This is a genomic window from Bifidobacterium primatium, from assembly GCF_002802875.1.
GTDB lineage: Bacteria > Actinomycetota > Actinomycetes > Actinomycetales > Bifidobacteriaceae > Galliscardovia > Galliscardovia primatium.
On the sequence record NZ_PEBI01000003.1, the window covers coordinates 172,057 to 226,296 of the forward strand.

Sequence of the window (54,240 nt, forward strand, 5' to 3'; positions counted from 1 at the left end):
GATGACGGCGTGCACCGTGGGTTTGACGGTCTTCGACCGCATGATGAACGAGAGCACGTCCTGCGCCGGCGCATCGATCTTGGAGCGGGCGTCCGAGGTGCCGGGCAGTGTCTCCCCGTCCGGAATCGCGGCGTCGTCGAGTACTTTGCCCAGCCCTTTCTCGTCGTAGCGTACGCCGGCGAGCATGGCGAGGTTGGGATAGTATTTGCCGATCATCAGACCCATCGCCTCGGCTATGCGACCTTCCGCGGTAGTGGACTTCAATTCGAGGGGCAGGCCGTTGTACGCGAACACGGCGTTCATGATCGATTCGCGCAGCGTGGTCTTCAACGTGCGTCTCATCATCGACAGCGCCGTGTTCTTCTCGCCGATGATGCGCATACGCTGTTCGGAGGTCTCCTGGTTGCGCAGGTTCAGCTTCACGTATTTCGAGGTCTTCAGATACATGACGGCGTCGTTAGTGAACGTCTTCTCGTCGGGCAGGATGATGCGCACCACGTTACGTTCGCCGGCGCCCTGCATGATCTTGGCGTCCACGTCCGTGCCGTCCAATGGCGTCACCAGGTGCAGTACCGTGGCCTGCGTCTGGCCTATGGTCGAGCCGTCGATGGTCAGACCGTAGCGGAACGGCGCCTTCTGCGGCCCGTATTCGATGCGATGCGTGCCGCCGCCGAGGATGTCCACGCCGAGAACCTCGCCGATGAACGAACGGATGTCGCCGTCGGTGATGTCGACGTTCTTGATCTCCTTTTCAATCTCCTGCTCGTCGTTGGTCAGGTATTCGTAGAACTCGCCGTTACGGTGCACGTAGTTGCCGGCCTCCAGCACGTCGAGCACGCGGCGGATGCGGTTCTCGAACTCGGGGATGTTCTCGTCGAAGCGTCCCAGCACGAGCACGCGTAGATTGCGCACCGTGGCCTTGAACCCCTGCACGTGCTTCACCATGAGCAGTGCCTTGAGCAGGGAGAGGGCGAGCGGCTTGTCGTCGTTCTCGGGCAGTTGGCTGTTCGCCTCGTTGATGCGGTAGTTGGCGGAGGTCTGCAAGGTGCCGGCGATGCCGTCGTAGAACCTGCTGAACGGGATGATGCTGCCGAACGGCAGGCTTCGGCAGGCCATGAGCGCGATGCTCACCGTGCTGAGCATCGAACGTTCGCCCACGGACCGGTGCGCACCCTCGAAGAAGCCCGCATCGGACATGCCTCGCATGGCGTTGTGGAACAGGCCGAACTCGTAGTTCATGAACGGGTATGAGTCGACGAAATCGTCTTCGGAACCGAATTTGTTCGTGCGGAACTGTTGGGCGCCGCCCTCGCCCTGGAAGTCGAACAGCGTGCCGAGATTACCCTGCTGGCGGGCGAATAGCCGTTCGATCATCGGACGTGCCTCGTCGGTCTTGACGAGCAGACGCTTCTGGATCACCTCGATGGCGTCGGTGCTGTCGAGCCGCATGTTGATGTCGAACCGACCCTTGATCTTCGTCAGATCGATGCCCTGGTTCACGGTGCGGCCCTCGATGACCTTGTCGAGGTCCTCCTGCGAGGTGACGAACACCCATGCGCGGCCGTTCGTGCGGGAGAACAGCTCCTCGGTCACGGTCTGCAGATTGAGCATGCGCTCCGGTTTGCCGCCGACGAACTGACCCACCTCGTCAACGAGGAACAGGATGCGCCGGTTCGGCTCCTGTACGTCCAGCCAGGCGTTCACGTCGTCGGCGAAGTCGGCGATGGTGGGACGATACTGCGCCTGATAGTCGGCGATGATCAGACGGTCGTCACGTACCGGTTTGCCGGTGGCCTCGGTGAACGCCTCGCTGATCTCCTCCTCCCAGAACTGGGATTCGGCGCGCCCCTGCTCCCACGGTTTACCGACCTTCTGCTCGAACAGCTTCTTGAACGCCTCCAGCTTGCCGTTGTTGTCGAGGTCATGCTCGAATTTGGCGATGTACCGGTTTGCACCGAAATAGCCGCGCGACTCGTTGAACACGCGGACGAACGCGTCGGTCAGCGCGTTCGGATTGTTGTTCTGCGCCTTGCTGTCGATGTTGAACAGCAGCGAGGTGGCGGGGATCTCCAGATTCCGGCGCAGCAGGGCCTCAAGCGTGTTGTTGCCCGCATCGGCCGCCTTGCGCATGAGCGTATGCACGGCCTGTTCGCGCGGGACCATGGTGGCGGCGTCGGCGAACGCCTCGGGCACGTCGCCGAGGATGTGCGAGAGGATCTTCAGCAGGTGAGATTTACCGGAACCGAAGTAGCCGGAGATCCACACGCCGTTCGTGTGGTGCGAGCCCGGCTCGTTGTACTCGTCCAACAGCATCTCCATGCTGTTCTGAATCTCGTTGGTCAGCACGTATTCGTCGATCTCGTCCCTGAGGTTCTTGTCGTCGCTGGCCTTGACCACGCCGTCGATGCGCTGGTCGATGTTCTTGACGAACATGCTCCGCAACGTCATCATACCGACTTCCGATTCACTCCCCATGCTCGCTCCTTTGCTCGTATTCCTCTGATTCGTAAGTCATGTTTCATATATGAGCGGATTGCATTCGTGTTGCAGTCCCGCCGCAACGATTACTGCCCGCCGAGCGGGTCCTCCATGCTATTGAGGCTGAACGACCGATAGTAGTTGTCCGCTCCGAGACGGTCGAACAGACGCATCGTGGAGACCATGCTCGCCGTCTTCGCATATGTGCCGGGGAAGAACAGCACCACGGGACGCGACTGCTCGAACACCAGCTGGATGCGTTCCATCAGCGTATGCGTGCGAATGTACGGATACACCCTGCCCACGCCGGTGATGAACACGATGTCGGCCTGGTGATGCTCCCGCGCCTCGCGATACCGTTCGGCGATGGCGTTCATCAGATCGTCCTTGTCGGGGCTGAGCTTGTCTACCAACGACTGGAGGAACATGTCACCCACCTCCCCGTCCGGGGACGCCCGATGCAGGCGCGGCTCCTTCTTCAGCACGCGGTCGAAGATGCGGCTCTCCTGGAGCACCTCGATTGCCGTGTCATACAAATCGATGACCAGCACGCCCGGGGAGGCGTCGCCGGCCTCCGGCGTCATGGACTGCAGACGGTTCGCCAACTGCGCGATGCGCCGCTCCACCTCAAGCTCCTGGGAGGGCGGATATGCATAGATGTAGTTCGCCGGCTCACCCGCCGTGTCGCTGCCGTCGCGGAACGACTGACGACGCATGATGGCGAACAGGCTGTCGAATTCACGCTCGATGTCACGCGGCTCACGCTGCACCATGTTGGAAACCGCCATACGTACATCCCTCCTCTACAATCCGGGCTCGCCCATCGGAAAGAATCCAAACGATTCCGGCCTGTCTCTCAGCATATCGGCAATCTCGGGACTCAGTAGGGAAGGCACGATGAGATTCCCCCGCTGTTCCAGCAGACCGGCCTCGAACATGGCGTGGAACACGTTCTGCCGCAGCTTCTTCGCCGTCGACTCGCTGAGACCCTCCAGCTCAGGATGCCACATGGCCTTCTTCAGCACGAACCGGTCGTAATCCACGTAGGTCACGGTCGGTATCCCCATCAGATAATGGTCCCGCAGCACTTCGTTGGCGAACTCCCCCACCAGCGTGTAATGCCGGCACATCGCCACCCACATGAGTGCGGCCTGGTCACCTGATGGGGTCCCTTCATCGGCAAGATAACGCAATTCGTCTTCCGAAAGCGCACTGAGTCGTTTCACCGTTTCACCGGCGATGCGTTTGCCGGCGGCAAGCGTACGGACCCCGAGCAGATTGTCGTCCGTCACGATTCGCCGGGCAACCGACCAATCCCCCTGCTCCAGAAACACGCGCGCAACGACGACACCCTGCGAAGCCAGCAGACCACCGACCGTAAACGACAACCGATACCGTTCCGCCATCGTCGCGCTCCTTTCATCGTTTCCATTTCACGCGAATATTTCAGTTTATCACCTACTACACGACCGGCGTTCGGACCCTAGCGCCACATGAGACCGCAACCGTTGGTCTCTCATGTCACTCATGGCTCCCATGATACGGCTCCGCGTTTACACTCGAATCATGACAGTTCCATCGAAGCCGCTGCTGTATGAATTCGAAGCCATGTTCGACGATGCGCCGCATATACTCGAACGCGCACTCGACTATTGGGAGGATGACCGTGTGGGCTCGGTGGAGGAGATCGCCCCGGCGCTGTTCCATGCGCATGTGGCCGGCAGTGAGGAGACGCCCTACGACGTGGACATCCGTCTTGATGGCGGAGACACCGGAGACGAGACGTCTCATCCGCGCGAACGGCATGTGATGTCCGCCGCATGCACATGTCCCTATCACCGGACCCCATACTGCAAGCACGTGGGCGCCGTATTATACGCGCTTCGCGCACGGCTGGAAGGCGACGGAGGGAATCCCACGACGCCGGATGACGAGACTCCAGTGCACGAATCCAGACCCATCGTGCCGAAGCATGTCCTCGACGGCATATGCCATCGCATCGAGGAACGCATACAGCAGTCGGACGGCCGTAACGTTCTGTTCTTCTGGTCGACCGAGTGTCTGCGCCAGGCCGAACGGCTTCGTTCCGGAGCGGAGGAGCCGCTCATCCCGGCCAAGGAGGCCGGGCGCATGGTTCTCGGCCCCATGGACGAGTATCATCGTCGCCGCAACCTCAGCGACCACGACTATGATTCCGGCGGCCCCGACGAAGGCGCCGAATCGCAATCATGGCCCGCATCCGGCGAGACGCATCGGCAGGGCCTGTACGACGACGCCCTTTCCGGCCTGCGTACGGTGGTCGACAACGCACTGCATTCCACGAGCTATGACGACGCCTGTTTCAACCTCGCCATATGCATGCAGGCGCTGGCCGCGTTCACGAACTCGGTGGATGACGATTATCACGAGCTTTCCAATGAGAACGATCAGCTCACCGATCGAATCCGCTGCTACATGGAGAACGTGGCCGCCTACGCGGATTCCCCGACCTCGAGCATCGCGCTCGGACACATCGCGAAGGTCGCGTATGAGCCGGATATACAGTTCTACGATCCCGCGAACGCGGCGATGCTGCTGGCAAGCGCCTGCGCGTTCGCCCGATACGAGGACAGGGCGATGTGGGCGTACGACGTGATCGACACTGCCCTTGAACGTCTCGGACCTTCGCATGACGGCGAATTGCCGCATGACATGCTTGTCGCCCCTCGTCATGTGCTGCACCGGTATGTGCAGATGGCGGCCTATGATCTGCGCCGGCTGGCCGGCGACGAGGCGGGGTGCCGGGAACTGTGGGATGCGTATCCTTCATCCGACCCGCTGCTGCTGATGCATGCCGTCGTCCTGATACGGCAGCGGCGGTTCCGGGAGGCATATCACCTTGTGGCCGGGCATCTTGACCGGAGCATGGACCCGCTCGATGCCGACAGGCAGATCGTCCGCAACGGTCTTCTGCAGGGGTTGCTGCCGCATGGCTGGCATTCGCTGCTGGAATGCTGTGCGGAGGGCATGGACGATGCCGAGCGGCTTGCCGGCGTCTACCGGTTCGTCATCGTCAACGGCAACGACAAGGCGGACGCGACGTATGTGGGCAGGCTGCGTCGTCTGATCCGTCTGGGAGGGTCGAGCGATGAGCAGTGGCATGACGCGGCGCGCTCGCTGGCCCGTGAATGCGCCAGGAACATCGCGGAACGCATTCGCACGCAGCCCGAGATACCATGGAACGCCGTCGGACCGAATCGACGCAGCAGTTGGCGCAATCCCGCATATGAGCGGCTCATCGTGGATGAGCGGCTGTCCGATGCGGCGCTCACCTATTGCGTGACCATCGACTATCCTCCGCTGCCTTTGCTGAAGACCATGGCGATCGACCATCCTCAGGAGGCCCGTCAGGTGATCTACGACGCCTTGCCCGTCGGTGCGCTGGATGCGAATGCGGTCGTTCCCGGCACGGGACGCCGTGGCATGGATGCTCACCGGACCAAATACCGTCAGGTGGCGAAGCAGCTGCGGCGTTACCGTGAGGTGTTCGGGGATGAGGAGATGCGCGGGCTCGCCCGTCGCATCGTCGAACAGTATCCGAACCGCAGGGCGTTGCGCGACGAGCTGTCCTTCGCGCTGTAGCGAATCCGTCGATTCGCCGAGGGCCGAGACCGGCGCCTCCCGGAGTAGAGTTGGGCTTGAAAAACCGAAACCATTGCAAAGGAGCACGCCATGACATTGCTCGAACCTCCCGCGATTCCGACCCGTAAGGCGCATGATGGCCTGGAACTGCCGGCCATCGGATTCGGCACCTACAAGGTGAACGGGTTCACCGGAGTCAGGGCCATCGCGTCGGCGCTTGAAGTCGGATACCGTCTGATCGACTCCGCGTTCAACTATGAGAACGAGGGCGTGGTCGGCAGGGCCATCCGTGAATCCGAGGTGCCGAGGGAGGATATCATCGTCACCTCGAAGCTGCCCGGCCGCCATCATCAGTACGATCAGGCACGCACCACCATCGAGGAGTCGGTGGCACGCATGGGACTCGACTATATCGACCTGTATCTCATCCACTGGCCGAACCCGTCGCAGGGGCAGTTCGTGGAAGCGTGGCAGGCGCTTGTCGACGCACAGGAGCAGGGCATCGTGAAGCATATCGGCGTGAGCAACTTCCTGCCCGGCCATATCGATCTGCTCATTCGTGCGACCGGTGTGACGCCGGCGGTCAACCAAGTCGAACTGCATCCGTTCTTCCAGCAGAACGAGCAGCGCGCATACGATGAGGCGCATGGCATCATCACCGAGGCGTGGAGCCCGTTGGGCCGCGCCAACCAGATGCTCAAGGATCCGACGATCGTCAGCATCGCACGCAAGCATGATGTCTCCCCCGTCGCCGCGATCCTGCGCTGGCATCTGCAGCTCGGCGACGTGGCCATCCCGAAGTCGATGGACCGCGACCGTCAGCGCGCCAACCTCGATCTGACCGGTTTCGAACTCGACGAACAGGATATGCGCGACATCGCGGCCATGGACAATCCCGAGGGCCGTACGTTCGAGCAGGATCCCCACTGGCACGAGGAGGACTAACCCCTCCCTCTTCCCGACCTCAAAACGTCAGATGCCCGTCGTATCGTCCGAACTCGATCGGACGATACGACGGGCATCGTTTTTCGTCATCGCCGTCTTACCGTTGACGTCCCATCATCAGCTGCCAGACCCTGTCTCCCTCATGCAGGCTGCGCGGCACCATCGGTCGCAGCGTCGGATCTTCGAGCAGGGTCCGGGCATGTTCCGCATCTCCGTGAAGCACCTTGTATTCGGCCAGCTGAATCTGCCATCCGACCCGGCCGTGGTGGCTGGGCTCCTCCTCCATACGCCGGGCGATGTAGTCGGCGTCGGCACGGGTCCATGAGGATGCCGGACGGAACCAGATGCCCATGTCATGGAGCAGCCCCTCGAGCATCATCCGTTCGGCGGAGCCCGCCCGCCGTCTGGAGACGATGCCGCGCAGCTGCTCGACCGCGATGTCGCGCCGACGGTAGTCGCCCATCATATGGCAGGCTATGGCGCCGATGTTGAGCATCATGACCCTCAGGTTGCCATCGCCGGAGACCTGCAGGGCGCCCAGACGATCCACCGCCCTGCGCGGCTCGTCGTCAAGATAGTCGCATCGTGCATATTCGATGGCGAGCCGGTCGGCCGAACGGTTGAACCTGTCATGCTGCGCGTACCGGTCGAGCACCGCACGGTATTTGTCCACGTCGCAGTCCTGGACGACGATGGGCGCCAGGGCGGCGAACGCCCGTGCAAGGCATCGACGGCATGAGACGGTGATGAGCCAGGTCACGATGACGAACATGACGATCGTCAGATAGAACAGGCCCGCCGACTCCATCGACGCCATCAGCACGTAGTACACCACGGCGACCATCAGCAGTATCGCGATGTGTCCGGCCCGGATTCTTCGCGTACGTGCGGCATAGACGGCCCACACCTGGTCGGCGCTCATGCCATACCATTCCGAACGGGAACCATCGTCACGCATCGTCGTCATGCCTTCATCCTCACTTTCCGAGCTTTCCGTCGATACCGTCGGAAAACATGCATCGTATGTATATATGATGGCCACGTCCCGCAGCGGCCGGCGCCGTCATTCGGCGTCGACCGCCATCAGGGTCGCCTCCTGCAGATAGGAGCGGCTGGTCTCCGGATCCCTATAGGCGACATAGGCCTTCGTGGCGATTTCGAGAATCTCCGCCGTCTTGCTTTCCGGCGCCGACACGATGACCTGGAAACCGAGACGCGGCAGCACGGAAAGCGCTCGCTGCGTATAACGGCCGTCGGCCTTGATGAGCGCCTCGTCGAGGAACAGCGTGGTGTAGGTGGGCCGTCCGGAGACGTCGCCTCCCAGCAGGTAGATGAGTGCGGCGCCGTAGACGAACGAGGTGAGCTCCTGCAGCGCTCCGCCGGATTTTCCTCCGGTCGAGGTGATGCGTTCGTCGGGAGCGCCCGCGTGGCTCACCGTCGCATAGAACGAGGACCGGCAACGCGGGTCGAGGTTACGGGCTCCGTAGTTCTTGATGCCGTTGGCGTCGCGGACCTGTTCGAGCTCGTGTCGAAGCGCGTCGACCAGTCCGGCGCATGCGGTGAACGTCTTCCTGGCGACGGCCATGCGGTCCGTCGAACGTTCCGCCTCCGCATGCCATTCGCCAAGCGTGGCTATGGTCCGTTTCAGACGTGCGGTGAACGAGCGTTCGGGACGTCTCACGTCGGCGCCGATGGACAGGCTGCCATGCCGCGGACCGAACTTCTGGCCCCGCAGCATGGCGTTGATGCGGTCCAGCTGATCGGCGATGTCGTTCGCGTCGGTGTCGAGCGCGCGGTTGATCTGCGTGAAGTCCATGAGCAGCTTGTCGAGGCTGTTGGCGTACTCCTCCTCGGTGGCCGCCGATGCCGTCAGCCGTTCGAGATCGGTCAGCTCGTCCAGATAGTACTTGTAGTCCTCCACGCTCGCCGTCAGGGAACCGTCGTCCCCCGCATACAGGTCGAGATACGTGGCCATGCGCGTCTCCGTTTCGGTCCGCCGCGTTCCGGCCGTTTCGGCGAGCGCGGCGACCCTTTGCCTGACGGATGCGCACACCCGCTCCACCGTGCGCCGTTCGAACGTGTCGCCCTGTGTGGTCGGTCCGGCCCCGACGATGATGTGCGGTCGGTCGGCGCGGTTCACCACCCCGGCGAAGTTGTCCTCATACGCCGTGTCCAGCAGTTCGATGACCGGTTCGGGCAGCTGCGGGCCGTCATGTCCTTCATGATCGGGGCCGGCGTGCGTTTCGAGCCATTGGCGGATGGCGGCCATGGCTCGCCGCAGCGACTCGTATCGGCTTTTCGCCCGGTAGAGCTTCTGGTTTTCCTGTGCCAGTTCGGCCTCGAGATCGTCGCGCATGGAGGCGAGTCCGTCGAGCTCCGGATCGTCGTCATGTCGGGAGGCGGCGTCTTTCAGCTCGTCGATGCGACGTCGTATGCCGTCGACGTCGACCTTCTCCCATGGTGTGTAGTCGAGTTGTTCGGCGAGACCGTGTTCCTTGTGCAGCCTGTCTATGCGTCGTTTCTGTTCGGCATAGGCCGCATCCGCCTGCCGGAGGCGGGTCTTGGCGTCGTTCACCGATTGGGCGAGCCGTTCCAGATATGCGTCGTCGGCGAATCCGATGATGGGGTGCAGTCCCTTGGTGCCATGGTATCCGCGGTCTCCGGATTTCATCTGGCCATCCGCCTGCACCTGACGGTCCCGGTCGCCGTCGTCGATGGCGTCGACGCATCGGGCGTCGAATCGTTCGGACCCCGTCTGTTCCTTGAGCCAGCCGATGAACGGGGAGTTCTCCCGATACCGCAGTTTCCCGGACATCCAGCCGGCGGTATGGCCGGTGTCGTATTCGCGGGAGGTGTCGATGAACCGCCATGTGCGGCGGATCATCGTCGTCGGGTCTATGGCGCTGACCTTTTCGGCGAATCCCCGCTCGTGGCGCTTGTCGACGAGGATGGTCTGCGCGATGGGCGCATATGCGACGTTCATGGCGGCTCGCCATCGCTCGCTGTCCTCGCGTACGTCCATGAGCTCGGCGACGTACGGCAGTTCATCCACGCTCAGACCGGTCGCGCGGGCGAGCAGGGCCCTTGCGTCATCCATGGCCTGGGTGATGCGTGTTCCACGCTTGGTCTGGCGTTCATGGTCCTTCTGCAGGCGGGCGAGATCGGCGGCTGCCGCGGACCGGTCGCCGACCGCCTCGTCGCGAAGACGCTCGCACTCGGCGAGTTCGTTTTCGTATGTCCGTTCGAAGGCGAGAGCGGCCTGCCGCCGGGCGTTCCATGCCGAGGAGTCGGCGGGCATGGTCTCGTCGACTCCTCGGAACTGCGTTTCCATGCGCTTCCGTTGCCGCTGCGCATCGTCGAGATCGCGTCCGGCCTGGTCAAGCTCCGTTTCCAGACGGATTCGCCCGCCACCGTCAAGCCCTTGCATCCGGGCGCTGATGTCGACGATGCGATGCTGCAATGACTCCGCATGTCGTTGCAGTCGTTCCGTTTCACGTTGCTGCAGTTCGGCCTCATGCTCGTCGACCGGCAGCTGCGTGGCCACCTCTTTCGTCAGCCGTCCGGTGACCCAGTGTTCCAGCGTCCTGCGTCCGTCCTCGCTGTCGGGGTCGATCGGCTCGAAGGACCTGGTCTGCCGCAGTGCGTTCGCGTATTCGCCGTAGGCCTGCTGGATGCCGCGCAGGCGGCCGATTCTTCTGGCCTTTTCCTCCATGCTGCGGAAGTTCTCGTCATAGCGGTCGTAGTCCTCCACGGTACTGCGGGTCAGCCCCAACGCCTCCGGCACGCCGAGAACGCCTTGCTTGAAGATGTCGTCGAGCCTTGACGGCGCATCGGCCGATTGGATCTTGTACAGCAGGCGGCATGCGGATTCGCTCAGTCCCAGCGTGCGCCAGATGTGGGCGTGGAAGGCGTCGGCGTTCGAAAACTGCAGACAGCCGGGATATGCGGATTTCAGTGCGGTGGGTGTGAACGGCGCGTCACGGAACGCGTCCATCATCCTCGGGTCTATCTTCCGGTCCCATACGATGTACTGTCGGCGCACGTCTCCCCTGCCGTCGCCCGGGGAGAGATAGAGGAATTTCGCGCAGGAGAGGGTCTCCCCTCCCGTGTGGTTCTCGTAGGTGTCGACGATGGCTCCCCAGACCGACTGCGGCGTGCCGTCGTCGTCGCGGCCCCGAAGATAGATGGGCACGTCGCCTGTGCCGTCGTTGCTCATGCCGAGCATGCCACGCAGGTATGTGTAGTCGTTGCGTTCGGAGCGTCCGGCGTTCGATGCCTTGTTGTATGGCGTTCCCGTGGGATACAGCAGCGATATCTGCGCGTCGACGAGCGTGGATTTGCCCGATTCGCTGGCTCCGGCGAGCAGCGTCACCGGCTCTCCCGAGTCGGTGGAGGGCCTGAACTCGTGGTATCCGTCGTATGAGCCCCAGTTGACGAGCTGTCGGCTTGTCAGCATCCATCGGTCGGCGATGATCGCCATCTCGTTCTTCATCGGCCCTCCTCGATATCCATGGAACCGCCTTCGACGATGGCTCCGACGTCCATGGCGTCGTCGTGCATGGCAGCGCTTTCATCCGCATCCGATACGGCGCCGCCGCCCGGCTCCTCGTCCTGCGGCTCGATGTCCGCGCCCAGCCAGGTCTCGGCGAGGCGCCGGTCAAGTACCACGGGCACCAACGGCGTGATCGTGTACATGCGTTCGTCGTCATCGTTTCTGGACAGGTATCCGTAGGTGGTCAGGGCGGAGACCGTGGCGGCTATCTTCTTCAGCACGCCCTCCTCGTCATTGCGCGAGGCCAGATAGCCGGCTCCCGTGGTCAGCGCGTTGCGGATCTCCTCGAAGCTGACGATCCATCCGTCCGACTCCGTGCGGGTGTTCTCGTATTCGAGCACGCGTATGCGCAGGTATGCGAGCGTGGCGGCCTCCTCGCGGGTGAGGCTGGCACGGGTCTTGAGCGCACGCATGGATACGTCGGATTCGCTCACCGGCGTGGCGTACATGATGTGGTAATGCCGGTTCACGACCAGTTCGAGCATGTCGTTGTTCAACGAGCGGACGACGTCCTCCCGGTTGTCGAGCACCAGGTCGTAGAGATCGCCGGTGATGTATCGGTCGCGTTTGAGCGCGATGGCCGCGATGCGTGCGTCGGCATCCATGTCGCCGGTGTCGCCTTCGAACAGTGCGTGGGGGTTCATCGTCGCCATGAAATCGCCGGCCGCTGCGGCCCCGCCGCCGGACGTCTCGTCCGCGGATACGTTCTTGGGAGAACCGTCCATGTCGTTGTCGTCCTGTGCCATGTTCATCCTTCCTCCACGATGTCGTCCAGGGTCCTCGTATCGGCCAGCAGCGGTCGTGTGTGCCATTGCCGTTCCTCGCCGGACAACGATATGCAGTGCCATGTCGCACGTGGTCCCGTGCCGACCTGCAGCCCGCCGAGGAATCCCACGAGTTCGCTTTCCCTTCGTTCCTCGGCCGGCAGAAGGTTGAAGCTGGCCGCCATGTCCACGTAGTCGCCCCGCATGACCGGATTGCCGCGGATGAGCTCCACCATGTGGCGAAGCCGCGGCCCGCCTACCTCGACCATGGCCTGCAGATCGGGGGCCTCGATATGCCGCATGGCGCCGCCGGAGTCGTCGAGACCGGGCGGGGACGCATAGGTCAGCGGACGTGCCGGCCGCAGCGGCAGACGTCCCAGACGGACCGTGGCGACGCTGGTGTCGTAGGGCTGGTCCGTGGCGTCGGGATCGGCCTTCGCCTCGGCGTTGAGTTTGGCGAACAGACGGTTCAATGTGCCGAGCATGGTGCGGTATCGCGTGTCGGTCTGCTGGCGCACCAGCCTGCTGACGGCTTCGTCCGAAAGCCTCATCTGCCGGCGCACGTCCTCGATGCCTTCATAGATGAGGGAGAGCTCGGCCTTGATCTGATTGAGCAGTACGGCGGAGTCGCCGGCCAGGTACGGGGTCTGGGCGATGTCTCGTATGGCGTCGTCGATCTGGTGCCGCCCCTCCTCGGTCACGATGACTTGGAACGCGTCGGCGAACCGGCGGCCGCTGTCCGATTCGCGGAACGACCTGCGGTAGTCGTCGTGATATAGGGAGAGTATGTCTTCGACGGACATGGCGCCGGCCTGCATGCGCCGGCGCAGGGCGTCGCCGTTGTCCCGTTCGGACATCGCCAGCTCCTTGAGGTCGACGGGCACGCCGCGCAGTGTATTGTGCAGCACGCCGATGATGTCCGCCACCTGGTCCTGCGAAAGCTTCTCATCGGACTCGCCGTGCTCGATCTGCTCGATCTCCCTGCGACGCTCCTCTATCTCCCCGTTGAGCAGTTCGACGCGTTTCTTCGGATCGGCGGTCAGTCGCATACGGGCATGCTCGACCTCCATGATGATGGAGTTCGCCTGGGCTCCGGAAAGCACCTGGGTGTCGTCCTCCAGACGGGAGAGCGCGTCGATGGCCCTATGGGCCCTGGCCGTGAGCCGATACAGGAACCGGTGCGAGGCGACGTCGAGCGAATTCGCCAGCCAGGCGTAGTCGCCGTCGCCTTCGCGGGTGAGCTCGACGAGTATCTGATGGGCGGCGTCGGAGAGCGTCTGGTCGTCCTTCAGCGTGTATTCGCCGGTTTCGATGAGTCCCGACAGACCCTGCGCGAAACGGTCCTCGAGGATCTCGCGGGGCAGTTCCCCGGTGAGCGGTTCGAACGCCGCACGGAGCAATGCCACGTACATCATGGAGTGCTGACGCAGAAGCAGTCGCAGCACACCGGTCTCATAGACCGGTCTGAGCCTTTCCATCTCCTGACGGACGTCGCCCAAATTCAACCTCTTTCGTTCTCGTTCAACATGTCGGTCACGCGAGCGCCGTCCCGGTCAGGATTCCTCGTCCTTGCCGTAGAAGAGCCTGTCGATGACGAGGCGGCATTTACGCATGACGCCGAGCAGTTCGTTCTCGAACGCCTGGCCGCGGTGCGCGGGCTCCTTGAGCACGGCGGCGATGCCGCCGAGCGAATAGGTGTCGTCGGGCAGCACGTCGGCGCGGTTGGCCCTGCCCGACCACAGATAGTTCGCGTTGCGGGCGTTCGTGGCCATGGTCCATGCCTGACGCAGTATCGCGGCATCGTCGTGGCCGATCTCCCCCAGTTCCTCGAGCTTGTCGAGGGCCGGCATCGTGGAGACGCATTGCAGTTCGGGATGGTCGTGGGCCTTCTGCAACTGCAGCAGCTGCACGGTCCATTCGACGTCGGACAATCCACCCTTGCCGAGCTTGAGATGACGCTCCCGACGGACGCCTCGGGGCAGACGCTCCGCTTCCACACGTGCCTTGAGCCTGCGGATGTCCTTGATCTGCGCTTCGGAAAGCGGCTGGTCGGGGTATCGCAGCGGGTCAGCGAGCAGGGTGAGGAAGTCATGGGCGAGCCGTTCGTCGCCGGCGGCGTACCGTGCGCGCAGCAGCGCCTGATGCTCCCATGTGCTTGCCCACGAGGTGTAGTATTCGCGGCAGGATTCGTAGGAGCGTACCAACGGGCCGTTCTTGCCTTCGGGACGCAGGTCGAGGTCGAGTTCGATCTTGTTCTCCATCGAGACCGGCCCCATGAGGATCCTGCGCAGGTCGTCCACCACGGCCTTGGCGAAGGTGAACGCCTGACGGTCCTCCACCGAGCCGTTAGGACGGTAGATGATGATGACGTCGGCGTCGGAGCTGAAGTTCACCTCCCTGCCGCCGTATCGGCCCATGCCGATGACGGCGAGCCTGGCGGCCGGACGCTCCAGTCCCTGCTCGCGGCATTGGTGGTCGACGGACCAGTCGAGCGCGCTGTCGAGCAGGGCGTCGTAGACGACGGTCATGGCCTCGAGGCAGTCGCCGTCGGCGATGACGCCGCTCATCCATCCGAGTCCGATGCGTTCGATCTCGTGGCGGCGCAGGGAGCGCAGCAGCGTGGCGAAGTCATTGACGCGGTCGGGGAAGCGCATGCGCGCCGCATGGCATTGGATGTCGAGGCTCTGCCGGGAACGCGGCTGCATCTCCTCGTCGTGGCCGAGCCAGGTGACCGATTCCATGGACTTGTTCATGGCGTCGCCGAGATATCTTGAGTTCGACAGGATGTGGCACAGTCGCTGGCCTGCGGACGAGGAGTCGCGCAGGAACCCGAGGTAATCGCTGCCCTGGCCGAAGTTCTCCTCGAGTTTGCGCCATGCCAGCAGACCCATGTCGGGGTTCTGGCCGTCGCCGAGCCATTGCAGCACGGCCGGCAGGATGATGCGGTTGATCTTCGCCGACCGGCTGATGCCCTCGGTGAGCGCCTGCACGTGGCGCATGGCGTTCTCCGGATCGCCGAAGCCGATGGATGCGAATCGTTCCTTGGTGGCCTCTGGGCTCAGGCTGATCTCGCCTTCGCCCAGGGTGGCGATGTTCGGCAGCATCGGACGGAAGTAGATGTCCAGATGCAGCTGGCGCACCTCCCGTCGTGTGGCGTCGAAGCGTTCGATCAGTTCGTCGGGGTGCGTGCCCAGTGCGCGCGAGAGCCTACGAAGCTCGGCGCTGGAGTTGATGAAGTCCTTGTCGAGCTGCCGCTGCGACTCGATGCCTCCCTCGTTGCCCCGTCCCAGGTCGGGGAACAGGTGGGTGCGCTTGAGCGCCCACATCTGCTGCCGGTGCTCGAGTACGCGTTCGAATCCGTAGTCGGCTGCCAGCTTGGCGGCCTGCTTGCGCGAGACGTATCCGCCGGCGGCCAGCGCCTGCAGAGAATCCAGCGTGGATGCGGTGCGCAGCGTCTCATCGGTGCGTCCATGCACCAGCTGCAGCATCTGCACGGTGAACTCCACGTCGCGCAGGCCTCCGCGGCCGAGCTTGATCTCGCGATCCTTCTGCGGCTTGGGAATGAGGTCCTCCACGCGTTTGCGCATCTGCTGGCAGTCGTAGACGAAGTTCTCGCGCTTCGACGCGCTCCACACCAGCGGACGCGTCCTGTCGTAGTACTCCCGGCCGAGCTGCGGGTCGCCAGCGACCGGACGCGCCTTGAGCAGGGCCTGGAACTCCCAGCTTTCGGCCCATTTGTCGTAGTAGCCCAGATGCGAGTCCAGGGTGCGGACCAGCGGGCCGTCCTTGCCTTCGGGACGCAGACCTCCGTCGATCTGCCACAGCGTCGGCTCGGCCACGCCCATGACCACGGACTGGCATACCTTCTGCAGCGTCACGCCGAGCCTGGTGCCGATGCGGATGAGCTGCTCATGGCCGAGGTCGTCGTCGGCCGGCTCGACCACGTAGATGAGGTCCACGTCGGAGACGTAGTTGAGCTCGCGGGCGCCAAGCTTGCCCATGCCGATGATGGCGAACCGGCATCGTTCGCTTTCGGACACCTCGTGCCTTGCGATGGCCAGCGCGCCTTCGAGCGCCGCGTCGGCGAGGTCGGAGAGGTTGCGGCTGATGGTCGGCTGGATGGTCAGCGGATCGTCGGCGGTGACGTCCCTGGCCATGATGGCGGCAAGCTGTTCACGGTAGCAGCGACGCAGCTGCGTGGTGGATTCGGCGAGCGTCAGCGCACTCACCGGTACGTCGGATGCCGGATCGGCATCGATGCGTCGCAGAATCGCAGCCCTGCGCTGACCGCGGTTCCACAGATGCGATTCGTATTCCTCGCCCGTGACCGCCTTGATCAGCATGGGGCGCGACAGCATGAGGCGGCCGATCTCGTCGGAGGCTCCGAGCACCGCCACAAGACGGGAGAAGCCGTCGAGACCCGAGAACAGGGATTCAAGGGGCTCGCCTTCGTCATGGACGCGGTTGGCCAGCTCGGTGATGTGTCGAAGGGCGGTGTCGGGATCGTCCGCCTGGGAAAGCGCCCCCAGCAGTTCGGACCGATAGTATCCTTCGACGCCGAGCTCGGACAGTGAGGCGAACAGCTTCTGCGCCGTCTCGAGGTTGGCCATGCCTGCCCGGATGAGTTCGCGCAGCGATACGCGTGAGGTTTCCTTGTCCATTCTGCCAATTGTACAGCGCCGGGGGCCATGCCCCCGGCATGGACATCAGCCCTCCTGGAAGAGCGGGGCCACGTTGCGCCAGATGCGGCGGGTGGTTCCGGGATGGTTCATCGTGTACAGGTGGATGCCGTCGACGCCCTGGGCCACCAGGTCGTTGATCTGCTGGGAGGCGTAGATGATGCCGGCCCGGCGCAGCGACTCACGGTCGTCGCCCCACTTCTCCAGCATCGCCTCGAGCTGCTTGGGGATGATCGTGGCGTTCTTGACCGCCATGTTGCGCACGGACTTCGCGCTGGTGACCGGCATGATGCCGGCCTCGATGGGCGCGTCGATGCCGGCGGCGCGGGCCTTGTCCACGAATCGGAGGAAGTCCTCGTTGTCGTAGAACAGCTGGGAGATCAGGTTGGTGGCGCCGGAATCCACCTTGATCTTCAGGTTGCGGATGTCCTCGTCCAGCGAGGAGCATTCGATGTGGCCCTCCGGATAGCAGGCGCCGAAGATCTTCAGGTTCGGACGGCGGTCGTGGATGTATGACACGAGGTCGCTGGCATGCTCGAACACGCCGACCTCCCGCTGCCCTTCGATCACGTCGCCGCGCAAGGCGAGCACGCCGAACACGCCGGCGGCGTCGAACATGTCGAGCGCCTGGTCGACCACGTCCTTGTCGGAATAGAGGGCGGTGAGATGGGCGACGGTGGGGATGCCGTACTCGGAGCGGATCGTGTTGGCGATCCTTGCCGTGGCGGTACGGTCGGAATGGGTGCCGTGGCCGTAGGTGACGGAGATGAAATCGGGGTTCACGCCTTCGAGACCGTCAAGGGTGTCGTAGATGGTACCCACCGGGGCGTTGCGCTTCGGGGGAAAGACCTCAAGGGAAAACTGCGGGGAATGCATGGAATGATCCTTCCTGTCTTGACGGCTGATGCTATGCCGGAAAACGATGGGGGCGAAACCGGCCAAGGGTTTCGCCCCCATCATGTGGTCATATGGCGTGGGAGGTCACGTCGGACTACTTGGCGAGTTCGGCGCGGACCTTCTTCGTGGCGGCGACCATATGCTCGAGGCTCGGCCAGGTCTCGGCGTTGCCACGGGTCTTCAGGCCGCAGTCGGGGTTGATCCAGACCTTGTTCACATCCATCTTCCGGAGGATCTCGTGGATGCGGTCCACGATCTCGTCCTCGGACGGGATGCGCGGGCTGTGGATGTCGTAGACGCCGGGGCCCGCCTCGGTCTCGAAGTTGGCGTCATGGATGGCGTCGAGCACCACGAGGTCGCCGCGGGAGGCCTCGAAGGAGATGACGTCGGCGTCCATGGCGTCGATGTCGCGGATGATGTCGTTGAACTCCGAGTAGCACATGTGGGTGTGGATCTGCGTGCCCGGCTTGACGGCGGAGTGCACCAGACGGAAGGCCGGGACGGCCCAGTCGAGGTACTTCACGTGCCAGTCGGAGCGGCGGACAGGCAGCTTCTCGCGCAGTGCGGCCTCGTCGATCTGGATGACCTTGATGCCGGCGGCCTCGAGGTCGAGCACCTCGTCGCGGATGGCGAGGGCGAGCTGCGTGGTCTGCTCCTCGTGCGTGATGTCCTCGCGCGGCCAGGACCAGTTGAGGATGGTCACCGGACCGGTGAGCATGCCCTTGACCACGTGGTCGGTCTTGGACTGCGCATAGGAGCTCCATTCCACGGTGATGGGGTTGGCGCGGGAGACGTCGCCCCACACGATCGGGGGCTTGACGCAGCGGGTGCCGTAGGACTGCACCCAGGCGTTCTTGGTGAACAGGAAGCCGTTGAGGTTCTGGCCGAAGTACTCGACCATGTCGTTGCGTTCGAACTCGCCGTGGACGAGCACATCGAGGCCGATCTCCTCCTGCTTCTTCAGCACGTCGTCGATCTGCTCGGCGATGAACTTGTCGTACTCGGCCTTGCTGATCTCCCCCTTGCGGAACTTGGCGCGGGTGGAGCGGACCTCGCGGGTCTGTGGGAAGGAGCCGATGGTCGTGGTCGGCAGCTCGGGAAGGCCGAGCTCCTGCTTCTGGATGGCCTGGCGCTCGGCGCGGGCGGGCTGGCGCACGTACTCGTCGTCGGTGAGCTTGGCGACGCGGTCGCGAACGGCGGCGTCGGGGGCCACGCGGGTGCCGTCGAACAGCTGCTGGTTTGCGGCGAGCTTGGCATCGGCGGCACGGGCGGAGTCATCAAGGTCGGCGAGGTCGGCGACCTCCTTGAGCTCGCCGAGCTTTTCGACGGCGAAGGCGAAGTGCCTGAGCACGTCGGCGGCGAGCTTGTCCTCGCCTTCGGTGCTGAACGGCACGTGCAGCAGGGAGTCGGCGGTGGAGACGGCCACGTGGGCGGCCTTGGTCTTCACGGCGTCGACGAGACCGAGGCTCACGGCGTAGTTGTTGCGCCAGATGTTGCGGCCGTTGATCACGCCGGCGAAGATGGTCACGTTCTCGGGAGCGCCGTTCTCCTCGAGGGCGGCGAGGTTCTCGTCCTTGCCTTCGATGAGGTCGAGGCCGATGCCGTCGAAGCCGAGGTCGATGGCGGTCTTGTAGGTGTCGGCGATGTGGCCGAAGTAGGTCTGCAGCAGCACCTTGACGTCGCCCTTGGCGGCGAGGATGGTGCGGTACAGCGTGGAGAAGAGGTCGAGGTCGCCGTCCTCCTTGTCGAGCACCAGGTACGGCTCGTCGAGCTGCACCCACTGGGCTCCGAGCTCATTGAACTTCACGAGCAGGTCGGCATAGGCCTTGGCGGTGTCGGCCACGAGCTTGTCGGTCAGCTCGAGGTCGGCGCCTTCGGCGCCGCGGGCGAGCTTGAGGAAGGTGTAGGGGCCGATGACGACGGGCTTGGTCACGATGCCGAGCTCCTTGGCCTCGTTGAACTCGTCGAACGGCTTGGTGCCGGTCAGGGCGATCTCGGTGTCGGCGGTGATTTCGGGAACCAGGTAGTGGTAGTTCGTGGTGAACCACTTCTTCATCGGCTGGGCGGTCACGTCGCCCTTGTCTCCCTGGTATCCGCGGGCGATGGCGAACAGCGTGTCCTCGGCGCCGAGACCGAGGTCCTTGTAGCGCTGCGGAACGGCGCCGAGCAGGATGGCGGTGTCGAGCATCTGGTCGTAGTAGCTGAAGTCGTTGCTCGGAATCAGGTCGATGCCGGCGTCCTGCTGCAGCTTCCAGTGCTTGGCGCGGAGGCCGGCCGCGGTCTCCTTGACCTCGTCGATGCCGTTCTTGCCCTTCCAGTAGCCTTCGATGACCTTCTTCAGCTCACGGTTGCCGCCGATGCGCGGGAATCCGATGACAGAGGTGAGTTCACTCATACATGCTCCATTTTTTAGCGTGTCAAAACCGCAAAAAGACTAGCAAATTTCATCGGTGAACATGGTATCTATCGAACTTGCATGTCGCTATAAAAGACGTTTATTACTGGAATTCCACTATGTCGCAACCCGTCTGCATGGTGGACGGAGCCATCCTGCGGCCATGCCGTGCGAATGAGGACGGCATGTGACCGGCGGTCAGCCGCAGTCCTTTGCGGTGAGCACGGCGACGAGATCGCCGTCCCTAATCCCCCATTTTTCGAACGGCTTGTCGGATCCCATGATAACAACCGTGGCGGGGGACATGCCCAGACCGAGGATATTGAGCAGGGCCTGGTCGGAATCCGGCGACGCCAGCCATTGGCTGGCCACGGACACGGTGGGGTCATGGCCGATGATCATCAGTCTCCGTGTCTTGGACTTCACATGTCCCAGCTCATCCAGCAGAGCCTGCATGCCGCCGTCGTACAGACTCTGCCGATAGTCGACGGACGGTCTGTCGCCGAAGTATTTCAGCATGCGTTCCAGCGTCTGACGGGTCCTCACGGCCCCGGAGCAGCGAATCTGATCGGGGACGAGGGAAATCGCGGCCAGGGCCTTGCCCACCTTCTTGGCCTGCCTGCGGCCTTTCTCGGACAGCTCGCGGTCGATGTCCCCTCCGGACGAACCGGACTCCGCCTTGGCGTGCCTCATGATGATGAGCTGGTACTGGTATGCGTTCGCCTTCTTGGCGACCTTGTTCAGGTTGACCCCCATTGTCTGGCCTTTCCGGCGGACAGCTGCAACGCCCGCCGGAATCTATTCTTACAGGCCTGCGGGGATATTCGCCACCTGCGTGTCCAAATCCTTGAGGACCTTGCGCAGCTTGCGGTCGGAGATGTCCCGGAGCTCGAGCTCCTCGAGACGCGCCTGCTGCTGCTCGGGGGTCATGTCGTCGATATCGGTGTAGGTGTCCTTCGTGCCGCGCTGGCGCTTGTGCAGGGCCTGCACGTCCGGCGCCATGGCACGCGCCGTCACGAGGAATCCGGTATGTCCGATCATCTCGTGGTTCGGACGGACGGCGAGTCCCTGGGCCTTCCATCCGCGTTCCAGCGTCTCGCCGATCTCCGGTTCCGTCCACCGTCCCGAGGCGCGCATGGCCTCGGCCACACGGCTCATCTGCGTGGTGGTGGTCACGTAGCAGGTGAGCACGCCTCCGGGGGCGATCACCCGCGAGGCCTGCTCCAGACGGTTCCACGGGTCGAGCATGTCGAGGAAGATCCGGTCGAACGAATGCGACTCGAGCGTCGCCGTGACGGAGTCGAAGTCCCCGGTCAGAAGATTCCACCACGAGGGGCGCCCGCCGAAGTACACGGTGGCGTTCGCCTCGCAGACGCGGGCGAACTCCGGACGCATCTCGACGGTGGTGAGCTCGCCCTCCTCGCCGACGGCGTCGAGCAGGTGCAGGCTCATGGCGCCGCTGCCGCCACCGGATTCGAGCACACGCATGCCGCGGCGGATGTCGCACACCTCGAGCACCTGCGCGATGTCCTTGGGATACATGATCTGGGCGCCTCGAGGCATGGACAGGATGAAGTCCTGCAGTCTCGGACGCAACACCGTGTACTGCCATCCGCCGATCTTGCGCGTGTTCTTCCAGGGTTTGCGGGGATTGTTCCGGTATGCCTCGGCGGCGCTGTCGACGGTGCCCTCGCTGGTGACGGTGGTGACGACCGCGCCTTCGGGCCCGCCGATGATCTCGTCGTGGCGGATCACGCCGCGTTCGGTCTGGGTCTCCTCGCCGGCGACGAGCTGTATGGTGATCTTCTTGCCCTTGCGATCGGTGAGCTGCACTTTTTCACCTGGCTGCAGCGGTCCGCGACGTACCATGAACGCTCCTCGTCTCTTGCCCTTAGCCGGCCGGTTGCGGCCGGCAGCGATTCGGTTGCCGACGGCTCAGTATACCGTCCGCGGCGATTGCGGCCAAACGGTTCAGGCGGCGAACGCCTGCCAGCGACCTCCGTCATGCCGTACGGCGAGGGGCAGTCCGAAGATGTCCGAAACCCGCTGCGTGGTCAGGCCGTGCTCGAGGTCGCCGGTGTAGATGATGGTGCCCGGTGCGGGGTCGCCTCCCTGCACCTTGACGGCGTGCGCCGTCTTCTCATCACCGGCGAGCCGCCCCATGACGGCGATGTGGTCGAAACCTTCGGGAATCTCCTCAAGCCTGTGGGTCACGAGCACCACGGCTCGGTCGGAGCGCTCGCGGCCCAGATCGCCGAGCGCCTTGACGACAAGCTCCCGGCCTCCGAGATCAAGTCCCGTGGTGGGCTCGTCGAGGATGGCGAGCTCGGGGTCCGCCATGAGGGCTCGGCAGATCAGCACGCGGGTTCGTTCGCCCTCCGAAAGCTTCCACATCTGCTTGCCTTCGAGGTATCCCACGCCGAAGCGTCGCAGCAACGCCCGTGCCCTGTCCATCTCCTCCTGCGTGTAGGAGTCGCGCCAGCGGCCGGTGGTGGCGGTCAGCGCCGTGACCACGGCATCGAGGGGGTCCTCGTCGGGCGGGAACGCACGCGAGAGTTCGGCGGATGACAGGCCGATGCGATGCCGGTACGAGAACACGTTGACCTTTCCCAGACGATTGCCGAGGATGTCGACGGTGCCGTCGCTGGGGTGCAGACGCGTGGCCATCATGGCGATGAGCGTGGATTTGCCGATGCCGTTCGGCCCGAACAGGATCCACCGCTCCCCCCTCCGGACGGTCAGGTCGACGCCGGTGAGAATCACCCTGCCCTGTCGTCGGAATTCAACGTCGGTGAACTGCAATGCGATGTCGTCGCTCATGGGATGGTGCGGGCCTTTCGGGAAGGGATACTCGGAACGGTTTGATGTCGGTGGTTCGACGGCGTCCGGACGTCGAACCACCGTCGATGAATGGCCGGTATACGACATTGCCGTATCGCGCGGAATCACTCGTACGATACGGCAATGCGTGACGTCAGCCGGCTCTGTCAGCCGTTGATGTCAGCCATTGAGGATGGCGTTGTAGACCTTGATGGTCTCATCGGCGATGGTCTCCCAGCTGAACACGTCTCGGGCGCGGGCGTATCCGGCCTCGCCCATCTTCTTGGCGAGCTCGGGGGCGCGCATGACCTTGTTGATGGCGTCGGCCATGTCATGCACGAACTTGTCCGGATTGGTGGGGGTGCCGGTGCCATCGTGCAGCTGGTCGATCGGCACGAGGTAGCCGGTCTCGCCGTCGACGACGACCTCGGGGATGCCGCCGGTGGCGCTGGCCACGACGGGCAGACCGCAGGCCATGGCCTCGAGGTTCACGATGCCGAGCGGCTCGTAGATGGACGGGCAGATGAATGCGTCGCAGCCGTGTTCCAGAGCGCTCAGCTCGTTCTTCGGCAGCATCTCCTCGATCCAGATGATGTTGCCGCGCTCCTTGTCGAGCTCGGCGAAGGAGGACTTGACCTCGGCGGCGATTTCCGGAGTGTCCGGCGCGCCGGCGCACAGCACCACCTGCACGTCCTTGTCGACGAAGTGCAGCGCCTTGAGCAGGTACGGCAGACCCTTCTGACGGGTGATGCGGCCGACGAACAGCAGCGTGGGCTTGCTGCGGTCGATGTTGTAGCGTTCGAACACGCCCCAGCCCGGATCGTCGGCCGCGGGGGTGGCGAACTCGCTCATGGTGATGCCGTTGTATACCACATGCACCTTGTCCGGGTCCACATTCGGGTAGGCGGCGAGGATGTCCTTCTTCATGCCGCCGGAGACGGCGATGATGCCGTCGGCGTGCTCATAGGCGTCGCGCTCGGCCCAGGAGCTGAGGTTGTAGCCGCCGCCGAGCTGCTCGCGCTTCCACGGTCGGAAAGGCTCGAGGCTGTGTGCGGTGATGACCAGCGGGATCTCGTGCAGCTGCTGCGCGAGGCGGCCGGCCAGGCAGGCGTACCACGTGTGCGCGTGGACGAGGTCGGCATCCACGTCGTTGGCGATCTGCAGGTCGACGCCGAACGTCTTCAATGCGGCGTTCGCATCGGCGAGCTCGGTCGGGGTGTCGTAGCCGACCACGGTGAGACTGCCCTTGGGGTCGGTTCCCGGAATGGCCGGGACCTCGTCGGCCTTGCGCGGGCCGTCGAATGCGCGGACGGTCACGTCGATGCGTTCCGCCAGGACCTTGGAAAGCTCTTCTGCGTGAACTCCGGCGCCACCGTAGATGTGCGGGGGAAATTCGCGGGTGAGGATGTCGACTTTCATAGGCGTCTCCTTCGTTGCTCTGATTGCGAACACTCCCAAGTATAAAAAAGAACCGCCAATATCGGCGGTTCTTGCGGATTGCCCGTGTCGTGAGAGCGTATCGTCACACGGCGGTGCCGTATTCGTCGACGTTGGGGTTGTCCTTGGGGTCCCCCGATACGAAGAACAGGCTGAGCACGCCGACTGCGAACACGGCCGAGACGACGATCACCGACCATGTGGGCATGTTCGGAATCCACATGACCACGAAGAACGCCAGGGCGGACAGCACGATCAACAGCCAGCATAGGAAGCGGACCCAGCCGCGGGCCGTATGGGGCAGACTCAGCTTGCCGGGCTCCCTCGTGACGGGGGCGTTCTGGACGGGAAGGTCGGTCCTGGCCGAGGGCTTCCACTCCCCCGTCTGGCCGTCCTGCAGCCTGATGGACTTCTCCTGCAGCGAGTATTCATCGACCAGTCCTTCGCGGGACCTGGCCTGATAGCGCGCCGGCTGCTTCGCTGTACCTTTGCGGTTGCGCTTGGCATTGGCACGACGTTCGGCACGATTGGGCATGGAATCACTCCTGTTGTGATGGGATTACGCTGCGCACCACTTTACCTCACATCCGTTCGGAGGTCATGGCGTCGAAAACGTGTTTTCATGGATGACGGCCCGTCCCACGCGCATGCGGGAGATGGGCCGTCATCGTTTGCCGAACCGGACGGCGGTCAGCGGCGCGGCAGCGCCATCGGACGCTGGGAAGCGACTATGGGCGCAGGCAGTTCGGTGCTGCCGGTGAGATACTTGTCCACGGCTGCGGCGCAGCTGCGGCCTTCGGAAATGGCCCAGACGACGAGCGACTGGCCGCGTCCGGCGTCGCCGCAGGCGAAGACGCCGTCCTGACTGGTGGCGAAGGAGTCGTTGCGCGCCACATTGCCACGACCATCGAGATCAACGGGCAGCTGGTCGACGAGCGTGTCGGTCTCCGGATGGAGGAATCCGACGGAGATCAGCACCAGGTCGGCGGGGATGATGCGCTCGGTGCCGGCCTGGCGGGTGAACGGCCCGTTCTCGCCGGGGGCGACCTTCACGATCTTCAGACCAGTGACATGGCCCTTCTCGTCGGAGACGAAGCCCTCGGTCTGCACGCCGTCGATCTCATGGATGTTCTCGGGCAGCGTGGTGCCTTCGAATTCCACGGAATCGGTGTCATAGATGTAGGTGCCGCCCTCCTCCATGGAGGAGGTCTTCTGGTACAGGCGGGCGAAGGTCGGCCAAGGCTGGTTGGCGGGACGCTCCGTGGGTTCCTGGGACATGATCTGCAACACGGTGACGGACTTGGCGCCCTGGCGGATGGATGTGCCGAGGCAGTCGGAGCCGGTGTCGCCGCCGCCGATGACCACGACGTGCTTGTCCTTGGCGGTGATGTCGTTGATCGGCTTCTTGCCCCAGACGCGGCGGGTGGCGTCGGGCAGGAAGTCCATGGCGAAGTGGATGCCGTCGAGTTCGCGGCCGGGCAGCTTCATGTCGCGCGGGACGGTGGAGCCGATGGCGACGACCACGGCATCGTAACGGGAGCGCAGCTCGTCCCACGAGATGTCCTTGCCGATCTCCACGTTGGTGTGGAACACGGTGCCTTCGGCCTCCATCTGCTCCACACGACGGTCGAGCAGCGACTTGTCGAGCTTGAAGTTCGGGATGCCGTAGCGCATCAGTCCGCCGATGGCGTCATGACGCTCGTAGACGACCACGGTGTGGCCTGCGCGCGTGAGCTGCTGGGCGCAGGCGAGGCCGGCGGGTCCGGAACCGACGACGGCCACGGTCTGGTCGGTGAGTCGCTGCGGGGGCTGCGGCTTGACGTAGTCGAGGTTCCACGCCTGGTCGATGATGGTCTGCTCGTCGAGCTTGATCATGGTCGGCGGCTGGTGAATGCCGAGCACGCAGGCGGCCTCGCACAGGGCCGGGCAGATGCGGCCGGTGACCTCGGGGAAGTTGTTGGTCATCGACAGCTTGTTGTAGGCGTCCTCCCACTGGCCCTGACGGACCAGGTCGTTGAATTCGGGGATGACGTTGCCCAGCGGGCAGCCGGTCATGCAGAACGGCGTGCCGCAGTCCATGCATCGCGCGGCCTGCTCCTGTGTCCACGGCTGCAGACCGGACTCGGCATGTACGTCGAGCCAGTCCTTGATGCGCTCCTCGACCGGGCGTTCGGCGAGCTCGCGGCGGGAACGGACCTTCAGAAAACCTCTAGGATCGCCCATGTTCAGCGCACCCCTTCCATAACCTGCTCGTAGACCTTCTCCCAGGCCCCCGGAGCGTTGAAATCGACATTATTCTCTTCGGCCTGCTTCATCGCACGGGTCATGGCGACGTACTGCGTGGGCACCACGTGCGTGAACCGCTTGACGGAGTCGGACCAGTTCTCGAGCAGTTCCTTGGCGATGCTCGAATCGGTCTCCTCGGCGTGCTTTTTGACCAGTGCGTGCACAGTCTCGGCCTCCTCGCCCTCCAGCGGGAGGAACTTGAGCGCACCGCTCTTGACGGCGGAGGGGTTCACCTTCGCCATGTCGAGGTCGAGCATGTAGGCGTTGCCGCCGGAGAAGCCGGCGCCGAAGTTGCGGCCGGTGGGGCCGAGCACCACCACGGTGCCGCCGGTCATGTACTCGCAGCCGTGGTCGCCCACGCCTTCGACGACGAACGTGGCGCCGCCGTTGCGCACGGCGAATCGCTCGCCCGCCCTGCCGGCGACGAACATCTCGCCGGAGGTGGCTCCGAAGCCCGTCACGTTGCCGGCGATGACGTTCGTATGCGGATCGAAGGTCACGCCGTCCTCGGCACGCACGATGATGCGGCCGCCGGAAAGACCCTTGCCGGCGTAGTCGTTGACCTCGCCGTAGATGCGCATGGTCTCGCCGCGCGGGATGAACGCGCCGATGGACTGGCCTCCCGAGCCGTGCAGCGTCATGTCGATGGTGTCGTCGGGCAGCCCCTCGGCCTCGTAGCGCCTGGTGATCTCATAGCCGAGCATGGTGCCGACGGTGCGGTTGACGTTGCGGATCGGCAGCTCGATGCGTACGGGCTCCTTGTGTTCCAGCGCCGGCTGTGCAAGCTCGATGAGCTTGTTGTCGAGCGCCTTCTCGAGCTCGTGGTTCTGCTTGGTGGTGTTGTGCAGAATCGTTCCGGGGGTCGGGCCGGCCTGCATGAGCACGTTGCTCAGGTCGATGCCGTCGGACTTCCAGCGCTTGATGGCCTCGTCCTGGTCGAGGCACTCGACGTGTCCCACGGCCTCCTCGAGCGTGCGGAAGCCGAGCTGGGCGAGGATCTCGCGCACCTCCTCGGCGATGAACATGAAGAAGTTCACCACGTGTTCGGGCTTGCCGCGGAAGCGGGCGCGCAGCTCCGGGTCCTGGGTGGCGATGCCCTGCGGGCAGGTGTTCTTCTGGCAGGCGCGCATCATGACGCAGCCTTCGACGATCAGCGCGGCCGTGGCGAAGCCGAATTCCTCGGCGCCCAGCAGCGCGGCGATGACGACGTCGCGACCGGTCTTGAGCTCGCCGTCGCACTGCACGACGATGCGGGAGCGCAGGCCGTTGAGGATCAGCGTCTGCTGGGTTTCGGAAAGACCGATCTCCCACGGGGTGCCGGCGTGCTTGATGGCGTTGAGCGGGGCCGCGCCGGTGCCGCCGTCGTAGCCGGAGATGAGCACGACGTCGGCATGGCACTTGGCCACGCCGGCGGCGATGGTGCCCACGCCGAACTCGGAGACGAGCTTCACATGGATGCGGGCCTTCGGGTTGGCCATCCTCGCATCGTTGATGAGCTGCTTGAGGTCCTCGATGGAGTAGATGTCGTGGTGCGGCGGCGGGGAGATGAGCTCCACGCCGGGCGTGGCGTGACGGACCTTGGCGATCCACGGCGGGACCTTGGCGCCGGGCAGGTGGCCGCCCTCGCCGGGCTTGGCGCCCTGGGCGAGCTTGATCTGCAGGTCGGTGGCGTGCACGAGGTAGTCGCTGGTCACGCCGAAGCGCGCCGAGGCGATCTGCTTGATGCGGCTGTAGCGCTGCGGATCGTTGATGCGGTCGTCGGATTCGCCGCCCTCGCCGGAGTTGGAGCGCGCGCCGATCTGGTTCATGGCGATGGCGAGCGTCTCGTGCGCCTCCTGCGAGATGGAGCCGTAGCTCATGGCGCCGGTGGAGAACCGCTTGACGATCTCGCTGGCCGGTTCGACCTCGGAGATGTCGATGGGCTTGCGCTTGTCGTTGAACTTCATGAGGCCGCGCAGCGTCATCAGACGGTTGGAGGTGTCGTTGATGTGGTGCGTGTACTTCTTGAACATGTCGTAGTCGCCGCGTTGGGTCGACTGCTGCAGCAGGAAGATGGCCTCCGGATCGTTGAGATGGTCCTCGCCGGTGCGGCGCCACTTGTATTCGCCGCCGGTGCGCAGGTTGCGGTGCGGCGTGGCGGTCCACTGGTTCGGATAGGCCACGCGGTGCCTGATGGCGACCTCCTCGGCCAGCTCGTCGAGACCGACGCCGCCGACGCGGGACGTGGTGCCGGTGAAGTACTTGTCGATGACGTCCTCGCTCAGGCCGATGGCCTCGAACAGCTGGGCGCCGCGGTAGCTCATGATGGTGGAGACGCCCATCTTGCTCATGATCTTGAGCACACCGGTGGAGAGCGCCTTGATGAGGTTCTTCACGGCCTTGGCGGGCTCGACGTTCACGTAGCCGCGGTTGGAGAGGTCCTCCACGGATTCGAGCGCCAGATACGGGTTCACGCAGGCGGCGCCGTAGGCGATCAGCAGGGCGACGTGATGGATCTCGCGAACGTCGCCGGCCTCGACGGCCATGGAGACCTGGGTGCGGGTGTGACGGCGCAGCAGGTGGTGCTGCACGGCGCTGGTGAGCAGCAGCGACGGGATCGGGCCCCACGTGTGGTTGGAGTCGCGATCGGAGAGCACGAGGAAGTTCTTTCCGTCGGCGATGGCCTCGTCGATCTCGGCGAAGATCTCCTCGAGGCGCTCCTCGAGGGCCTTGCCGCCGCCGGCGACCTGGTAGAGGCCCTTGACCACGAACGGCTTGTAGTAGCCGCCGAGGATCGGCGCACGGTCGAGGCGCTTGAGCTGGGCCATCTCGTCGCTGTCGATGACCGGCAGCGGGATGAGCACCTTCTTGGCGTGCAGCTCGCTGTCCTCGAGCAGGTTCGGCTCGGGACCGATGGCGGATTCGAGGCAGGTGACGATCTCCTCACGCTCCCAGTCGAGCGGCGGGTTGGTCACCTGGGCGAACTTCTGCGTGAAGTAGTCGAACAGCATGCGCGAGCGCTTGGAGAGCACGGGCAGCGGGACGTCGTTGCCCATGGAGCCCAGCGGCTCCTTGCCGGTGTTGGCCATCGGCGTGAGCAGGAGCTTGAGGTCCTCCTCGGTGTAGCCGAAGGCTCGCTGGCGACGCTGCACGGACTGGCCGGAGTGGCGCACGTGCTCGCGGGCGGGCAGCTGGTTGAGTTCGATGGAGTTGCCTTCGACCCACTGGCGGTACGGATGCTGGGAGGCGAGGGACTTCTTGATCTCCTCGTCGGGGATGATGCGGCCTTCGGCGGTGTCGACGAGGAACATCTTGCCGGGCTCCAGACGGCCCTTCTCGACGATGTGGTCCTGCGGGATTTCGTTGAGCACGCCGGTCTCGGAGGCGAGCACCACGTAGCCGTCGTCGGTCACCTGCCAGCGTCCGGGACGGAAGCCGTTGCGGTCGAGCAGGGCGCCCACCTGGGTGCCGTCGGTGAACACGATATCGGCCGGGCCGTCCCACGGCTCGATGAGCGTGTTGTTGTATTCGTAGAAGGCCCTGACGTCGGGGTCGAGGGCGTCGTTCTTCTCCCAGGCCGGCGGCAGCATCATGGAGATGGCATGCGGCAGGGAGCGTCCGGCGAGGTGCAGCAGCTCGAGGCATTCGTCGAAGGTGCCGGAATCGGAGTAGCCGGGCGTGTTGATGGGCAGCAGCGGCTTGAACTCGCCGAGCAGTTCGGAGCTCAGTCGGCCTTCGCGGGCGGAGAGCCAGTTGCGGTTGCCCTGGATGGTGTTGATCTCGCCGTTGTGGGCCAGCAGGCGGAACGGCTGGGCCAGCGGCCAGCTCGGGAACGTGTTGGTGGAGAAGCGGGAGTGCACGATGGCGACGCGCGCCTTCATGCTCGGGTCGGAGAGGTCCTCGAAGAAGGGCTTGAGCTGCATGGTGGTGAGCATGCCCTTGTAGGTGATGGTGCGGGACGACAGCGAGGCGAAGTAGACGCCCACCTCGTGCTCGACACGCTTGCGCACGCGGAACGCCTTGCGCTCCAGCTCGATGCCGCCGAGCTTCGCATCGTCCGCGTCGGCGAAGACCAGCGTCTTGAAGGCCGGCATGGAGGCCAGGGCCTGCAGACCGAGACCGTTCGGGTTGGTGGGCACCACACGCCAGGCCAGAACGGTGAGCCCTTCCTCCTCCACGATCTTGGCGATGGCCTGCTCCTGCTGGGCACCGGCGGCGATGTCGCGGTCAAGGAACGCGATGCCGGCCACATAGTGGCCCTCCTCGGGCAGCTCGGCGCCAACGGTGTTGCGCATGAACTCGTCGGGCATGGACATCAGGATGCCCGCGCCGTCGCCCGTGTTCTCCTCGGCGCCCACGGCGCCGCGGTGGTCGAGGTTGATGAGCACCTCGATCGCGTCGTCGACGATCTTGCGCTCGGGAATCCTGTTGAGGGTGGTGACCATACCAACGCCGCAGGCGTCATGCTCCGAGGTAGGGTCATACATCCCTTCGGGAGTATGTATCGTCAGATCAAGCGGAGCGTGTAATGTCACCGAAATCACCTCTGGTCTAGGGCAGGTCTTCACCTGCGTTTTATTTGCCTTGACAGAATACAGCCAAAATGTATCTTAGATGCAACCAGGGGCATATATCACAATTGCCAAAAGTTTTAAAGACTTTTCTTTTCTAAGGCTCACATGCATTCCACATAATGAGACATTTTTCGATGGCGGTCATCGCCGCCACCAACCGAAGTGCTTTACGCCGAGGCCTTTCCACCCTCGGACCACATCGAACGGCGACTCCGCCGAAACGAGTCGCCATTCGGAATACGATGCGGCGCTCCGACGCCGACACGCCCGGACCTCCCGAAAATTACAGGCCGCAGATCTCGAAGCAGTCGGCGATCAGCGAATCGTTGAGCAGCCGCCCCCGACGGGTGGGAACGATGCGGCCGTTCTCAAGGACGGCGAGCCCCGCGTCGAGAACGGGACGGAACATGTCCGACGTCAGTTCGCGGCCGAGGACGGCCGACAAGTGGTCGAGACCGAGCCCCTCCCGCAGCCGCAGGCCGAGCATGATGGTCTCCTCCGCGTTCTCGTCGCGCGCGATGGTCTCCTCCCCCTGCCACGGGACCTCGTCCATGGTCACTTTCCGGCCCCACATCCTCGGATGCGCGATGTCCCATGAACGGATGCCGCAGGCGTCCTCCCCGCGCCCGCCGGCCGCCCCGTCCAGGGGCAGGGCGTAGTGGGAATGCGCACCGGGGCCCATTCCGGCCCAGTCGACGTTGCGCCAGTATCCGAGATTATGCCGGCTTTCCCGGCCGGGTCGGGCCCAATTGGATATCTCGTACCATTGCAGTCCCGCCGCGGAGAACAGGTCGTCGGCGATCTCGTATTTGGCGGCCTCGTCATCGTCATCCGGTCTGGGAAGGGTGCCGGCCGCGATGCGCCGTCCCATCTTCGTGGTCGGTTCGACGGTCAGGGCGTATGCCGAGACATGGTCCACGCCAAGGTCGATGGCGGCATGCACCGACGTGCGCCAGTCGTCGAGGCTCTCCCCCGGCGCGCCGTAGATGAGGTCGACGCTGCTGCGCAGGCCGCAGCGTTCGGCGGCCCGCACCCCGGCGGTCACGTTTTCCGGGGTGTGGGTCCGGTCAAGGGTGCGCAGTACATGCGGCACGGCGGATTGCATGCCGAAGGAGATCCTGGTGAACCCGCCGTCGGCGAGTTCGTGAATATAGTCGGCGTCCACGGTGTCGGGATTGGCTTCGGTCGTGATCTCGGCGTCCGGTTCCAGGCCCCATGTATCACGTACCGCGTCGACCATGCGCACCAGGTCGGCTGCGGGCAGGACGGTGGGGGTGCCGCCGCCGAGGAAGACCGTGGACACGGCGGGCTCGTCGATGCCGTGATCGATCTGCCATCGCCTGACGGTTCTCATTTCGCGGATGACCATGTCGGCGTAGTTGCCCCGGGAGGCGCCCCCGCCGAGGTCGCTGGCCGTATACGTGTTGAAATCGCAGTAGCCGCAGCGTCGAAGGCAGAACGGCACGTGGATGTAGACTTCGTATTCCATCTTTTCGGAAAAACGCTCCCCTCGCCCGCCGGTCGGCTCCACTTGTCCGAGGAGCCGACCGGACGACTCAGCCTTCCTTCTTCTGGGCCGCGCGAATCTTGTCCTTGGTGTCGCGGTCGGTGGGCTCGTCGGTGGACAGCGCCGCGATGAACGCCTCCTGCGGCACCTCCACATGGCCGAGCATCTTCATGCGCTTCTTGCCGGCCTTCTGCTTTTCAAGCAGCTTGCGCTTACGGGTGATGTCGCCGCCATAGCACTTGGCGAGCACGTCCTTGCGCAGGGCGCGGATGGTCTCGCGCGCGATGATACGAGAGCCGATGGCCGCCTGGATCGGAATCTCGAACTGCTGGCGGGGAATGAGCTCGCGCAGCTTCTTCGTCATCATGACGCCGTAGCTGTATGCCTTGTCGCGATGGACGATGGCGCTGAACGCGTCGACCTTGTCGCCCTGGATGAGAATGTCGACCTTCACGAGGTCGGCGCTCTGCTCGCCGTCCTCGTGGTAGTCGAGCGACGCATATCCCTTGGTGCGGCTCTTGAGCTGGTCGAAGAAGTCGAACACGATCTCGGCGAGCGGCATGCGGTAATGCATCTCCACGCGTTCCGTGGAGATGTACTCCATGGTGCCCATCTGCCCGCGGTGCTCCTGGCACAGGTCCATCACCGCGCCGATGAACTCCTTGGGAAGGATGATGTCGGCGGCGACCATCGGTTCGACGATCTTCTTCACCTTGCCTTCGGGGAATTCGCTCGGATTGGTCACGTGGTGCACCTTGCCGTCCTCGCTGGTCACCTCATAGGTGACGTTGGGGGCGGTCTGGATGAGGTCGAGTCCGAATTCACGGCTCAGACGCTCCGAGACGATCTCCATGTGCAGTAGGCCGAGGAATCCGCAGCGGAAGCCGAAGCCGAGGGCCACGGACGTCTCGGGCGTGTAGATGAGCGCGGCGTCGTTGAGCTTGAGCTTGTCGAGAGCCTCGCGCAGTTCGGGGAACTGGGCGTTGTCCACGGGGAACAGGCCCGAGTAGACCATCGGCTTCGGGTCCCTGTATCCCGGCAGCGGCTCGGACGCGGGCCGGACCGCGGAGGTCAGCGTGTCGCCCACCTTGGACTGGCTGACATCCTTCGCTCCGGTGATGATGTAGCCGACCTCGCCGGCACCCAGCGCCTTCGTCGGCGTCATGTCGGGGCTGATCACGCCGATCTCGATGGGCTCGTGCGTCATGCCGATGCCCATCATGTGCACCTTCTCACGCGAATGCAGCTCGCCGTCCTCCATGCGGATGTAGGTGACGATGCCGCGATAGGAGTCGTACACGGAATCGAAGATCAGCGCACGGGCCGGAGCCTCGGGATCCCCGTCGGGAGCCGGTACCTCCATCACTATCTGGTCGAGCAGGTCGGCGACGCCCTCGCCGGTCTTGCCGGACACGCGCAGCACATCGGAGGGGTCGCATCCGATGAGACCGGCGATCTCCTCGGCGTGCTTCTCCGGCTCGGCACTGGGCAGGTCGATCTTGTTGAGCACGGGGATGATGGCCAGGTCGTGGTCGATGGCCATGTACAGGTTCGACAGCGTCTGCGCCTCGATGCCCTGGGTGGCGTCGACCAGTAGCACGGCGCCCTCGCACGCCGCCAGCGCGCGGGAAACCTCGTAGGTGAAATCGACGTGCCCCGGGGTGTCGATCATGCCGAGCGTGTATTCGGTGCCGTCGAATGTCCACGGCACGCGGACGGCCTGCGACTTGATGGTGATGCCACGCTCCTGCTCGATGTCCATGCGGTCGAGGAAGCGGTCCCTCATCTCACGCTCGGGCACGATGCCACTCAGCTGCAGGATACGGTCGGCGACCGTCGACTTGCCGTGGTCGATGTGCGCGATGATGCAGAAATTCCTGATCACCGACTGGTCGGTATACCCGGGCTTGTTGTGCAGCTCTTTCGCCAAGCGCGTCTCCTTGTTCGTCCTTCGGCTGTATCACGACAGCGACTCAAAGTTCCATACCAAAGCCACTAGTCTACCGTCAGCTCTCGGCAACGCGAAGACGCGCCCCATCCGGACCGTCCGAAGCGCGGTCAGGAGACGTTGCCACGGGAGAACTGGTCGGCCCACGACTGGGAGTTGACGTTCGTGGCGGGGTCGCCGGAGATGCGCCCCTGCGGCGTGTGCAGTGCGTCGATGGACGCCATCTCCTCGTCGGTGAGCGAGAATCCGAAGATGTCGAGGTTCTGACGCATGCGATCGGGATGCGAGGACTTGGGAATGACCACACGCCCGGACTGCACGTGCCAGTGCAGCACCACCTGCGCCGGCGTGACGCCGTGCGCCTCGGCCGCACGCAGCACCTCGGGGGCGTTCATGTCGCCGCCGTGCCCCAGAGGCGAGTACGCCTCCACGGCGATGCCGTGGCTTGCGCAATAGGCCCGAACATCGGGCTGGGAGAAGCGCGGATGCACCTCGATCTGGTTGATGGCGGGGGCCTCGCCGGTCTCGTCGATGAGCCTCTGCAGATGCTCCGGCAGGAAATTCGATACGCCGGCCGCACGCAGCACGCCCTGCTCCTTGATTTCGAGAATCGCCCTCCACGTCTCCACGTAGCGGTCGATCAGCGCGAACGGCCAGTGGATCAGATACAGATCGAGCACGTCGACCCCGAGCTTGCGGCGGGACTCCTCGAAGGCGACCTTCGTCGCGTCGTAGCCCTGGTCGCAGTTGCGCAGCTTGGTGGTGACGAACACCTTGCCCGCCATGCCGGTGGCCTTGAGCGCGGCGCCCACGCCCTCCTCGTTGTAGTAGGCGGCCGCCGTGTCGAAATGCCGGTATCCGATTTCCAGGGCCTCCTCCACGGCCCGCTGCGTATCCTTGCCAGGGATCTGGAACACACCGAAGCCGACCTGGGGGATGCTCACCCCACCAGCGAGCTCGATGTCGGAAACCGTATCATTCGTGGTTGTCATGGCCTTCCCTTTCCCATAAGGTATCCGATGGAACACGACGGGCGTTGAGGCGTCGATGCCCGCCGTCCGTCGTCTTCCAAGTCTAGCCGGCGCTTCGCCGCGACGGACGGAACCGCTCGGCGAGTGTCCCCCTGATACCGGAAATTCACCGAGCGGTAGTGCTCCCGTGAAATTCGTGGTATCATATCCGTTTGTATGTCCGTTTAGCAAACGTCGTTTGGAGTACATAGTGGCAAACATCAAGTCGCAGAAGAAGCGCGTCCTGACCAACGAGAAGGCGCACATCCGCAACGTCGCCTACAAGAGCGAGCTGAAGACCGTGATCCGCAAGGTTCGCGAGGCCATCGCCGCCGGCGATAAGGAAGCCGCCCAGGCCGCCTACAAGGTCGCCTCCCAGAAGCTCGACAAGGCCGCCGGCCGTGGCGTGATCCACAAGAACCAGGCCGCCAACCGCAAGTCCGGTCTGGCCAACGCCATCAACGCCCTCTGACGGCGAACCGCGTTTCAACGAAAATCCCGCAGTATTCATGATATCTGCGGGATTTTTTATTACTGAAAACCGATTGACGACGGAACCGGAGGCCCAGACCGGCTACTCCGCCGAACCGGGACCATCCTTCGTCTCCGTGGATTCGGGGTGGATGACCGGACGCCTGAGGTACCTCCCCTGTGTAGGCAGATGCGTGCGATGACGCTCCAAGGCCCCGGGGAAGGTGATGTTGAACGCCACCGACAGCATGCGCAGCGCAAATACGACGATGACGATGCAGACATCCAGCACCATCTCGCCGTTAAGCCCCAGATGCCAGTGATCGGTGGCACGGGCGGCGAACACCGTAAGCAGGCATCCGATGAAGGACGGCACCGCATACAGATGCTTGTCGCGCAGGATGGAGGGCACCTCATTGAGGAGTATGTCACGGATGGTGCCGCCCGCCAGGGCGGTGAACATGCCGAGGAACGCGGCCGTCATGCCGGAGGAATGATATGCCAAGGCCTTCGCGGTTCCGTTGACGGCGAACAATCCCAGGGCCAGGGCATCGGTGATGATCATGGACCATTTCAGATGCTCGATCTCGGGATGGACGACGGCCACGATGAATCCCGAGGCCAGGGCCGTAAGCACGAATCCCCTGTCGGTGATGCCCACCGGCGGCAGGGCTCCCAGCAGCACATCACGGGTGATGCCGCCGCCGAGGGCCGTGACCCATGCGATGACAAGGATGGAAAAGAGGTCGTATTTCTTATGAATGGCCGACAGCCCCCCCGACAGCCCGCAGATGAACGTCGCCAGATACTCTATGCCCAGGAACACGGCATTGCTCTCGAGCGCCACCTGATCCATCGGCCCCTCCCCCGTCTTCATGCCCGCCGGCATGTCCGCACGAAAAACCGGTAAGACATTAGCACTTTGAATGCCGAACACGCCGAAGGAGAAGGAAGGTTCATCATTCGTTCATGTTCGCGCGGTCACACCCCCGACCGACGACACCGAGCGTGCGATAGATATAGCCTTTGTATGCAATGGGGTCGAGTGCACTGCAAATGCGGATGTTGGGGTTCCTGCCGGAGAACCGGTTGCGGTCGACGATCACGGAACCATAGCCCGGACCCGGCGTCGTATCGACCTGGCAGTAATAGGCGTCGCATTCGGCGACACATTCGGGATGCAGGGCCGCGGCCATGGCCGCGGGGTCGGCCATGTCGAGGCAGGGAACGCCGAAGCGCTCACGGTTCAGTTCCGCCAGCACGTGGTTGGCGTCGATGACGAACCGCCCGAGGTCGCCGCTTTCCCTGATGCAACGCATCTCCTTCTCGCTCAGCATGCTGTCGCCGAGCGAGGCGTCCCATCCGACGAACATGACATCCGGCAGGCCCGATTCCGCCACGATGCGCGCGGCCTCGGCATCCTGCCACACGTTGAATTCGGCCACCGGCGTCACATTGCCGGCGCCGAGCCCAGCCCCGGCCATGGCGACGATGCGTCCGACCCGTCGCATCGTCGCGGGGTCGAGCTTCAGGGCGATGGCGATATTGGTCAAAGGCCCCAATGCGATGATGTCGATGGTGTGCGCCTCGTGGTCGCGCAGGGCCTCGAGCATGTGCAGCACGGCGTTGCCTTCGGCTGGGCGCAGCCTTTGTGGCGCATACCCCAGGTCGCCCATGCCGTCGTCGCCGTGGGTCTCGTAGGCATAAATGAGCGGATTGAACAGCATGGACGCACTGCCCCGGTATACGGGCGGTTCGTAGGTACCGGATCGTTCGATGGTGGTCAGCGTGTTGCTCACCGCCTGTTCGAGCGGCACGTTGCCCGCCACCGTGGTGAACATCAGTATGTCGTATACGGGGTCGTTGAGCGCCATGGCGATGGCCATGGCGTCGTCCGATCCGCAGTCCGTGTCGATGATGATAGACCTGGCCATCGTAGCCGCTCCCGTCGTATCTCGTTTTCGGAAAAAGAAAAATCGTGTGGGCCTGATGATACAGGCTCCACACGATTCGTTCATGCCACGGAATCGATTCCGGTTCAGCAGACCTTCCACATCCAGTTGTGCGGATCCTCGATCTCGCCGAGCTGGATGCCGAGCAGCTGGTCGCGCAGCGACTGGGTCAGTTCGCCGACGCCGCCTTCGGCGACGGTGACGTCGAACTTCTCGGACTTGAAGCGGCCGATCGGGGTGATGATGGCGGCGGTGCCGCAGGCGAACACCTCGGTGACCTCGCCGGACTTGATGTCCTCGAGCAGCTGCTCGAGAGCGATCATGGTCTCGACCACGTCGTGGCCGTTGTCCTGCAGGAGCTGGATGAGCGAACGCCGGGTGACGCCGGGCAGGATGTTGCCGGTCAGGGACGGGGTCTCCACGTGGCCGTCCTTGTGCACGACCATCATGTTCATGCCGCCGAGCTCCTCGAGGTAGGTCTTGGTGGCGGCGTCCACGAAGCACACCTGCTCGCAGCCGTTCTCGATGCCGGTGTACTCACCGAGCAGGGACGCGGCGTAGTTGCCGCCGCACTTGGCGAAGCCGGTGCCGCCGGGGCCGGTGCGGAACCACTTGTCCTCCACCCAGATGCTCACGGGCTTGACACCGCCCGGGAAGTACGGGCCGGACGGGGATGCGATCACGCAGTAGTCCACTTCCTGCGGGGCGCGCACGCCGAGGAACGGCTCGGAGGCGAACATGAACGGACGCATGTACAGCGTGTATTCGCGGCGGGTGGGCACCCAGGCGGCGTCACGCTTGACCAGGGCCGCAACGGAACCGAGGAAGTCGTCGATGGACAGCTCCGGCAGGTACAGGCGCTTGGCAGAGTTCTGGAAACGCTCGGCGTTGGCATCCGGACGGAACAGCCAGACGGAACCGTCGGCATGATGATAGGCCTTGAGGCCCTCGAAGCACTCCTGCGCGTAGTGCAGCACGGAAGCACCCGGGTCCATCTTGAGCGGGGCGTACGGCTCGACGCGACGATCCGACCAGCCTTCGCCCTTGGTCCACGTCATGTGGGTCATGTTGTCGGAGAAGACCTGTCCGAACGCCGGCTTGTCGATAAGCTCCTGGCGCTTGGCGTCGGAGGCCGGGTTTTCGTTGGGCAGGACGGTGAAGGCGTCGGCCAGCTTGGACAGCGCCGTCGGATCGTGATGAGTATTTTCTGTCATTCTTAGCTTCTTTTATTCCATTGCCGGGCGAGAACCCGTCCGGCTGCGGGTATGCCATCGGTGCTTCTGGCACCGAACTGAGTAACACTCTCTCACATGAGGATTATCCGTCACTGAGAAAGTTCACATTATGAAAACGGTCGTATGAAGGCATGACCGTCTTCCGCGCCAACGCAAAGAGCCCACACCGAGGTGGGCTCTTTGCCTATGCGACCCTGCGGGCCGCTGGTTCAGTGTCCTATCGACGAGGTCACTCGGCGTCGGCGGCCGGAGCGGCGGCAGCGTCGGCGGTGGCGTCGGCGGCCGGAGCGGCGACCTCGGAGGCGTCCTCAGGAACCTCGACGGTGACGACGGACTCTTCCGGATCGTCGTGGATGAGCTCCACGCCTTCCGGCAGGACGACGTCCTTGGCCAGCACCTTGGTGCCGTCCACGAGGCCCTCGACGCTCACGGTGATGCGCTCGGGCAGGTTGGCGACATCGGCCTTGACCTTGAGCTCCTGGATGTCGACGAACGCCACGGCGGCGCCCTTCGGGGTGCCTTCGACGAAGACCGGGACCTCGACCTCGATCTTCTCGCCGGCGCGCACCTCATAGAAGTCGACGTGCTCGATCTGCTGCTTGACGGGGTTGCGCTGCACGTCCTTGACGACGGCGAGCTTGGAGTCCTCGCCGAACTTCAGCTCGAACAGGGCGTTCGTACGACGCAGGGCGTTGGTGGTCTCCTTCATGGGGAGCTGCAGGAAGGTAGGCTCTTCGCCGCCGGCGTACACGGTGGCCGGAACCAGCTTGGCGACGCGCATGCGGCGGGCAGCGCCCTTGCCGAACTCGGTGCGGACAGCGCCTTCGAGGGTGATATCTGCCATGATGTTCTCCTTAGATCACAACAATTCGGTAATTCGTCTTTTCGTTTCGGCGCATCGACGCGCCGCAGAGAACACCGTGAACGGAGAACCATACGTCGAGTCGATTACGGAAGCGCGAATCCATCGCCTTCCCTCGCCAAGACAACAGTCGCTAAGCATAGCATGAACGGCTCGTTTTGTCACGCGGCCGTGTCCATCGATGTCTTCAGGTCGGCGCGGCTGCGATTGGACGCATGCTCGTCCCCGGAGAACGTGACGATGACGGCGAGCATGACGCAGCCGACCCCGATGAGCTCCCCCACGCCGGGAACCTCGCCGAACATGAGGCCCACGCCCACCGCCACGGCCGGATACATGGACTGCATGACCGAGAAGGTGCCGGACGTGGTCTTGCGCATGACCACCTGGTCGATGACGTATGGGAAGAAGGAGCTCAGCACCGACACCACGAGCATGAGCAGCAAAAGGTGGACGATGCCCCACGAACCCTCGTCGACCAGCCAGGTGGCGGAGACGGGCGGCAGGAACAGGCCGCGCACCGCAGGAACGGCGAGGAACAGCGACTGGGCGGCGAATCCTATGCACATGGCCACGGAGAGCCGGTTGAGCGGGCTGCCAGCATGCGCCACCTTGCGTCCCATGACGATGTAGATTCCCCACATCGTGCCGCCGATGAGGATGGCCGCGAGACCGATCAGGAAGTGCCCGCCGTCGGGTGAGGCAATGGACACGCCGGCGAGCAGGACGACGCCCGTCGCGGCGATGGCGACGCCTATGCGTTCACGCCAGTTGCGTCCGCTGATGACGGCCACACCGAGCGGACCGATGAATTCTATGGCGACAGCCATGCCCATGTTCATTTCGCTGATCGCCAGATAGAACATGGTGTTCATGGCCACGATGGCAAGCCCGCATCCCGCGGTGATAAGCCAATCCCGTCGGGTATGGGGAAGCGTATGCCGCACGTCCCTGCGCCACGGACGACGCCATGCGAGCATCATGATGGCCAGGAAGCCGAACCGGTACCAGGCTGCGCACAGCGGGTTGATCTGGGTGAATACGCTTTTGGCCGCGCCGGTGGCGAGATACATCAGTATTCCCTCGACGGCCACGATGACGACCGCCGGGGTCTTCTCCAACATACGATACGCTATCTTCCTCACAGGCATGTAAGCGTATCGTCATGTTTCCGGTATGTAAACCGGGGAACGCCGATGTTCCATGTTCTGTATGAAAGCCACACACTTCCGATACGAGAAGCGCCGTGGAATCCAAATCCGGATTCCACGGCGCTTCTCGAGAGAATCACATAACGTGTGTGGTTTCAAGGCACGGATCGCGAAGACGTACAAAGGTACGTCGAGTGCTCCGCAACGCTGAGAATGCTCCGTTATGCGATGAGCAATTGATTGTGTGACGCGTGTGCCATCAAGGCGTGGGAGATGAAGGCGCACAAAGGCACGTCGAATCTCCCACAACGTGGATGACACTCCGTCACGCAATCAATTCCTTGACGGAGGCGATGATGGCCTGCAGCTCCTTCTTCGCATCGCCGAACAGCATCTGCGTGTTGTCGTTGAAGTACAGCTCGTTTTCGATGCCGGCGTAGCCCTTGCCGCGGCCGCGCTTGATGACAACGACGTTTTCGGACTTGTCGACGTCGAGGATCGGCATGCCGGAGACCGGGGTGCCGGGCCGACGGGCCGCGGGGTTGGTCACGTCGTTGGCTCCGACCACCAGGGAGATGGTGGCGGTGGGGAACTGCGGGTTGATGTCATCGAGGTCGACGAGCTCCTCGTAGGGCACGTTGGCTTCGGCAAGGAGCACGTTCATGTGTCCGGGCATGCGACCTGCGACGGGGTGGATGGCGTAGGCGACCTCGACGCCGCGGCTCTTGAGCAGTTCGCCGAGGTCGGCGAGCTCGCGCTGGGCCTGGGCCATGGCGAGGCCGAATCCGGGGACGAAGATGACCTTCTGCGCGTAGACGAGCTGGACGGCGACGTCGTCGGCGGAGGTCTCCTTCATGGTGCCGGTCACGCCGTCGTCGCCACCGGCGGCGTTGTCGCCGCCGAAACCGCCGGCGAGGACGGAAAGCAGGGGCCGGTTCATGGCCTGGGCCATGAGGATGGAGAGGGTGACGCCGGCCGCGCCGACGAGGGCGCCGGCGACGATGAGCGCCACGTTGTCGATGGCGAGGCCGGACATGGCCACGGCGGTGCCGGTGCAGGCGTTGAGCACGGAGATGACGACCGGCATGTCGGCGCCGCCGATCGGGATGACGAACACGAGGCCGTAGCACAGGGCGAACACGGTGGTCAGGATGGACCACAGGAGTCGCTGCTCGGGCTGGATGCACAGCATGACGAACGCGGCGATGGTGAGCACGATGAACAGCACGTTCCAGAAGCTCTTGCCGGGGAGCCTGAGGTTCTTGACGAACCTGACGCCCTGGAGCTTGCCGGCTGCGATGAGCGAGCCGGTGAAGGTGACGGAGCCGATCATGATGCCGAGTCCGGCGGTGATGAGCACGACGAGGGTGGGCAGCTCCTCGTTGGTGAGGATGTCGTTGAGCGCGACGAGCGCGGCCGCGCCGCCACCGACGGTGTTGAACACGGAGACGAGCTGCGGCATGTCGGTCATCTTGACCTTCTTGGCGGAGACGACGCCGGCGACGGCGCCGATGAGGATGCCGACGACGAGCACGATGACCGCGGTGGTGGAGATGAAGCCCTTGACGAAGAGGTGCACGAACGCCATGACCACGGCGAACACCATGCCGGTGGCCGAGATCTGGTTGCCCTTGCGGGCGGTCTTAGGCGAGTTCATGAAGTGCAGGCCCATGACGAACATGACGGCGGCCAGCAGGTACACGAACCAAGCGACGATATCGATGGGTGCTGCGGTCATTACTTATCGCCTTCCTTCTGGTCCTTCTTGGAGGGCTTCGAGCTCTTGAACATCTCCAGCATGCGGTCGGTGACCACATAGCCGCCGACGACATTCATGGTTCCCAGCACGGCGGCGAGGAAGATGAACACGTAGGCGAGCGGGGTCTGCGCCTCGGCGGCGACGATGACGACGCCGACGATGACGATGCCGTGGATGGAGTTGGCACCCGACATCAGCGGCGTGTGGAGGGTCGCCGGCACCTTGCCGATGACCTCGATGCCGATGAGCAGGGCGAGGACGAACAGGGTGATCGAGACTACGAGATCGGGCATGATCACTTCTCCTCTTCTTCTGTGACCGGTTCCGGCGCTTCGACGCGGCCGGCGACGATGAGCGCGTTGTCGAGTTCCTCGGTGAGGTCCATGACGAGCCTGCCGTCGTTCACGAAGTGGGCGAGCACGTCGGCGACGTTGCGGGCAAGCAGGTTGGATGCCGTGGTGGCGACGCCGCTGGCGAGGTCGGGGGCGCCGATGAGCTGGACGCCGTTGTCGGTGACGATGGTCTGGTTGGGCTTGGAGCCGGCCACGTTGCCGCCAAGGTCGCTGGCGGCGCAGTCGACGATCACGGCGCCGCGGTGCAGACCGTCGACGCCCGCCTGGGTGAGCAGCATCGGGGGCTTGCGTCCGGGAACCTTCGCGGTGGTGATGACGACGTCGAACTCCGCGGCCTTCTTGTCGACGGCGGCCTGCTGTGCGGCCTGCTCCTCGGCGGTGAGCTGACGGGCGTAGCCGCCCTCGCCCTGACCCTTCGAGAAGTCGAGGCCGAGTTCGAGGAACTTGGCGCCCAGGGACTCCACCTCGCCCTTGGCGGCGGGTCGCACGTCGTATGCGGTGACGACGGCTCCGAGTCGACGCGCGGTGCCGATGGCCTGAAGTCCGGCGATGCCCGCGCCCAGGATGAGCACCTTGGCCGGGCGGATGGTGCCGGCGGCGGTGGTCATCATGGGGAAGAACGAGCCATAGGCGTCTGCGGCCTTGAGCACGGCCTTGTATCCCATGACGGAGTTCTGGCTGGTCATCTCGTCCATGGACTGCGCGGAGCTGAGCTGGCGGGGCAGCTTCTCGATGCCCACGCCGACGAGTCCGGCCTTGTCGAGACAGTCCACATACTCCTGGTCGGTGAACGACCCGAGCATGCCGATGACCCAGGAGCCCTTGGGCAGGCGGGCGACGAGATCGTCGTCCGGACGTTCTACGAATCCGAAGGCCTGCGACTGTGCAATGACCTCATCCTTGGTAACGACCTTGGCTCCTGCCTTGATATAGTCGTCGTCGCTGAATCCTGCGGCATGCCCTGCGTTGCGTTCGATGACGCAATCGATGGCGGAACGCTTGAGTCGTTTGACGATGTCCGGGGTGAGCGCCACGCGAGACTCATGCCCGCCGGCCTCATTGAAAATTCCATAAGTGATGGTCGATTGCGTATCTTCCGCCACCTGGTCCTCCCTCGTGTCTTTCCGTAATGGCGGCGCATCAATTCGCGACGCCCCGTCAAGTCTATATCAAAGTCAACAAATGGCAACAATTGCCCATCATCCGATATATGCGGTGTATGGGCCGGGTCGACGCGCGTCCCTACGGTAGCGTAACGGGAGGCCCTCCTACTAGAGTGCGTTAGGACTATTGAATGAAGGAGAACTCGTGGGTCTTATCGGTTCCGCAAAAAACGCAGTGGCCACCGCGGCGCACCGTGCCGCCAATCTCGGACGAAACTATCTGGACTACCCCGGCAGCGACGATCTGAACGACGACGGTCTTCCCGACAATCCGACCGCCGGGGAGCCCATCTCCCCCGACGACCTTCCCCATGTGGATTACTGGGGGCCGGACTATCCCACCACGACGTACATGGACAACGGCCTGCTTGCGGCCCGCACCGACGGCAACCCCCCGCTCGACGAGGGGACCAGCATCTATGATATCTACGCCGACCGTGCCGAACGCATGGGCGACAAGCCGCTGTACACGTTCAAGAGGGACGGCCAGTGGGTGACGAAGACCGCCGATGAGACGCTCGCCGACATCCGCATCACCGCGAAGGGTCTGCTGCATTACGGCCTGAAGAAGGGCGATGCCGTGGCGTTCATGTGCCGCACCAGCTACGAATGGAACATCGTGGATGCGGCGATCATGGCCTGCGGAGGCGTCCTCGCCACCATCTACGACACCGATTCCGGCGAGCAGATCCGCAACATCGCCAATAACTCCGACGCCCGCCTGCTGATCGTCGAGACCACCGACATGAAGGCGGAGGCCGAGAACGTGCTGCCCCAGTGCCCCACCGTCGAGCACATCGTATGCCTCGAGACCGGTGGTCTCGACGAGATCCAGGCCTATGGCGCGTCCGTCTCCGACGCCGTGCTCGACGAGCGCATCGATTCGGTGAAGAAGACCGACCTGTGCTCCATCGTGTACACGTCCGGCTCCACCGCCGCGCCGAAGGGCGTGGAGATGACGCATGAGCATTACTGCGCCGACGCGTTCAACCTGCGTGACTACATGCCCGACCTGCTGCATGACGAGAAGAACACCATCCTGCTGTTCCTGCCGCAGGCGCATTCCTTCGCCCGCGCCATCAACTACATCGTGGTGGCAAGCTCCCTGCACGTCTACATCGCGCAGGGCATCAGGACGCTGATCTCCGACCTGCAGGTCGCCAGGCCGTCGGTGATGATCGTGGTTCCCCGAGTGTTGGAGAAGGTGTACAACGCCGCCTCGCAGAAGGCCGGCCACGGCGCCAAGGGCCTGGTGTTCGCCGCCGCCGTCACCGCCGCCCAGGACTACATGAAGGAGGTGGCCGAAAAGGGCAGGGCGGGAGCGCTCACCAGCGCCCGCCGCGCATCCTTCGACCCCATCGTGTACAAGTCGCTGCGCGATGTGCTGGGTGGACGCGCCCAGTGGATCGTCTCCGGCGGCGCTCCGCTCGACCCCGAACTGCTTGCGTTCTTCCGCGGCGCCAAGGTTCCGGTGTACGAGGGCTATGGAGCCACCGAGACCACCGCGCCATGCGCGTTCAATCCGCTGGGCGTGCCGTTCCGTCAGGGTTCCGTCGGCATCCCGTTCCCCGGGTTCACGCTGCGTATCGCCGAGGACGGCGAGATTCAGATCAGGGGAGCCTCGGTGTTCCCCCGCTATCACAAGAACGATGAGGCCACGAAGGCGTCGTTCACCGAGGATGGCTGGTTCGTCACCGGCGACCTGGGTCGTCTCGACGGCGAGGGATTCCTGTACATCACCGGCCGCAAGAAGGACCTCATCATCACGGCCGGCGGCAAGAACGTTTCCCCCGGTCCGATCGAGGAGGTCATCCAGCGCTGCGAGATTGTGTCGCAGGCGCTGGTGCTCGGTGACAAGCGTCCGTTCATCTCCGCGCTCATCACCTTGGACGAGGAAGCGCTGCGCCCGTGGCTGGAGTCCAAGGGGCTCGATCGCGAGATGTCAATGGAGGACGCCGCCGGCAACGCGGCGGTGCGTGCGGAGATTCAGAAATTCGTCGATCTGGCGAACGAAGACGTCTCCCGTGCCGAGTCGGTGCGAAAGTTCATTGTGCTTCCCGAGGAGTTCACTCAGGAGAACGGTCTCATGACCGCCTCGATGAAGGTCATCCGTCCGAAGGTCATCGCCCGGTATGCCACCCTGCTCAACACGCAGATGTACAGGCCTCGCAAGAAGGCGTGAAAGGCCACGACGACCGACTCTGATGCTGATCGGATAGGACCCCATCCTTTTTCAGGATGGGGTCCTATCCGTATATTCAGACCTCTATTTGGACCTTACCGAGGTCGCAGCCGCACCCGGCTGGTTCAGCGCTCGAAGGGATAGACCTCGCCCCACTGGGCACGCAGGCCGTCCATGACTCCCATGATGCGCAGCGTCTCCTCATGCGGCATCTCACGGCATTCCCGTTCGCCCTCAAGAATGGCCTTGGCGGCGCTGACCACCTGGTATTCGTATCCGGTGATCTGCTCCGGGACCGGAATCGTGTCGACGAGCCGGTGATCGGGATCGAACACCTTGACCGCCTCCGGATTGTTGATGTTCTCCACGATGAGGTAGCCTTTGTCGCCCTGGACGATGCCCTGCCTGCTGCCGACCGCCGTCATGGAGGCGTCGACGACCGCCATCACGCCGTTGTCCAGCCAGAAGGTGGCGCAGAACTGTTCGTCCACTCCCCTGTCGGTGAAGACGCAGCTGCTGGTGACGCGCGTCGGTTCGGCGTCGGGAAACGCCATGGCGACGAAGTTGATCGGGTAGACGCCGACGTCGAGCAACGCGCCACCCGCCATGGCCGGATCCGTCATACGCGCCTTGCCTGAGACGGGATACGACAGATTGGCGTATACCTGCCGTGGCTCTCCGATGACGCCGGAGCGAATGGCATCAAGGATGATGGCGCGGCTCGGCATGTATCGTGTCCAGATCGCCTCCGTGCACAGCAGCTTCGTCTGCCGGGCGACATCCAGCACCTTTTTCGCCTGACCTGTGTTCGCCGTGAACGACTTCTCCACCAGCACGTTCTTTCCGGCGAGCATGCATGCGATGGCATGCTGGGCGTGCAGCGCATGCGGCGTGGCGATGTACACCAGGTCGACCTCCGGGTCGGCGAGCATCGTCTCATAGGCCCCGTATGCCTTGTCGAACCCATACTCGCCGGCGAACTCCACGGCACGGCGTTCGTCGGCGCGGGTGGCCACGGCATACGGACGGACCAGCCCGCGATAGCGTTCGTCACGCGCCATGGACCGCAGCGTCCGGGCCATGTGACGGGCGATCCGGCCGCAGCCGAGTATGGCCACGTTCACCGTTCCCTCGTGCGTTCCGTTGCGCTTGCTCATGATCGGCTCCTTTCTTTCGACGCCGGATATGCGCGGCTCAGAAGCCCAGCCTTTCCAGCTTCTTGGGGTCGGACTGCCATTCCTTGGCGACCTTCACATGCATGTCGAGCTTCGCCTTGCCGCCCACGATGCGGTTGATGGGCGTGCGCAGCTTCTTCCTCACCCGCACCAGATGCTCGGCCTTGCGGCCGATGATGATGGGCTTCTGCGAATCACGTTCCACGTAGACCGACACCAGCACCTGCACCTTGGGCTTTGGACCGTCGTCGGTCTCGTTCCCGGATTCGTCCTCGTCCGGATGGATGATGTCATCCACGACGACGGCGAGGGAGTGAGGCAGCTCATCATCAAGCTCCTCGAGGAACGCGCCGCGCACCAGTTCGGCGATGGCCTCCTCCGGGGGCTCTTCGGTGATCTGATCGTCCGGGTACATCTGGGGGCCTTCCGGCATCGCGTCGATGAACAGGTGACGTACTTCGTCGAGATTGTCGTGCTCCAGTGCGGAGACCGGCACGATGTCGGTGAAGTTCGCGAATTCGTTGATCTCGATGAGCTTGTCGACCAGCTGAGAACGGTTGAGTTCGTCGATCTTGGTGACCACGGCGATCAGCGGCACCTTCCATTCGAACACACCGTCGTCGTTCTTCCTGGCGAACTGGCCGCGCAGGCGACTGAGGATGCGCCTGTCTCCCGGACCGATCTCCTGGTCCGCCGGCAGGAGGAAGGCGATGGCGTCCACTTCGGAGAGCGACTCGTCGACGATGTCGTTCAGCCGCTGGCCGAGCAGCGTACGAGGGCGATGAATGCCGGGGGTGTCGACCAGCACAATCTGGGCGTGGTCCGTCGTCAATACGCCGCGGATGGCCTTACGCGTGGTCTCCGGACGGGATGATGTGATGGCGACGTGGGAGCCGATCAACGCGTTGATCAGTGTTGATTTGCCGACGTTGGGCCGTCCCACGACCGCGATGAATCCTGATTTGTAAGCTTCCTGCATGGAACACCACTGTACCGTGAGGACTATGCAAACCCGGTGGCGGCATGGGCGTTCGCACCATGCCGCCACCGTCAGCCAACGGCGCCCTTATTTCAATCACGTCATTCGGAGTCGGCGTCGCCCTCGTCGGCCGGGGCATCGATGCCGGACGGCGACGCCTTCTCCACCAGGATGGTCGAGACCTTCTTGCGCCGGCCGGCGGAATCGACCGCGGTCAGACGCAAGCCATGGGTGTCGGCGTGCGAACCCACGAGCGGCACCTTGCCCAGGGTCTTGGTCAGCAGGCCATACACCGTGTCGACGTCGTCCTCGTCAAGGTCGATTTCGAAGATCTCCTCGATGTCCGCGATGGATGCACGGGCGGGGAACCGCCATCGTCCCGGCTCGACCTCTTCGGGTTCGGCCTTCTGCGTACGGTCGTGCTCGTCCTCCAGTTCGCCGACGATCTGTTCGATGGCGTCCTCGATGGTGACGAGACCGGCGATTCCGCCGTATTCGTCGACGACGACCGCGACATGCTGGCGCTGGCGCTGCATCTGATGGAACAGGTCGTCGACCGGTTTGGATTCGGGAACCAGCAGAGGGTCACGGCTGATCGAGACGACAGCACGGTCGCTTGCGGCCGGATTGAAGGCGACCGCCCGCACGGCGTCCTTCAGATAGGCCATGCCGATGAGGTCATCCACGGAATCGCCGATGATGGGCACGCGGGAGAACCCGGAGCGGGAGAACATCTTCAGTACGTTGCCGAGCGTCTCGTCCTTGCCGATGCAGATCATGTCGGTGCGCGGCACCATGATCTCGCGGGTGAGGGTCTCCGACAGCGTGAGCACGTTGCGCATCATCTCGGAGATCTCCGGATCGAAGTCGTTGGTCTCCACCAGCCTGTCGATCATGGCGCGGCCCTGTTCGAGGTGGATCTTCTCCAGCTCCTCGTCATCGGACAGCTCGGTCTTGCCGGAGTTGATGCCGTTGACCCGTGCGAACGGCGTGAGCCATACGACGAAGGAGACTACCCCGGAATGACGCAGCATGATCTGGATGGGGCGCGACGCCCCGGTGCTGCGAGGACGGACGAGTATGGACACCACACCGACGACGAGCGCGAACACCAGACCGCATATGAGCGTAAGCCAGATCGGGGCTCCGAGGGCGTCGGCGATGCACGCCACCAGCACGCCGTCGAGGATATTGCACACGATGCGGAAGAACGCACAGGACCCCGACGTGGCGAACCGGTCGGAGACGAGCCTCTGAACCCTGTGGATGCGGCCCAGCTGCTTCATCTTGTTGAACTGGCTGTCGGTTCCCGTCTGCACCTCGAGGATGAGGTTGTTCAGGCTGGATCTGGTGACCCTTGACACGGCCCCCTCGGTGGAGGCCATGAGCAGGGAGAACCACACCAGCAGCAGCGACGCCACCGCCAACGCGGCGATCATCGGTATCACGGGGTCCGTCATCATAGCTGATTCACGCTCTTTCGTGGATTGTGCCGCTTACCGGCCTGTCTTGGAATCGTCCGGACGATGCTCGGCGTCGTACTGCGCCAGAAGGTCCGGCGCGCCTTCGGGCAAGCGGACATCGTCGAGCACGCCGGGGCGCAGGGCCAGGAAGGTCAGCAGCAGCTGACGCTGCAGTCCGAACATCTGGCGTTCCTCCGCCGCCGTGGCGTGGTCGTATCCCAGAAGGTGCAGGGTGCCGTGGATGGTCAGCAGCAGCATCTCCTGGATGGTGGAGTGGCCCGCGGCCCTCGCCTGTTCGCGGGCCACATACGGGCAGATGACGATGTCGCCGAGCACCCCCTCCGGCAGCATCTTGTCGGTACCGGGGCGCAGCTCGTCCATGGGGAAGCTCATGACGTCGGTGGGCCCCTCGAGGTTCATCCATCGTTCGTGCAGACGCGCCATGGACGCGGGGTCGTTGAACATGATGGTCAGGTCGGACTGGGTGCTGACCCTCATCTGGTCGAGCACCCAGACCCCCAGGTCCGAGAAGACCTTGGGGTCGATGGTCCACGGCGTCTCATTCGTGACTTCCACGCTCATGCGTTCTCCTCCTGCTTCTCCTGACGGCGGTCGTCGTGCCGCTCCCGACGTTCGCGGCGCGCATCGTCGAAGCGACCGTATGCCTCGACGATACGTCCGACGAGCTCGTGACGGACCACGTCCGTCGGGTCGAGGTGTACGAACGCGATGTCGTCGATGCCGCCGAGCACTCGTTCGATCGTGGCGAGTCCGGAACGCGGCACCGTCAGATCGACCTGCGTGATGTCTCCGGTGATGATCATGCGCGTGTTGAAGCCCAGTCGCGTAAGGAACATCTTCATCTGCTGCTCCGTGGTGTTCTGCGCCTCGTCGAGAATCACATAGGCATCGTTCAGCGTACGGCCACGCATATAGGCCAGCGGCGCGACCTCGATGGTTCCGTCCGCCAGGTATCTATGCAGCTGGTCGGCGCCGAACATGTCGGAAAGCGCGTCATACAGAGGACGAAGATAGGGATCGACCTTCTCGCTGAGCGTGCCGGGCAGGAAGCCGAGGTTCTCCCCCGCCTCGACGGCGGGCCTCGTGAGTATGATCTTGCGCACCTGTCCGTCCTCGAACGCCCGAACGGCCTTGGCGACGGCAAGATACGTCTTGCCGGTGCCCGCGGGACCGATGGCGAACGTGATGGTGTGCTTCTCGATTGCATTGACGTACCGGATCTGTCCGGCGGTCTTCGGGCGCACCGGCACGCCAAGGGCGAATGTGATCACGCCGGGGACCTGCACGCGCTTGCGGTCGACGGGCGCCGGCACCGCGGTGGGCTGAGACGACGCGGAACGGGGCGCTGCCCGGCGGGAGCCGATGTGTTCGCGGACGCGCGCCTCGATGCCGCCACGGGAATGGGACGTGCTCAGCAGCCTGCGCACGGTATCCGCGTCCATGGGGGCCGTATACGCGGTCTGGATGATCGTGTCGATGATCTCCTGGGCCTGGTTGGCCTGCGCCTCGGTCTGCTTGGACCGGGACATGATCGCCACGCGGTTGCCGCGCACGATGATGGTCAGTTCGGGAAACGCCTTCTCGACCTCGCGGATCACCTGGTCCGCCGGTCCGAGCACCGCGACCGGATCAAGTTCCGAAGGTATGGTGATGGTGCGTGTTGTTGTCGCCACGTTAGGTTGTCGTCTCTTTCCGTTCTTTCCGTTCGGTCGATGGATTGCCGGCATCCGGCCCGCTACTCGTCAAGCACCTCGCCGGTCAGCACGTGGGCATGCACATGGAACACCGTCTGACCGGCGTCCTTGCCCGTGTTGAACACCAGTCGGTATTCGCCGTGGAAGGCGTCGTCGGCGACGGACTGCGCCACCTCCACGATGTGGGCCAGCAGGGACGCATCCTCCCTGGCAAGGACCGCGACGTTGGGGTAATGGCGCTTCGGCACGATGAGCACATGCACCTTGGCCTTCGGGTTGATGTCCTTGAAGGCGTAGACGGCATCGTCCTCATACACCTTCTCGCTGGGGATGTCACCGGCGATGATGCCGCAGAACAGGCAGTTGTCCTGGCTCATATTTCACACTCTCCTTTGTCTGGCGCCCTACCGGCGCCGCCACATCGTCAATGCTATTGCGCGCTTGGGATAAAACCCGTCATCGCCGCGCTCAGCGAAATCACATTCATCGAATGTTCATCTCGGATGGCGGAAGTCACTCGAAACGCCCCAGCACGCGGGCGAGAAGCGCCAACGCCACGGGACCGGCGCTGGAGGCGCGCATGATGTTGCTTCCCAGGACCACCGCCGACGCCCCGGCCTTCACGAACGAAGCGACCTCCTCCTCGCTGATGCCCCCTTCGGGCCCCACCACCACGCTTATGGTGCGCTCCCTGCCATCCTCCAGACAGCGGTCAGCGATGGACGAGACCTTGCGTTCGATGGAGTCCCATGTATCGGTGGCATCCTGATGCAGGACGATGACCATGTCGCCGTGCACGCCGGCACGCAGGCACATCTCCACGATGCTCCTGCTGGTCGCCTTGGGCTGCAGCAGGGGCGTCCACGCACGTCGGGACTGCTCGGTGGCGGCGTCGAGCAGCTGACGCCACTTGTTCGCGGCCTTCGCCTCCTTTGCGCCCTTCCATTGCACTATGGACCGATTGGCCTGCCATGGCACCACGGAATCGACACCAATCTCCGTGGCGGTTTCGATGGCCTGCTCGTCACGGCCGGATTTGGCCAGCGCCTGCACGAGCTGCAGGCGGGTCACCGCGGCCGGCTCGCGGCCCACCTCCTCCACCCTCACCTGCCGGTTCGCCGGGTCGTGCACAGTGGCCAGGATGCGCAGCCCCCTGCCGTCGGAGAGCCACAGCCTGTCGCCCACATCCAATCGCATGGACCGGAACGCATGCCGCGCCACGTTCTCCGGCACGGTGAGCACCCATCCGTCGTGCAGCTCGTCGCCGTTCACCGGAGTCTCGTCCTTGCTGGGGTCAATCAGAAATAGCGGGAAAGTCATGGCTCAAACGTACACGACACGCCGGATAACCCTCGGATTTGACAGACCACCCCGCAGTGATGCTATAGTTCCATCTCGTTGCCAAACACGGCACCTGTCCGGGTGGCGGAATGGTAGACGCGCTAGCTTGAGGTGCTAGTGGTTATTTTATACAACCGTGCGGGTTCAAGTCCCGCTCCGGACACCAGCAAGACCCCTTGGTTCCCAAGGGGTCTTCTTGTATTTACTCCAAGTGTGTTTTCAGGACAGGCTCCAAGGCGGCCGGCCGCAATCCTCCCCGACGCCCGCAAAAGGCCGCTCCTCGCCGAATCGATTCACGATTGACCACGATCGACGTCGACGATACCGAAAAAGCATCGCGACACGCCGGATAACCCTCGGATTTGACAGACCACCCCGCAGTGATGCTATAGTTCCATCTCGTTGCCAAACACGGCACCTGTCCGGGTGGCGGAATGGTAGACGCGCTAGCTTGAGGTGCTAGTGGTTATTTTATACAACCGTGCGGGTTCAAGTCCCGCTCCGGACACCAGCAAGACCCCTTGGTTCCCAAGGGGTCTTCTTGTAT

38 protein-coding genes, 2 tRNA genes and 1 pseudogene (1 of these 41 only partly in view) are annotated in these 54,240 nt (G+C 63.8%); 6 read left to right on the forward strand and 35 right to left on the reverse strand.

Going from position 1 to position 54,240, the window contains the following annotated elements; genetic code table 11:
• The 3 genes from brxC to CS006_RS06865 all read right to left on the reverse strand — a co-directional run.
• Window positions 1-2,475: the 5' portion of a BREX system P-loop protein BrxC gene (gene brxC, locus CS006_RS06855; RefSeq protein WP_100511074.1), read on the reverse strand. 1,281 nt of this gene lie to the left of the window's left edge; 2,475 of the gene's 3,756 nt are visible here — the first part of the coding sequence; it begins with the start codon at window positions 2,473-2,475; its stop codon lies beyond the left edge, outside the window.
• A gap of 89 nt (window positions 2,476-2,564) precedes the next feature.
• Window positions 2,565-3,266, reverse strand: coding sequence for a DUF1788 domain-containing protein (locus tag CS006_RS06860; RefSeq protein WP_100511075.1), 702 nt, complete (start codon window positions 3,264-3,266; stop codon window positions 2,565-2,567).
• A 15-nt stretch (window positions 3,267-3,281) separates the two neighbouring features.
• The gene (locus tag CS006_RS06865) at window positions 3,282-3,884 is read right to left on the reverse strand and encodes a DUF1819 family protein (protein WP_100511076.1); all 603 of its coding nucleotides are present in this window, start codon (window positions 3,882-3,884) and stop codon (window positions 3,282-3,284) included.
• A gap of 160 nt (window positions 3,885-4,044) precedes the next feature.
• On the opposite strand from CS006_RS06865, the gene CS006_RS06870 reads away from it, so the two are divergent.
• Window positions 4,045-6,099, forward strand: a complete 2,055-nt coding sequence (locus CS006_RS06870; RefSeq protein ID WP_100511077.1) for an SWIM zinc finger family protein — start codon at window positions 4,045-4,047, stop codon at window positions 6,097-6,099.
• A 96-nt stretch (window positions 6,100-6,195) separates the two neighbouring features.
• Window positions 6,196-7,044 (forward strand): aldo/keto reductase, encoded by an 849-nt coding sequence (locus CS006_RS06875; protein ID WP_100511279.1) that lies wholly within the window; start codon window positions 6,196-6,198, stop codon window positions 7,042-7,044.
• Window positions 7,045-7,141: 97 nt separating this feature from the next.
• Here CS006_RS06875 and CS006_RS06880 read toward each other — a convergent pair whose 3' ends face one another.
• The 17 genes from CS006_RS06880 to CS006_RS06960 all read right to left on the reverse strand — a co-directional run bounded on the left by CS006_RS06880 (window position 7,142) and on the right by CS006_RS06960 (window position 35,874).
• Window positions 7,142-8,011 carry a hypothetical protein gene (locus tag CS006_RS06880; protein ID WP_100511078.1) on the reverse strand — a complete coding sequence of 290 codons (870 nt, stop codon included), beginning with the start codon at window positions 8,009-8,011 and terminating at the stop codon, window positions 7,142-7,144.
• Between the two features lie 96 nt (window positions 8,012-8,107).
• Window positions 8,108-11,536, reverse strand: coding sequence for an ATP-binding protein (locus CS006_RS06885; RefSeq protein WP_100511079.1), 3,429 nt, complete (start codon window positions 11,534-11,536; stop codon window positions 8,108-8,110).
• A complete protein-coding gene (locus CS006_RS06890; protein ID WP_100511280.1) occupies window positions 11,533-12,249 on the reverse strand; it encodes a DUF4194 domain-containing protein in 717 nt (238 codons plus the stop codon). The genes CS006_RS06885 and CS006_RS06890 overlap by 4 nt, the downstream gene beginning before the upstream one ends.
• 95 nt (window positions 12,250-12,344) lie before the next feature.
• Window positions 12,345-13,859, reverse strand: coding sequence for a DUF3375 family protein (locus CS006_RS06895; protein ID WP_207760019.1), 1,515 nt, complete (start codon window positions 13,857-13,859; stop codon window positions 12,345-12,347).
• 54 nt (window positions 13,860-13,913) lie between these two features.
• On the reverse strand, window positions 13,914-17,021 hold the full coding sequence (locus tag CS006_RS06900) for a bifunctional [glutamine synthetase] adenylyltransferase/[glutamine synthetase]-adenylyl-L-tyrosine phosphorylase (protein WP_100511080.1): 3,108 nt from the start codon (window positions 17,019-17,021) through the stop codon (window positions 13,914-13,916).
• A gap of 45 nt (window positions 17,022-17,066) precedes the next feature.
• The gene (gene metF / locus CS006_RS06905; protein ID WP_100511081.1) at window positions 17,067-17,915 is read right to left on the reverse strand and encodes a methylenetetrahydrofolate reductase [NAD(P)H]; all 849 of its coding nucleotides are present in this window, start codon (window positions 17,913-17,915) and stop codon (window positions 17,067-17,069) included.
• A gap of 115 nt (window positions 17,916-18,030) precedes the next feature.
• Window positions 18,031-20,331, reverse strand: a complete 2,301-nt coding sequence (gene metE, locus CS006_RS06910; RefSeq protein ID WP_100511082.1) for a 5-methyltetrahydropteroyltriglutamate--homocysteine S-methyltransferase — start codon at window positions 20,329-20,331, stop codon at window positions 18,031-18,033.
• Between the two features lie 198 nt (window positions 20,332-20,529).
• Window positions 20,530-21,087, reverse strand: a complete 558-nt coding sequence (locus CS006_RS06915; RefSeq protein ID WP_100511083.1) for a SixA phosphatase family protein — start codon at window positions 21,085-21,087, stop codon at window positions 20,530-20,532.
• 48 nt (window positions 21,088-21,135) lie between these two features.
• Complete coding sequence (locus CS006_RS06920) at window positions 21,136-22,200, reverse strand: tRNA (adenine-N1)-methyltransferase (protein WP_100511084.1); 1,065 nt, start codon at window positions 22,198-22,200, stop codon at window positions 21,136-21,138.
• Between the two features lie 102 nt (window positions 22,201-22,302).
• The gene (locus CS006_RS06925; RefSeq protein WP_100511085.1) at window positions 22,303-23,151 is read right to left on the reverse strand and encodes an ABC transporter ATP-binding protein; all 849 of its coding nucleotides are present in this window, start codon (window positions 23,149-23,151) and stop codon (window positions 22,303-22,305) included.
• 180 nt (window positions 23,152-23,331) lie between these two features.
• Window positions 23,332-24,570 carry a glycogen synthase gene (glgA, locus tag CS006_RS06930; protein WP_100511086.1) on the reverse strand — a complete coding sequence of 413 codons (1,239 nt, stop codon included), beginning with the start codon at window positions 24,568-24,570 and terminating at the stop codon, window positions 23,332-23,334.
• A gap of 103 nt (window positions 24,571-24,673) precedes the next feature.
• Entirely contained in the window at window positions 24,674-25,123 is a 450-nt protein-coding gene (locus tag CS006_RS06935; RefSeq protein ID WP_100511087.1) for a hypothetical protein, read from the reverse strand.
• Between the two features lie 155 nt (window positions 25,124-25,278).
• On the reverse strand, window positions 25,279-26,811 hold the full coding sequence (locus CS006_RS06940; RefSeq protein ID WP_100511088.1) for a glutamate synthase subunit beta: 1,533 nt from the start codon (window positions 26,809-26,811) through the stop codon (window positions 25,279-25,281).
• Between the two features lie 2 nt (window positions 26,812-26,813).
• Window positions 26,814-31,388, reverse strand: coding sequence for a glutamate synthase large subunit (gene gltB, locus CS006_RS06945; protein ID WP_100511282.1), 4,575 nt, complete (start codon window positions 31,386-31,388; stop codon window positions 26,814-26,816).
• A 322-nt stretch (window positions 31,389-31,710) separates the two neighbouring features.
• Window positions 31,711-32,916, reverse strand: a complete 1,206-nt coding sequence (gene hemW, locus CS006_RS06950; protein WP_100511284.1) for a radical SAM family heme chaperone HemW — start codon at window positions 32,914-32,916, stop codon at window positions 31,711-31,713.
• Window positions 32,917-32,983: 67 nt separating this feature from the next.
• The gene (gene lepA, locus CS006_RS06955; RefSeq protein ID WP_243386863.1) at window positions 32,984-34,864 is read right to left on the reverse strand and encodes a translation elongation factor 4; all 1,881 of its coding nucleotides are present in this window, start codon (window positions 34,862-34,864) and stop codon (window positions 32,984-32,986) included.
• A gap of 128 nt (window positions 34,865-34,992) precedes the next feature.
• Window positions 34,993-35,874, reverse strand: coding sequence for an aldo/keto reductase (locus CS006_RS06960; protein ID WP_100511089.1), 882 nt, complete (start codon window positions 35,872-35,874; stop codon window positions 34,993-34,995).
• Between the two features lie 229 nt (window positions 35,875-36,103).
• Between CS006_RS06960 and rpsT the strand changes: the two genes are divergently transcribed.
• On the forward strand, window positions 36,104-36,364 hold the full coding sequence (rpsT, locus tag CS006_RS06965; protein ID WP_100511090.1) for a 30S ribosomal protein S20: 261 nt from the start codon (window positions 36,104-36,106) through the stop codon (window positions 36,362-36,364).
• Window positions 36,365-36,466: 102 nt separating this feature from the next.
• Here the strand turns inward: rpsT and CS006_RS06970 are convergent, their stop codons facing one another.
• The 8 genes from CS006_RS06970 to CS006_RS07005 all read right to left on the reverse strand — a co-directional run bounded on the left by CS006_RS06970 (window position 36,467) and on the right by CS006_RS07005 (window position 44,778).
• Window positions 36,467-37,219, reverse strand: coding sequence for a trimeric intracellular cation channel family protein (locus tag CS006_RS06970; RefSeq protein ID WP_100511091.1), 753 nt, complete (start codon window positions 37,217-37,219; stop codon window positions 36,467-36,469).
• Window positions 37,220-37,322: 103 nt separating this feature from the next.
• Window positions 37,323-38,297, reverse strand: a complete 975-nt coding sequence (locus CS006_RS06975) for a nucleoside hydrolase (RefSeq protein ID WP_100511092.1) — start codon at window positions 38,295-38,297, stop codon at window positions 37,323-37,325.
• 104 nt (window positions 38,298-38,401) lie between these two features.
• Window positions 38,402-39,529, reverse strand: coding sequence for a branched-chain amino acid aminotransferase (locus tag CS006_RS06980; RefSeq protein ID WP_100511093.1), 1,128 nt, complete (start codon window positions 39,527-39,529; stop codon window positions 38,402-38,404).
• Between the two features lie 250 nt (window positions 39,530-39,779).
• Window positions 39,780-40,394: a 50S ribosomal protein L25/general stress protein Ctc gene (locus CS006_RS06985; RefSeq protein WP_100511094.1), complete on the reverse strand. Its 615-nt coding sequence runs from the start codon at window positions 40,392-40,394 to the stop codon at window positions 39,780-39,782.
• 179 nt (window positions 40,395-40,573) lie between these two features.
• Window positions 40,574-41,557, reverse strand: a complete 984-nt coding sequence (locus CS006_RS06990; protein ID WP_423734836.1) for an EamA family transporter — start codon at window positions 41,555-41,557, stop codon at window positions 40,574-40,576.
• Between the two features lie 331 nt (window positions 41,558-41,888).
• Window positions 41,889-43,301, reverse strand: a complete 1,413-nt coding sequence (locus CS006_RS06995; protein WP_100511096.1) for an NAD(P)(+) transhydrogenase (Re/Si-specific) subunit beta — start codon at window positions 43,299-43,301, stop codon at window positions 41,889-41,891.
• Window positions 43,301-43,615: an NAD(P) transhydrogenase subunit alpha part 2 gene (locus CS006_RS07000; protein WP_100511285.1), complete on the reverse strand. Its 315-nt coding sequence runs from the start codon at window positions 43,613-43,615 to the stop codon at window positions 43,301-43,303. The genes CS006_RS06995 and CS006_RS07000 overlap by 1 nt, the downstream gene beginning before the upstream one ends.
• Before the next feature lie 2 nt (window positions 43,616-43,617).
• Window positions 43,618-44,778 (reverse strand): NAD(P) transhydrogenase subunit alpha, encoded by a 1,161-nt coding sequence (locus CS006_RS07005; RefSeq protein ID WP_100511097.1) that lies wholly within the window; start codon window positions 44,776-44,778, stop codon window positions 43,618-43,620.
• 361 nt (window positions 44,779-45,139) lie between these two features.
• Between CS006_RS07005 and CS006_RS07010 the strand changes: the two are divergent.
• Window positions 45,140-47,020: pseudogene (locus CS006_RS07010) on the forward strand (AMP-dependent synthetase/ligase); the annotation flags it as partial.
• Between the two features lie 125 nt (window positions 47,021-47,145).
• On the opposite strand, the gene CS006_RS07015 reads toward CS006_RS07010, so the two are convergent.
• The 7 genes from CS006_RS07015 to CS006_RS07045 all read right to left on the reverse strand — a co-directional run bounded on the left by CS006_RS07015 (window position 47,146) and on the right by CS006_RS07045 (window position 53,672).
• Window positions 47,146-48,177: a Gfo/Idh/MocA family protein gene (locus CS006_RS07015; protein WP_100511099.1), complete on the reverse strand. Its 1,032-nt coding sequence runs from the start codon at window positions 48,175-48,177 to the stop codon at window positions 47,146-47,148.
• A gap of 37 nt (window positions 48,178-48,214) precedes the next feature.
• Window positions 48,215-49,174, reverse strand: a complete 960-nt coding sequence (gene era / locus CS006_RS07020) for a GTPase Era (protein ID WP_100511100.1) — start codon at window positions 49,172-49,174, stop codon at window positions 48,215-48,217.
• Window positions 49,175-49,275: 101 nt separating this feature from the next.
• On the reverse strand, window positions 49,276-50,634 hold the full coding sequence (locus CS006_RS07025) for a hemolysin family protein (RefSeq protein ID WP_165777301.1): 1,359 nt from the start codon (window positions 50,632-50,634) through the stop codon (window positions 49,276-49,278).
• 36 nt (window positions 50,635-50,670) lie between these two features.
• Window positions 50,671-51,219, reverse strand: a complete 549-nt coding sequence (gene ybeY, locus CS006_RS07030) for an rRNA maturation RNase YbeY (protein ID WP_100511102.1) — start codon at window positions 51,217-51,219, stop codon at window positions 50,671-50,673.
• Complete coding sequence (locus tag CS006_RS07035; protein ID WP_100511103.1) at window positions 51,216-52,331, reverse strand: PhoH family protein; 1,116 nt, start codon at window positions 52,329-52,331, stop codon at window positions 51,216-51,218. Before CS006_RS07035 ends, ybeY begins: the two co-directional genes overlap by 4 nt.
• 62 nt (window positions 52,332-52,393) lie before the next feature.
• Complete coding sequence (locus CS006_RS07040; protein WP_100511104.1) at window positions 52,394-52,729, reverse strand: histidine triad nucleotide-binding protein; 336 nt, start codon at window positions 52,727-52,729, stop codon at window positions 52,394-52,396.
• A 136-nt stretch (window positions 52,730-52,865) separates the two neighbouring features.
• On the reverse strand, window positions 52,866-53,672 hold the full coding sequence (locus tag CS006_RS07045) for a 16S rRNA (uracil(1498)-N(3))-methyltransferase (RefSeq protein WP_100511105.1): 807 nt from the start codon (window positions 53,670-53,672) through the stop codon (window positions 52,866-52,868).
• Between the two features lie 96 nt (window positions 53,673-53,768).
• Between CS006_RS07045 and CS006_RS07050 the strand changes: the two genes are divergently transcribed.
• Both CS006_RS07050 and CS006_RS07055 read left to right on the forward strand, forming a co-directional pair.
• Window positions 53,769-53,859: transfer RNA gene (locus tag CS006_RS07050), tRNA-Leu, on the forward strand.
• A 254-nt stretch (window positions 53,860-54,113) separates the two neighbouring features.
• Window positions 54,114-54,204: transfer RNA gene (locus tag CS006_RS07055), tRNA-Leu, on the forward strand.
• Window positions 54,205-54,240 lie beyond the last annotated feature (36 nt).

What these genes read in the sequence shown, in the direction of transcription:
- CS006_RS06860 (WP_100511075.1), bottom strand. Translation starts at nt 3,266, where the DNA reads ATGGCGGTTTCCAACATGGTGCAGCGTGAGCCGCGTGACATCGAGCGT.
- CS006_RS06865 (WP_100511076.1), bottom strand. Translation starts at nt 3,884, where the DNA reads ATGGCGGAACGGTATCGGTTGTCGTTTACGGTCGGTGGTCTGCTGGCT.
- CS006_RS06870 (WP_100511077.1), top strand. Translation starts at nt 4,045, where the DNA reads ATGACAGTTCCATCGAAGCCGCTGCTGTATGAATTCGAAGCCATGTTC.
- CS006_RS06880 (WP_100511078.1), bottom strand. Translation starts at nt 8,011, where the DNA reads ATGACGACGATGCGTGACGATGGTTCCCGTTCGGAATGGTATGGCATG.
- CS006_RS06885 (WP_100511079.1), bottom strand. Translation starts at nt 11,536, where the DNA reads ATGAAGAACGAGATGGCGATCATCGCCGACCGATGGATGCTGACAAGC.
- CS006_RS06890 (WP_100511280.1), bottom strand. Translation starts at nt 12,249, where the DNA reads ATGGCGACGATGAACCCCCACGCACTGTTCGAAGGCGACACCGGCGAC.
- CS006_RS06900 (WP_100511080.1), bottom strand. Translation starts at nt 17,021, where the DNA reads ATGGACAAGGAAACCTCACGCGTATCGCTGCGCGAACTCATCCGGGCA.
- metF (WP_100511081.1), bottom strand. Translation starts at nt 17,915, where the DNA reads ATGCATTCCCCGCAGTTTTCCCTTGAGGTCTTTCCCCCGAAGCGCAAC.
- metE (WP_100511082.1), bottom strand. Translation starts at nt 20,331, where the DNA reads ATGAGTGAACTCACCTCTGTCATCGGATTCCCGCGCATCGGCGGCAAC.
- CS006_RS06915 (WP_100511083.1), bottom strand. Translation starts at nt 21,087, where the DNA reads ATGGGGGTCAACCTGAACAAGGTCGCCAAGAAGGCGAACGCATACCAG.
- CS006_RS06920 (WP_100511084.1), bottom strand. Translation starts at nt 22,200, where the DNA reads ATGGTACGTCGCGGACCGCTGCAGCCAGGTGAAAAAGTGCAGCTCACC.
- CS006_RS06925 (WP_100511085.1), bottom strand. Translation starts at nt 23,151, where the DNA reads ATGAGCGACGACATCGCATTGCAGTTCACCGACGTTGAATTCCGACGA.
- glgA (WP_100511086.1), bottom strand. Translation starts at nt 24,570, where the DNA reads ATGAAAGTCGACATCCTCACCCGCGAATTTCCCCCGCACATCTACGGT.
- CS006_RS06935 (WP_100511087.1), bottom strand. Translation starts at nt 25,123, where the DNA reads ATGCCCAATCGTGCCGAACGTCGTGCCAATGCCAAGCGCAACCGCAAA.
- CS006_RS06940 (WP_100511088.1), bottom strand. Translation starts at nt 26,811, where the DNA reads ATGGGCGATCCTAGAGGTTTTCTGAAGGTCCGTTCCCGCCGCGAGCTC.
- hemW (WP_100511284.1), bottom strand. Translation starts at nt 32,916, where the DNA reads ATGGAATACGAAGTCTACATCCACGTGCCGTTCTGCCTTCGACGCTGC.
- CS006_RS06960 (WP_100511089.1), bottom strand. Translation starts at nt 35,874, where the DNA reads ATGACAACCACGAATGATACGGTTTCCGACATCGAGCTCGCTGGTGGG.
- CS006_RS06970 (WP_100511091.1), bottom strand. Translation starts at nt 37,219, where the DNA reads ATGGATCAGGTGGCGCTCGAGAGCAATGCCGTGTTCCTGGGCATAGAG.
- CS006_RS06975 (WP_100511092.1), bottom strand. Translation starts at nt 38,297, where the DNA reads ATGGCCAGGTCTATCATCATCGACACGGACTGCGGATCGGACGACGCC.
- CS006_RS06980 (WP_100511093.1), bottom strand. Translation starts at nt 39,529, where the DNA reads ATGACAGAAAATACTCATCACGATCCGACGGCGCTGTCCAAGCTGGCC.
- CS006_RS06985 (WP_100511094.1), bottom strand. Translation starts at nt 40,394, where the DNA reads ATGGCAGATATCACCCTCGAAGGCGCTGTCCGCACCGAGTTCGGCAAG.
- CS006_RS06995 (WP_100511096.1), bottom strand. Translation starts at nt 43,301, where the DNA reads ATGACCGCAGCACCCATCGATATCGTCGCTTGGTTCGTGTACCTGCTG.
- CS006_RS07000 (WP_100511285.1), bottom strand. Translation starts at nt 43,615, where the DNA reads ATGCCCGATCTCGTAGTCTCGATCACCCTGTTCGTCCTCGCCCTGCTC.
- CS006_RS07015 (WP_100511099.1), bottom strand. Translation starts at nt 48,177, where the DNA reads ATGAGCAAGCGCAACGGAACGCACGAGGGAACGGTGAACGTGGCCATA.
- era (WP_100511100.1), bottom strand. Translation starts at nt 49,174, where the DNA reads ATGCAGGAAGCTTACAAATCAGGATTCATCGCGGTCGTGGGACGGCCC.
- CS006_RS07025 (WP_165777301.1), bottom strand. Translation starts at nt 50,634, where the DNA reads ATGACGGACCCCGTGATACCGATGATCGCCGCGTTGGCGGTGGCGTCG.
- ybeY (WP_100511102.1), bottom strand. Translation starts at nt 51,219, where the DNA reads ATGAGCGTGGAAGTCACGAATGAGACGCCGTGGACCATCGACCCCAAG.
- CS006_RS07040 (WP_100511104.1), bottom strand. Translation starts at nt 52,729, where the DNA reads ATGAGCCAGGACAACTGCCTGTTCTGCGGCATCATCGCCGGTGACATC.
- CS006_RS07045 (WP_100511105.1), bottom strand. Translation starts at nt 53,672, where the DNA reads ATGACTTTCCCGCTATTTCTGATTGACCCCAGCAAGGACGAGACTCCG.